This is a genomic window from Blastocatellia bacterium (assembly GCA_025054955.1).
GTDB lineage: Bacteria > Acidobacteriota > Blastocatellia > HR10 > J050 > JANWZE01.
The window spans coordinates 1-46,469 of the sequence record JANWZE010000060.1 but is presented as its reverse complement, the minus strand read 5'-3'; the positions used below and the strand labels follow the sequence as shown (position 1 = coordinate 46,469).

Annotated in this window: 39 protein-coding genes, 3 tRNA genes and 1 CRISPR repeat array; of the genes, 24 read left to right on the top strand and 18 right to left on the bottom strand. The window is 55.6% G+C overall.

The window, feature by feature from the left end; translation table 11 throughout:
• From NZ823_08495 to NZ823_08485, 3 genes are all read right to left on the bottom strand, one after another.
• Positions 1-2,186, bottom strand: a 2,186-nt coding sequence (locus NZ823_08495) for a DNA2/NAM7 family helicase (protein ID MCS6805164.1), incomplete at its 3' end; no start/stop codon positions are given.
• A gap of 359 nt (positions 2,187-2,545) precedes the next feature.
• Positions 2,546-3,655 (bottom strand): D-glycerate dehydrogenase, encoded by a 1,110-nt coding sequence (locus NZ823_08490; GenBank protein ID MCS6805163.1) that lies wholly within the window; start codon positions 3,653-3,655, stop codon positions 2,546-2,548.
• A 478-nt stretch (positions 3,656-4,133) separates the two neighbouring features.
• Entirely contained in the window at positions 4,134-5,300 is a 1,167-nt protein-coding gene (locus NZ823_08485) for a pyridoxal phosphate-dependent aminotransferase (GenBank protein ID MCS6805162.1), read from the bottom strand.
• Between the two features lie 278 nt (positions 5,301-5,578).
• On the opposite strand from NZ823_08485, the gene asnS reads away from it, so the two are divergent.
• Genes asnS through NZ823_08460 form a run of 5 tightly spaced genes read left to right on the top strand, consistent with a single transcriptional unit; the run spans position 5,579 to position 10,244 of the window.
• Complete coding sequence (gene asnS, locus NZ823_08480) at positions 5,579-6,874, top strand: asparagine--tRNA ligase (protein ID MCS6805161.1); 1,296 nt, start codon at positions 5,579-5,581, stop codon at positions 6,872-6,874.
• 18 nt (positions 6,875-6,892) lie between these two features.
• Positions 6,893-7,474, top strand: coding sequence for an LOG family protein (locus tag NZ823_08475; protein MCS6805160.1), 582 nt, complete (start codon positions 6,893-6,895; stop codon positions 7,472-7,474).
• Complete coding sequence (locus tag NZ823_08470) at positions 7,471-8,190, top strand: methyltransferase domain-containing protein (GenBank protein MCS6805159.1); 720 nt, start codon at positions 7,471-7,473, stop codon at positions 8,188-8,190. The genes NZ823_08475 and NZ823_08470 overlap by 4 nt, the downstream gene beginning before the upstream one ends.
• On the top strand, positions 8,187-9,113 hold the full coding sequence (rocF, locus tag NZ823_08465; GenBank protein ID MCS6805158.1) for an arginase: 927 nt from the start codon (positions 8,187-8,189) through the stop codon (positions 9,111-9,113). The genes NZ823_08470 and rocF overlap by 4 nt, the downstream gene beginning before the upstream one ends.
• 30 nt (positions 9,114-9,143) lie before the next feature.
• Positions 9,144-10,244, top strand: a complete 1,101-nt coding sequence (locus NZ823_08460; protein MCS6805157.1) for a D-alanine--D-alanine ligase — start codon at positions 9,144-9,146, stop codon at positions 10,242-10,244.
• A 140-nt stretch (positions 10,245-10,384) separates the two neighbouring features.
• Here the strand turns inward: NZ823_08460 and NZ823_08455 are convergent, their stop codons facing one another.
• The 4 genes from NZ823_08455 to NZ823_08440 form a co-directional block, all read right to left on the bottom strand.
• A complete protein-coding gene (locus tag NZ823_08455; protein ID MCS6805156.1) occupies positions 10,385-11,191 on the bottom strand; it encodes a hypothetical protein in 807 nt (268 codons plus the stop codon).
• A gap of 22 nt (positions 11,192-11,213) precedes the next feature.
• On the bottom strand, positions 11,214-12,887 hold the full coding sequence (locus tag NZ823_08450) for a hypothetical protein (protein ID MCS6805155.1): 1,674 nt from the start codon (positions 12,885-12,887) through the stop codon (positions 11,214-11,216).
• 130 nt (positions 12,888-13,017) lie between these two features.
• A complete protein-coding gene (locus tag NZ823_08445) occupies positions 13,018-13,548 on the bottom strand; it encodes a TlpA family protein disulfide reductase (GenBank protein MCS6805154.1) in 531 nt (176 codons plus the stop codon).
• 732 nt (positions 13,549-14,280) lie between these two features.
• Positions 14,281-15,372, bottom strand: a complete 1,092-nt coding sequence (locus NZ823_08440) for a VWA domain-containing protein (protein ID MCS6805153.1) — start codon at positions 15,370-15,372, stop codon at positions 14,281-14,283.
• A 963-nt stretch (positions 15,373-16,335) separates the two neighbouring features.
• Here NZ823_08440 and NZ823_08435 point away from each other — a divergent pair.
• Together NZ823_08435 and NZ823_08430 are read left to right on the top strand one after the other, a co-directional pair.
• The gene (locus NZ823_08435) at positions 16,336-16,560 is read left to right on the top strand and encodes a hypothetical protein (protein MCS6805152.1); all 225 of its coding nucleotides are present in this window, start codon (positions 16,336-16,338) and stop codon (positions 16,558-16,560) included.
• Complete coding sequence (locus NZ823_08430) at positions 16,557-17,012, top strand: type II toxin-antitoxin system VapC family toxin (protein ID MCS6805151.1); 456 nt, start codon at positions 16,557-16,559, stop codon at positions 17,010-17,012. The genes NZ823_08435 and NZ823_08430 overlap by 4 nt, the downstream gene beginning before the upstream one ends.
• A 358-nt stretch (positions 17,013-17,370) precedes the next feature.
• Here the strand turns inward: NZ823_08430 and NZ823_08425 are convergent, their stop codons facing one another.
• From NZ823_08425 to NZ823_08405, 5 genes are all read right to left on the bottom strand, one after another.
• Positions 17,371-18,270, bottom strand: coding sequence for a VWA domain-containing protein (locus NZ823_08425; GenBank protein ID MCS6805150.1), 900 nt, complete (start codon positions 18,268-18,270; stop codon positions 17,371-17,373).
• Positions 18,271-18,280: 10 nt separating this feature from the next.
• The gene (locus NZ823_08420; GenBank protein MCS6805149.1) at positions 18,281-19,807 is read right to left on the bottom strand and encodes a PDZ domain-containing protein; all 1,527 of its coding nucleotides are present in this window, start codon (positions 19,805-19,807) and stop codon (positions 18,281-18,283) included.
• The gene (locus NZ823_08415; GenBank protein MCS6805148.1) at positions 19,797-20,471 is read right to left on the bottom strand and encodes a hypothetical protein; all 675 of its coding nucleotides are present in this window, start codon (positions 20,469-20,471) and stop codon (positions 19,797-19,799) included. Before NZ823_08415 ends, NZ823_08420 begins: the two co-directional genes overlap by 11 nt.
• 94 nt (positions 20,472-20,565) lie before the next feature.
• Positions 20,566-21,198, bottom strand: a complete 633-nt coding sequence (locus NZ823_08410; protein MCS6805147.1) for a sigma-70 family RNA polymerase sigma factor — start codon at positions 21,196-21,198, stop codon at positions 20,566-20,568.
• 96 nt (positions 21,199-21,294) lie between these two features.
• A complete protein-coding gene (locus NZ823_08405) occupies positions 21,295-21,744 on the bottom strand; it encodes a hypothetical protein (GenBank protein MCS6805146.1) in 450 nt (149 codons plus the stop codon).
• 123 nt (positions 21,745-21,867) lie between these two features.
• On the opposite strand from NZ823_08405, the gene NZ823_08400 reads away from it, so the two are divergent.
• The 4 genes from NZ823_08400 to NZ823_08385 all read left to right on the top strand — a co-directional run bounded on the left by NZ823_08400 (position 21,868) and on the right by NZ823_08385 (position 25,445).
• Positions 21,868-22,893 carry a VWA domain-containing protein gene (locus NZ823_08400; GenBank protein MCS6805145.1) on the top strand — a complete coding sequence of 342 codons (1,026 nt, stop codon included), beginning with the start codon at positions 21,868-21,870 and terminating at the stop codon, positions 22,891-22,893.
• A gap of 114 nt (positions 22,894-23,007) precedes the next feature.
• Positions 23,008-23,101 (top strand) — tRNA-Ser (locus NZ823_08395).
• Positions 23,102-23,150: 49 nt separating this feature from the next.
• The gene (gene gltX, locus NZ823_08390; protein ID MCS6805144.1) at positions 23,151-24,590 is read left to right on the top strand and encodes a glutamate--tRNA ligase; all 1,440 of its coding nucleotides are present in this window, start codon (positions 23,151-23,153) and stop codon (positions 24,588-24,590) included.
• Positions 24,591-24,695: 105 nt separating this feature from the next.
• Positions 24,696-25,445 carry a YebC/PmpR family DNA-binding transcriptional regulator gene (locus NZ823_08385; GenBank protein ID MCS6805143.1) on the top strand — a complete coding sequence of 250 codons (750 nt, stop codon included), beginning with the start codon at positions 24,696-24,698 and terminating at the stop codon, positions 25,443-25,445.
• Here NZ823_08385 and NZ823_08380 read toward each other — a convergent pair.
• The 4 genes from NZ823_08380 to glpK all read right to left on the bottom strand — a co-directional run bounded on the left by NZ823_08380 (position 25,438) and on the right by glpK (position 30,327).
• A complete protein-coding gene (locus NZ823_08380; GenBank protein MCS6805142.1) occupies positions 25,438-26,796 on the bottom strand; it encodes a hypothetical protein in 1,359 nt (452 codons plus the stop codon). The two genes, NZ823_08385 and NZ823_08380, sit on opposite strands and share 8 nt — an antisense overlap.
• A gap of 27 nt (positions 26,797-26,823) precedes the next feature.
• Entirely contained in the window at positions 26,824-27,759 is a 936-nt protein-coding gene (locus tag NZ823_08375) for a hypothetical protein (protein MCS6805141.1), read from the bottom strand.
• Between the two features lie 280 nt (positions 27,760-28,039).
• Positions 28,040-28,819, bottom strand: a complete 780-nt coding sequence (gene rlmB / locus NZ823_08370; protein MCS6805140.1) for a 23S rRNA (guanosine(2251)-2'-O)-methyltransferase RlmB — start codon at positions 28,817-28,819, stop codon at positions 28,040-28,042.
• Positions 28,820-28,824: 5 nt separating this feature from the next.
• Entirely contained in the window at positions 28,825-30,327 is a 1,503-nt protein-coding gene (glpK, locus tag NZ823_08365; protein ID MCS6805139.1) for a glycerol kinase GlpK, read from the bottom strand.
• A 622-nt stretch (positions 30,328-30,949) separates the two neighbouring features.
• Here glpK and NZ823_08360 point away from each other — a divergent pair.
• The 3 genes from NZ823_08360 (at position 30,950) to NZ823_08350 (ending at position 35,791) form a co-directional block, all read left to right on the top strand.
• Positions 30,950-34,810, top strand: a complete 3,861-nt coding sequence (locus NZ823_08360) for a carboxypeptidase-like regulatory domain-containing protein (GenBank protein MCS6805138.1) — start codon at positions 30,950-30,952, stop codon at positions 34,808-34,810.
• Between the two features lie 241 nt (positions 34,811-35,051).
• Positions 35,052-35,318 carry a UPF0175 family protein gene (locus NZ823_08355; GenBank protein ID MCS6805137.1) on the top strand — a complete coding sequence of 89 codons (267 nt, stop codon included), beginning with the start codon at positions 35,052-35,054 and terminating at the stop codon, positions 35,316-35,318.
• A complete protein-coding gene (locus tag NZ823_08350) occupies positions 35,315-35,791 on the top strand; it encodes a DUF3368 domain-containing protein (GenBank protein MCS6805136.1) in 477 nt (158 codons plus the stop codon). The genes NZ823_08355 and NZ823_08350 overlap by 4 nt, the downstream gene beginning before the upstream one ends.
• A gap of 67 nt (positions 35,792-35,858) precedes the next feature.
• Here NZ823_08350 and NZ823_08345 read toward each other — a convergent pair whose 3' ends face one another.
• Both NZ823_08345 and NZ823_08340 read right to left on the bottom strand, forming a co-directional pair.
• On the bottom strand, positions 35,859-36,878 hold the full coding sequence (locus tag NZ823_08345) for a tetratricopeptide repeat protein (GenBank protein ID MCS6805135.1): 1,020 nt from the start codon (positions 36,876-36,878) through the stop codon (positions 35,859-35,861).
• A gap of 24 nt (positions 36,879-36,902) precedes the next feature.
• Positions 36,903-37,238: a hypothetical protein gene (locus NZ823_08340; GenBank protein MCS6805134.1), complete on the bottom strand. Its 336-nt coding sequence runs from the start codon at positions 37,236-37,238 to the stop codon at positions 36,903-36,905.
• On the opposite strand from NZ823_08340, the gene NZ823_08335 reads away from it, so the two are divergent.
• The 10 genes from NZ823_08335 (at position 37,231) to cas2e (ending at position 46,178) form a co-directional block, all read left to right on the top strand.
• Positions 37,231-37,306, top strand: a tRNA-Val gene (locus NZ823_08335). The two genes, NZ823_08340 and NZ823_08335, sit on opposite strands and share 8 nt — an antisense overlap.
• Positions 37,307-37,385: 79 nt before the next feature.
• Positions 37,386-37,462 (top strand) — tRNA-Asp (locus NZ823_08330).
• Between the two features lie 143 nt (positions 37,463-37,605).
• A complete protein-coding gene (gene cas3, locus NZ823_08325; GenBank protein ID MCS6805133.1) occupies positions 37,606-40,191 on the top strand; it encodes a CRISPR-associated helicase Cas3' in 2,586 nt (861 codons plus the stop codon).
• Positions 40,175-41,671, top strand: coding sequence for a type I-E CRISPR-associated protein Cse1/CasA (gene casA, locus NZ823_08320; GenBank protein ID MCS6805132.1), 1,497 nt, complete (start codon positions 40,175-40,177; stop codon positions 41,669-41,671). Before cas3 ends, casA begins: the two co-directional genes overlap by 17 nt.
• 170 nt (positions 41,672-41,841) lie before the next feature.
• On the top strand, positions 41,842-42,348 hold the full coding sequence (gene casB / locus NZ823_08315; GenBank protein ID MCS6805131.1) for a type I-E CRISPR-associated protein Cse2/CasB: 507 nt from the start codon (positions 41,842-41,844) through the stop codon (positions 42,346-42,348).
• Complete coding sequence (gene cas6e / locus NZ823_08310) at positions 42,345-42,971, top strand: type I-E CRISPR-associated protein Cas6/Cse3/CasE (GenBank protein MCS6805130.1); 627 nt, start codon at positions 42,345-42,347, stop codon at positions 42,969-42,971. The genes casB and cas6e overlap by 4 nt, the downstream gene beginning before the upstream one ends.
• A gap of 30 nt (positions 42,972-43,001) precedes the next feature.
• Complete coding sequence (gene cas7e, locus NZ823_08305; protein MCS6805129.1) at positions 43,002-44,228, top strand: type I-E CRISPR-associated protein Cas7/Cse4/CasC; 1,227 nt, start codon at positions 43,002-43,004, stop codon at positions 44,226-44,228.
• The gene (cas5e, locus tag NZ823_08300) at positions 44,218-44,949 is read left to right on the top strand and encodes a type I-E CRISPR-associated protein Cas5/CasD (protein ID MCS6805128.1); all 732 of its coding nucleotides are present in this window, start codon (positions 44,218-44,220) and stop codon (positions 44,947-44,949) included. Before cas7e ends, cas5e begins: the two co-directional genes overlap by 11 nt.
• A 78-nt stretch (positions 44,950-45,027) precedes the next feature.
• The gene (gene cas1e, locus NZ823_08295; GenBank protein ID MCS6805127.1) at positions 45,028-45,858 is read left to right on the top strand and encodes a type I-E CRISPR-associated endonuclease Cas1e; all 831 of its coding nucleotides are present in this window, start codon (positions 45,028-45,030) and stop codon (positions 45,856-45,858) included.
• A complete protein-coding gene (gene cas2e / locus NZ823_08290) occupies positions 45,855-46,178 on the top strand; it encodes a type I-E CRISPR-associated endoribonuclease Cas2e (protein MCS6805126.1) in 324 nt (107 codons plus the stop codon). Before cas1e ends, cas2e begins: the two co-directional genes overlap by 4 nt.
• A 38-nt stretch (positions 46,179-46,216) precedes the next feature.
• A CRISPR array of direct repeats spans positions 46,217-46,427; the repeat unit is 28 nt; unit sequence GTTCTCCCCACGCGCGTGGGGATGGTCC.
• Positions 46,428-46,469 lie beyond the last annotated feature (42 nt).

Below are 46,469 nucleotides of genomic sequence, written 5' to 3'. Positions count from 1 at the left end.
AGATAGTCCACTTCGCTACCCTGAAACCGATGGGCGGTCCCGATGATGAGCTGTTGCTGCATGCGCTTTTTGTGCAGTCCACCCAGTGCCTGATCCTCATGCAATCGCTCAAATATCTCATCCACGAACGCTCGATAAGGGGCGACGAGCCCCAGCGACCGGTCAGGATATTGCTCGGCCCATTCGGCCAAGAGGTTCAACGCCGCCTCTATCTGTGCTTCATTGGTCAGGCTGCGTGTCACGCCGCGCGTCCGGTGTTGGCCAGCCACGTGCCGGACGACGATCGGCTCTGACTCCTGCACGCTCGTGTGAATGCGCAACCGACCGCCGTAGAAGCTTTCGTTGGCAAAGGCGATGATCGGCGGTGGGCAGCGGAAATGATCGGCCAACCAAAACGTTTCTTCATCTGCGAGCCTGTGCATGAGAGCAAAGGCTGAGACGGCGAAAGAAGCTTCGATTCGGTTTCCTCCGACCGAGCGCAAATATGGCACTGTTGTGATCCGCCTCCATCGCTCGCGCGTCACGTGGTCGAGCTGTTTGGGGTCTCCCACGATGACGACCCGCCGAGCTCGATACAGCAGAGGAAGCAGCGAGGCAGGATCACATGAGGACGCTTCATCCACAATGAGCGTATCGAAAAGGCCTGCCGAAAGTGGAAGATTCTGCCCGACCGAGAGCGTGGTGACAGCAATGCAGAAGCCCAATCGGCCCACATCTTCGAAGGCCTGCAACCGTTGCTGCCGGTCGGTCACCACTGACATCAGCTCGCGGAGCTTCGATTCACCACGTTTCAGCATATCGCCAAGGCGATGCCACAGGGCGACCGTGTGCGCCTGACGCGCAGCCGCAAGTGCGTGGCTGTCCAGTTCGTCAAAAAGCTGACAGACCTCTCCCCAGGCCTCATGCAGCTCGCGCATGTGCCGTTCTCCCTTCCACAACCACCAGCGAACACTCCACCAGAGTCGGCTCCAGCGATCGCCGTCCGGCCCTGTGCCGAATCTCTGCAACTGACGCGCGCAACGATTGAGCTGATGACACAGTTGAGTGATTCGCTGATCGTAGGCCCTCAGCTCGTCGCTCGCCCGATCAATCCGCTGCCCTTCCCTTGTCGAAGAGAGATCACCATCTCTCGACAATGAGGCGAACAGCTCGCCCTCTTGCTTCCAGCGCGAACGTCCGATCAACTCTCCCAACGTCTCAGCCAGTTGCGTCCGCGCCTGTTCATTGCCCGTGCGTAAGACGCAGCCTTTCCCCATCAAGCGCTCGGCCAGCTCCACAGCGGCGTCCACCGCACGATTGACACGACTGGCAAGAAGTACCGATTGACCGGAGAGCAAATGAGAGATGATAAGCCCCACGATCACGCGCGTCTTCCCCGTGCCAGGCGGCCCCGTGATCACTGTCAGTGGCGACCGCATGGCCGCTGCCAGCGCGAGCGCTTGACTCAATGTGGGCCTGACAGGATTCGCTAATGCCATCAATACATCTTGGAAATCCAACGGCCTCGACATAGGCGGTTGCCACAGAAACGAAAGCGCCGTGCCTGCCGCCGAGTGTCGTTGGAGGCTGTCCAGCTCCTCCTGCAACGTGCGATCATAACTTGGTTGACCGACCACCCAAAAACCCGCCCATGGGACAATAGCCGGTGGCGCCACATCGGACAGCCCCGTCGCTGCCGAAAGCGGTAGCCCATAGCGTTGAAGCAGCTCCCGCACCGCGTGCTGCAGAGCAAGCGGGCTTTGGCGCGCACTTTCTTCGATCGTAGCCCGCACCACAGCCAGTTCATCAGCGCCAATTTCATCGCCGAGGCAACGCCCGATGAAGAGATCGGCCGGGTCTACGCGCACGCCCTGCGGGCCATGAGGACAATAAACGCCTCCCACCGGCTCCCACCGTCGCTCGCCGCTTTCCACGTCGCGGAAAACCGCCAGAAATGGAGCGAAAAGCAAAACGGCTGCTTCTTGGCGCTCAACCTGCTGAAGTCCCTTCTGAGCGGCTGGCGATGCGAACGTCTCTGACCACGTCGTAGCGATTGTGCTGATCGCATGAAAGCGCGGCGGCCTCCAGCGCGTGCCAAGAAACTCACGATCGCTCAAACTGGCCTCGCCCTGCCGTTCGAGAGCTAAGCACCGACGGTAATAGTCCACAAGCTCGGATATAGAGGCATGCGCGCTCCGTTCCGTCATTCTCCCTCCTTAATTGCCAAAGCCTGACGAGAGCATTCAACACATCTAAGTGAACGCATGGGCACGACAGTTACACCTAACAATTCACCATCGGGTGGCTGACGAAGGAACCTTGAGAAATCTTCGCTTCCTCCCATGTTGACGATTTCATTGGATGGTGGCATGGCCGCTCACCCGCACAATCTCATTGAGCCGCAATCAGGTTTGCTCCGTAAAATTCTTCCCTAACCGCTCTGCAATGATTCTGTGGAGCAGGTTGGTCACCCGAGGATGACTCAATCGCTATCCGCTTTCAGAGCAACCACGCCATGCCGATCAAGGACAATAACGCGATTCACCACCCGCGGACTGCTGCTCCACTAAAATGCTTCTTTATTGACAACGTAGGGCATCTGTTTGGGGTCGCCGCCGTAATTTTTCTCGATCACGTCAATGAGTCCCTGGATACAGCGACCGGCCATGCCGACGTTCGGGTCCACACTCAAGCGTGTGGCGCGAGCCGCACTGGCAAAATGGGGAAGCTTCCGCAGCTTGTGCTCCAACCGCGGGTCCCTCAAGGGACTGTCCATCGGCAATGGCTCGACCTCATATACATCAAGCGCCGCCCCGGCAATCCAGTCATTCAACAACGCCTGAGCCAACGCTTGCTCATCAACAACAGGCCCACGCGATGTATTGATCAGATAAGCTGTCGGTTTCATCATGCGCAACGAGGCTTCGTTGATGAGATGATACGTTGGTGTCGGCCCTGTCCCCGGCATGATCAATGGCACATGAAGGCTCACATAATCAGCGCGAGAGAGAGCCTGCTCAAAGTCAACGTATTCGATTGTCTGCCTCGTCTTGCAGAATCCTTCCTCATATCGAACATCCATCAGCCGGCGGGCTCGTCCAATGAAGGCTTCATCCTGATACACCGCATCGTAGCAGAGAATGTTCATGTCAAAGCCAATACATTTTTTGGCCATCGCCTGACCGATTCGTCCTGTGCCGATGATGGCCACCGTTTTACCCGTCACCTCATCGCCGAGAAAAGGCAAATACGGATGCCACGTTTTCCACTCTCCCTGCTCAAGCAGTTTTTCTGCTGAATGCAGCTTCCGTGCAACAGCCCCCATCAGGAAGAAGGCAAATTCGGCGGTCGCTTCCGTCAACACATCCGCTGTGTTGGTAAACGGGATGCGATAGCGATTGGCAGCCGCTCGATCAATGTTATCGAACCCGACGGCAATTTGCGACACAACCTGTAACGTGCCAGCGCCAGCGGCGAAAACTTCTTCATCAATTTGATCACGCAACGTCGTTATCAAACCATCAATGCCTGACTTGACTTTCTCTACGATCAACGACTTGGGCGGCGGTTCCATCTCAGGATAGACTTCTACCTCATAACCACGGTTTCTGAGAACATCAACGGCCTCTTGACCAATATCACACGTCAGAAAAACGCGGATTTTCTTCTCTGCCATAACACTTCAACACTCCTCAGAAAAAGTGGCACAGGCGTTCCCGCCTGTGGCGTTTTTCATCGTTTCGCTCGCGTCGTCCCGCACGAGATGAACAACGCCTCTGAAAATAGCCCACGAAACACACGAACCTCACGAAAGAATTCTATTTTCATCGTTCGTGGCGTGCTGTTGCATAGGGGCAATTCCCCGAAAATAACATTTTCATCATCCCAAGCCCCTGCGGGGAAATCCCAAGCCCTCTTCGACGGAAATCCGAAATCCGAAGCACGAAATCCGAAACATGTTCAAAAGTGAAAATCTCAATGTTCCGAACACTGCCCAATCGTTGTCTGCCATTTGGAGTTTGGTCATTGGAATTTGTTTCGGATTTCGGATTTCGTGTTTGGGATTTCCCTCGAAGAGGGCTTCGGATTTGGAATTTCCCTCAAAGAGGACTTTCCCCCGCCCGGGTACTGACCACGCGAACCACGCGAACAAACTAGGCAATCTCCTCCATCAGCTTTGCAATGCGCTCCAACGCGCGACCCAAATTTTCTCGTGAATTGGCATACGAAAAGCGCAGATAGCCCTCACCATACGCACCAAAGGCTGTGCCTGACAAACACGCAACACCGGCTTTCTCCAGTAAGAGGTCGGCCAGCGGTTTGCTTTTCCAACCAGTTGCTTTGATATTGGGAAAAGCGTAAAAGGCTCCCTTGGGCATGGCGCAGGAAAAGCCCTTGATCTGGTTCAATCCATCAACGATGAAATCTCTTCGCTGTTTGAATCGAGCAATCATTGCTTCCACATCGGGCGTCTCTTCACGCAAGGCCGTCACGCCGGCCAACTGGGTAAACGTCGCCGTGCATGAATTGCTGTTGGTTTGCAGCCGCGTCACTTGCTCGGCTAGTGTAGCGGGCATGATACCATACCCTAATCGCCAGCCCGTCATGGCATAGGTTTTGGAGAAACCATCCAGAATGATGGTTCGTTCCATCATGCCGGGAAATCGAGCAATCGTATCGTGTTTTCCCTCGTAAATAAGGCGGCCATAAATCTCATCGGCCAGCACCGGGATGTCCCGCTCAACGGCCACGCGCGCGATCGCTTCAAGCGCTTCACTGGAGATGACACCGCCTGTCGGATTGTGCGGCGAATTGATGATAATCAGCCGCGTTTTATCGCTGACCTTGCTCAGTAGGTGTTCAACATCCAATTCAAATCCCTTCTCTTCGAGCAAAGGAACCGGCACAGGGATGCCGCCGCTGAAATTGATCATTGATTCATAGATTGGAAAACCCGGATTCGGATAGATCACTTCATCGCCAGGGTTGACCAATGCCAGGATAACAAAAAACATGATCGGCTTTGCGCCCGGTGTCACCACGACATGTTCCGGTTGGTACTGAATCCCTCGACGTTTGTAACAATCCTCGACGATCGCTTCTCGCAAGCTAGGCAAACCGGCGGACGGCCCATAATGATGCGCCCCTTCGCGCAGCGCCTTAATGGCAGCCTCAACGATGTATGGCGGTGTATTAAAGTCCGGCTCGCCGATTTCCAAGTGAATCACGTCACGCCCTGTGGCCTCAATCGCTTTGGCTCGCACCAGCACCTCAAAGGCCGTTTCCGTGCCCAACCGAGCCATTCGCTCAGACAGCTTCATGTCTACCTCCTGTAGCTTAAATTCGTCACTGGACGGCTTTGTACTATATCGCATCTTCATGGCAGCGGCTACCCCGACACGTTCAATATAGGCGCGTCAAGTTGGCCAGCTTCTCATGGCTACCGAAGTCAATCGCTCATCGCAGGACAGTGAGCGGGCTAACTGAGCAAGCACGCAACGGCCCCAGCACGTGTCGCGCCTGATCCACCCTTTCTCTGACTGAGCTCTTGTAGTACGATATGGTCCCTAATCTCATAACGAGAGGTCGAATCAACGCGATGGAACGAATGTGGATTTCGCAGGCGGCCAGCTTCGTCGGGCAAGAAGTTGTAATCAAAGGCTGGCTCTACAATAAACGTTCGAGCGGAAAAATTGCTTTTCCACAAGTGCGAGATGGATCAGGCATCATGCAATGCGTCGTCGTCAAATCCAATGTGTCGGAGCACGTCTGGAATGATGTTGAGCGGGTGACTCAAGAATCATCACTGATTGTCACCGGCACGGTTCGCGCAGAACCGCGTGCGCCGGGCGGATACGAACTAGACCTCAGCGGCATCGAGATTGTGCAACTGGCCGACCCATACCCGATCACCAAGAAAGAGCACGGCATCGAATTCCTGGCTGATCATCGTCACTTGTGGCTTCGTTCACGTCGGCAGCATGCCATTATGCTGGTTCGCCACGAGGTCATCCGCGCTGTTCGTGATTTTTTCGACAACAACGGCTTCGTACTGTGTGACGCGCCGATTTTCACGCCGGCAGCGTGCGAAGGAACAACAACACTGTTTGAGGTCAATTATTTTGAAGACAACAAAGCCTATTTGACGCAGTCCGGCCAGTTGTACAACGAGGCCACAGCCGCCGCGTTTGGAAAAACCTATTGCTTTGGTCCAACATTTCGCGCTGAGAAATCCAAAACGCGCCGCCATCTGACCGAATTCTGGATGGTGGAACCTGAGATGGCATACGCCACGCTGGACGACGTGTTTGATCTGGCTGAACAACTCATCGTCAGCATCGTTGAGCGCGTGCTGGAGAAACGCCGACCTCAACTAGAGCTGCTGGAACGCAACATTGCCAACCTTGAGAAGATAGCCCGACCGTTCCCGCGCATCTCGTATGATGAGGCTGTTCAAATACTGAAAGACGGCGGCTTGCCATTTGAGTGGGGCGGCGACTTCGGCGCGCCCGATGAGACTTATCTCTCCGAGCAATTTGATCGTCCGGTCATGGTTCATCGCTATCCGGCTGCCGTCAAGGCGTTCTACATGGAGCCAGACCCACAGCGCCCCGAACTGGCTTTATGCGTTGACGTGCTGGCGCCTGAAGGTTACGGCGAAATCATCGGCGGCGGCCAGCGCACTGCTTCGCTTCAGTTGCTCATGGACCGCATCCGCGAACACAACTTGCCGCTGGAAGCTTTCGACTGGTACCTGGACTTGAGGAAATACGGCTCTGTGCCCCACGCTGGCTTCGGCATGGGCATCGAGCGATGTGTGGCGTGGCTCTGTGGGCTGCAACACATCCGTGAGGCCATTCCGTTCCCTCGCATGCTCTACCGACTCAAACCTTAACAGCGCGTGCATCGCACCATGTTCAATCACCAACGAACGATTGAGAACAAACCAAAAATCATTTGCCTCTTTGGCAATTCTCGTTGCGCTCCAGGCGACGAAGAGTATCATCAAGCCGAGCAGCTCGGCCGTCTTATTGCACAAGCAGGCATGATCGTTTGCACCGGCGGATACGAGGGCATCATGGAGGCGGCCAGTCGAACCGCACAGGCAGCCGGCGGACAAACCATCGGCATCACCTCGGATATTTTTTCTTCCCCGCCCAACCCGTACCTGACGCGCGAGATTCGGGAACCTGATTTGTTCAGCCGGCTGAAGAGCATCGCTGACATGGGCGATGCGTTCATCGCATTACGCGGCGGAATGGGCACACTGACAGAAGTCACGCTGATGTGGAATCTGCTGGTGCTTGGCTGCCTGAATCCGCCTAAGCCATTTGTGCTTGTTGGCGCGTGTTGGCGGCCGGTCGTAGCGTCATGGTCGTCCCACCTTGCGGTTGACGGTCGTGACCTGCCCCATGTGATGCTTGTTGATTCAGCCGAACAGGCCATTGATTACTTGCACTCCTATTGGCAAATGAATCACGACCTCGCACGATGACCCTGAACACTGGCGCCAAATTAGGCAACCAAGCCAAGCAGCCTGCCTCGGTGGAGCAGGCTGATGAATTCATCGGCCTCACGCACGAGGTTGCACGCGCTTGGGCGCGGCGCGTCAAGCCCGACTATCGTTTCGTGCTGCACCGGCTCATGCAAGCCATCGCTCCACAACCGGGCGACCACGTGCTTGATCTCGGTCTGGTGGATGCCACGCTGGCTCTTCAGTTGGTCTCACACATTAAACCTGGCCAGGTCACATGCCTCTGCCCAACTGAGGCGAGCATTCAGCAAGCATACAAGCAGGCGCAAGCTGTCGGCTTAGAAGAGCAAATTGATTGGCGGCTGGCTCCCATCGCTCAGCTTCCTTTCCCCAACGCCTCGTTCGACCTGGTGACCTGTAGCCTTTCATTCCGTTGGTTGCCGGCCAACACGCTGATCCGGGAAGCATACCGGTTGCTCGTCCCCGGCGGCCGACTTGTCATCGCTGAGTTCCTTATCCCTCTGTCACGGGTGACTGATTGGCGACTTTGGGTTCGCTCGCGGTTCTACAAGCATCTGGCGCGCAACCCACTGGAAGCGCAAGCAACATTCTATTCAGCCGACCAATTGGCTGACCTGTTGCGCAAGGTCGGATTTGCGCCGGTTGTGATTCAGGGGCTGCACAAACCCAAGACGAAATACTCGTGGACCTTTTCGTTGATTAAGGCTGTCAAATGACTACACTGTTTGAACAACAACGCATTCGGATTTTAGGCGTCCCGATGGACCTCGGCGCAGCGACGCGAGGAGTTGATATGGGTCCCTCGGCCATGCGCATTGTCGGGCTGGGTGAAAAACTGCAGAAACTCGGCTATGAGGTGGCCGATTGGGGCAACATTACGGTTCCCATTCGTCAAGTCTTGCCAATTGGCGATCCTAGGCTGCGCTATCTGTCGGCCATTGTCCAAGCTAATGACGAACTGGCCGACAAAGTGGAAGCGGCGCTGCAAGAAGGCGCTATTCCTCTGGTGTTGGGCGGCGATCAAGCGATCTCGGTCGGCACGATTGCAGGCGTTTCGTCGTTTTTCCGTCAGCGCCGGCAGAAAGTCGGGGTGATCTGGTTCGATGCCCACGCTGATATGAACACGCCGGAAACCACGCCATCGGGTAACATTCATGGCATGCCGTATGCCGCTTCACTAGGACTGGGCGCTCCGGCGCTGACCAACCTGAAGGGCTTCTCTCCGAAACTCGACGCCAGCGCCTGCACGCTGATCGGCGTTCGCAGCATTGACGAGCTGGAACGCAATAATATCCGCGACTCCGGCTTGCACGTCTTCACCATGAGAGACGTTGATGAACGCGGTGTGCGCAGCATCATGGAAACGGCGATTGAAATCGCTACGCGGAACACGGCGGGCATCTTAGTCAGCCTGGATATGGATTTCTTTGACCCATTGCATGCGCCGGGCGTCGGCACACCTGTCCAAGGCGGCGCCAGTTATCGCGAGGGTCACTTGGCGATGGAGATGATCGCCGATACAGGCAAATTGGTGGCGCTGGAAGTGGTAGAAGTCAATCCTGTCCTTGATACACGTAATCAAACGGCTGAGCTGGCCGTCGGTATGATTCTCTCAGCGTTTGGTCAACGCATTCTTTAACGGGGAACACTCCACCACTTAAAAGCCTCCATGAACAAAAAATTACGAGTCGCAGTGGTCTTCGGCGGACGCTCCGGCGAACATGAAGTTTCGCTCATCTCGGCTGCTTCAATCATTCAGGCATTGGACCCAGAAAAATACCACGTCATCCCGGTCGCCATCACCAAAGAAGGCCGTTGGCTCACCGCGAAGAATGCAGCTCGATTGTCGCCGCAGCAAATCCTCCAGCAAGCAGATCAAACCATCGCGCTGCTTGCTGATCCTACGCACCGTGCCTTGCTCCGACTCGATGACAAAATGCAAGTGATCGGGCAACAAAAAATTGATGTTGTCTTCCCGGTGCTACACGGAACCTATGGCGAAGATGGAACCATTCAAGGATTGTTAGAAATGGCCGATATCCCTTATGTCGGCTGCGGCGTATTGGCTTCGGCCGCTGGCATGGACAAGGACGTGATGAAGCGACTCTTTCGCGCCGCTGGGTTGCCGATTGTCCGCTATTTGATGTTCACTCGCATTGCCTGGGAACAAGCTCAAAACAAGCTCTGTCGTCAGGTGTTCAAAGACTTCAAGCTGCCTGTATTTGTCAAACCGGCGAACCTGGGATCATCGGTCGGCGTGACCAAAGTCAAAACGCGCTCTGGATTGATTGAAGCCGTCAATCGCGCGGCGCAATATGATCGAAAGATTCTTGTCGAGGAAGCGATTGAAGCCCGCGAAGTGGAAGTCAGCGTGCTTGGTAATGAACAACCGATGGCCAGCGTGCCTGGCGAAATCATCCCCGGCGCTGAATTTTACGACTATGACGACAAGTACAAGAGCGATGCCGCCCAGCTCATCATCCCGGCCAAGCTCTCTCGCTTGCAAACTAAAACGCTTCAGCAATACGCCATCCGCGCCTTTCAAGCGATTGACGGTTCAGGCATGGCGCGGGTTGATTTCTTCATCGAGAAAACAACAGGTCGCATCCTGGTCAACGAGATCAATACCATCCCCGGCTTCACCAGCATCAGCATGTACCCAAAATTATGGGCTGCCAGCGGCATTCCCTACTGCGACTTAGTGGATCGCTTGATCCAGTTAGCACTGGAACGCCACCGCGAGAAATCCCGCTCCCGAACATCGCGATGAATCGGCGCTTTCCGAGCATCCCAGTCAAGCCGGTCCGATCATGAAGCCTGAGACCTGAAATGCAAGGCTCCGGTTCTGAAAGTTCCGGCCCTGAATAACGCTAACCGTCGGCAACCTCGATGAACGTCGGCTCTTATGACTCAATACAATTGCAGCCGCGCCGCCTGCAACACTTCCGGTCGGGACGCGTTCAGATGCACGTACGCGACGATGCCTAATTGCATCGGGTTACTGCGATAGCGATACTGGCGACCATCGTACAGAAAGCTCCGCTCGAACGTTTCCGTTTGCCCGGCCATCGTCAACGTCAGCGGGGCAGGTGGCAGCTTCTTGCGCACGACCCAATCAAAATGCGACTCGCCGTTGGAAGCCCGGTAGTTGATGTTGTCTTCATACAACACAAACTGAAGCTGAGCGGGCGATGGAACATCGGTCAGCGCCGTAACGGTCACCGTAAACTCAATGCGCGAAACGGCCGGCGACTCCATCAGCAGCCTGCCCGACAAAGCTACATCTACTGGCAGCGGTCGTTGCTTGGCCAAGTTGTAAACTGAGTTGTAGCCAGCATCAATGGACGTCTCATTGGGATTTGTGCTGCCGCCAACTCGACGGTACAAGCCGTTGAAAATGACCGTAGGAAAAGCTGAGATGCTGGCCTGCGCAAGCCAAGCCTCAGCAGCTTCATTGCCAAACTGGCTATCGTCATGATATGCCAGCACGGCGAGATTGTTTGTGCCCACGCGCTCTTCCAGTCGTTTTAGAGCGCCGCTCGAACCGGGACAATATGGACACCATGTGCCTGTGGCGTATTCAGCCAAAACCATCTTCACAGGCGGTTGTTGCACAATGGCTGAGGATGCCTGCGGTCTCGCCGGCAGCGCCACGAAAGCTGCCGTCAGCATCACGAAGACTGCAAACATCCATCGTGTTGATTGTCGCTTGATCATGCGATTGATTCCTCCAATAAGCTCAAAATCGGTAACTCACTGTACTACGAAATCCGCGAAATGGCGTCTCCTCTCGACAAATGCCGCCACTACAGACTAACCCACCGGGTCGCTGACCAACAAAGACTTTCACCAACCACGATGAAGTGGGCGTGAAGACGACCTCCGGCCCGGTGAAATACTTTTCTTCCAGTTGTTCGCCGCTCTCTCGTGACACGTTCTGTTGGCGAGCCAGCAGCAGGCTGAAGATCACGTAAGGCGAAACTCCATAACTGAACACAAAGCGATCATCATGCTTCTGGATCAAAAATAGCTTCGTGTGGCGCCCATCGTAATTAAACCCGACACTGTGCCGCCCGCCCAGCCGGCGGGTCACATCAACGGTTGTGTGCGTTTCATCCAATCCGACATCTTTCTCGTACCGCCGCCCTATGACAACCTGAATGAACCAGCGATCATCTTGCAACGACTGTTCGACACCTCCAAAAATCAATGTGCTGAAATTGGGCAGTGGAAAACTGAATGGCGCCGTGCTCTGGACAGAGTTCTGTTGGGTATAACTGAAGAAAGCCGTCGTGCCGGTTTTGATAAAGGTTCGATCCACGCGCGCGCGAAAACCCCGCACATTCTGATTGGCAATCAGATCATCCACGCGCCCCAGGTTGGGTGGATTCACATACGGTGATTCAAAATCGCGATAATTCTTATATTCGACCAAGGCAGTCGCGCCCAGCGCATAACCGGTCGCTGACAAATAAATCGCGCGTCCGTGCTCAGACAGCCCGGTGAAACCAGGATTGTCGAAGCGACGTTGCGTGAAGGCCACCTCCCCGGCAACATCCAACCGATTCAACACGCCGGAGGCTTTGAATTCAACACTGCCTGACTGCTGGCGGTTCGCCTCTCGCCCCTCATACTCAAACCGGTTCAGATTGATACCGATCATCGTCTGCCGTGGCAACCGTCCGACCACGCGCAATCCGATCAACTTATCTTGATGCCCCGAAGCGAGCAACTGCGGCTCAATGCCGCCAGCATCGTTCGTCACTTGGTCAATCACACCACCCAGGAAAAGCGCTTCGAGCCATTTCCACTTGACACCAACGCGCCCACCATCAATCGTGTGATCCAACCGCAATGCAGGGTCTTGTTGCAAGTATAACGTTAAGCCATTGCCCAACGATTGATTGAAATCGCCAGCCCGAAAGTGAATCCCTTCGCCCACGTATTCGATGTACTTGCGATACACGCCAAATTTTTTAGGCTGCTCATAATTATCCGGCAAGACGCGCATTTGATCAGAAAAGACCAACGAACGGAGCTGCGCGCCAAAATGCCATTTGCCTCGATGCCCGACAAAATCAACGAGGTTCTTGTATTTCTGGTAGGCCTGCTCTTCTTGAAATGTGTTGTGCTCAAATTCGGACAGAAGTGTGACCGTCACGCCCAATCTGTGCAGTGGGGATCGTGTTCTCGGTTTTTCCGGCTCGCCCTGCACGTGAGGCTCACCATTGCCCCCACGACGATCAGCCTCGTCCCCAACACTCAACCATGTTGCCAGATGTTCTTCTGTCGGCAACAAGCGTGCTATTGGCAACTCGATCATGGCTCCCGTGCCAACAGGCGGTTGCTCAACCGGCGCCTGGCCATCAGGCTTATCTTCCGTTGCCCAAGCCACACCAGTGATTATGAGCATGAGACAAACCACGATAGTCCACTGGCGCTTACAAATCAACACGCTTTAGTCTCTCCCCCTCGCTACTGACTCCCCAAGAGCCAGGGATTGAAAGCAGCAGGACATCACCTCCGGTGCCGTCCCTCAGCCCTCACTGCTGACTCTCCAACAGCCTTACCACTTCCCGTCTCACCGTTTCTTCATCACCCGGTTTGTATCCCTGAAAGCGCCGCACGATGCGTCCACGACGATCTACCAGCACACTAAACGGGATGTCAGGCTGAGTCTGAAACTTCTTCAACACGAGTGAGTCCGTGTCTAGGAGAATCGGAAATGTGTAGTTGTATTTCTTGACGAACGGTTTGACTTGGCTCTGTCGTGATGCGTCGTCAATGCTGATGGCCAACACTTCAAAGCCCTGCCCCTTGTACTGATCGTACAACTTCTGCAAATGGATCATCTCTTTCCGGCAAGGAATACACCAGGTTGCCCAGAAGTTGATCAACACCGTTTTCTGGTTGATCAGTTTCCTCATCTCAAATGTGCCACCATCGAGCATCGGCAATCGAAAATCAGGGACCATTTCCTGAGCCGCTTCTAATGAAGTCGGCCCGGAGACCGGCACTGATACTGCGGTGACAAACAGAGCCAACATCAGCACGATTCGTAAGGCCTGTTTCATACTCCCTCGCACGTGTGTTGTAGCAAGCGACAAAGTAGCAGAGCCTCTGCATGTTGTCAATTCAGCGCATCTTGGCGCTGTACAAAAGCTTGGCTAACGTCAAGTGCGGAGAAAAAGCCATGTTCTTTGCAAGGGCGTTGCTGTGTGGACACCCACTGACGTGTGTCGTTTTTGTGTTGCGGCGACGCATGTTTGTAGGGACATCGCTATGTGGACGCCCGCTGAGTCTGAGCAGCGGCGGCAGCACACCAGAGGGTAGCCAAACGTGCAACCTCTGGGTGGGCATCATTCCCAATCCTTCGTGCCTTCAACAGCCGCCACCCGTTCTTCCATCGGCTCGTTCGTGCTGTTCACTTGCGAGCCGCGAACGCGCTGCTGTGGCGCGCCTCCAACGCGCCACTGTTACTTGTCCTGCTGTCGCAGATGTTGCACGTCTGGCAATGTTGTCACGCACCGCTTGCGTGGCTCAGCAAAAACTAGCGTGGCATGTGTAATGCCAAATGCTCACAGAAAATCGTAGACTGCCGCTTGGGGCGTTCTGCTCCTGCTCGCCATGTTGCTCTGTCAAACACGGTCTTTCTCCAGACCATTGGTATTAATTCAAAAGCCAACTGGCATAAAATCGGCTTTCAAAGCGCGTAGCGCGGGCTCCGGCCTGTGTGCACTCACCGACCACGGCCTGTGTTCCCAGCGATTGAGCAGTCCGTTCAAGCGTGCGACACGCGCCGCGCCTCAGAGAGAGATCTTCTTCAGCCGCAACGAATCATCCTGTGGTTCCGTCGTCAGCGGCTTGCGCACGTAGTAGCCGCGCCGGGCCAAGATGGTCAGATCACCTTTCTCTTTCTTCACACGGTTGCTCACGGTGAGTTTGATCTCTCGGAATCGGCCATCGGGCGTCAGATCGGCAGGCGCGTATCCCAACGTGTAGCGCGTGCGCAAGACCTTGAGCATTTCAATCAAAACGATGCCGACCTCATCATGTTTAGTGCTGACGGTGATGCCGCCTGTTTTCTCAGCGTAAAACTTGGCGCTGCCCCGCAGTGGAGAAAGATGCTGCATCAGTCTCATAGCGATGAGCATGCCTCCGGCGATCGGATTGATCGCAGTCATGGCGCCTGCTGTTCCAACGGTGACGGCCGTCATCATCTTCTTGTTGTATCCCACGATGATTCCGCAGAGCGTGGTGCCGCCCTCGTAAAGCTCCCTCGCCACCACATCACGCGGTGGGCCTCCACGGAAGAAACTCGTGTCCATATCATCGGTGACCATCAGGATGGCGCGACGCTCCGTTGGTTGTGTGTTCTTCCGCAGGTACCGGGCTGCTTCATGGATGCCCGCATTTATAAAGGTGGCAAAGCCGATCTCAGGTGTCACCTCACTCCAGATGTCATCGAGCTTACTGGCGATCACATCGCGATCGGTAGTCAGCTCGGCGACCAATTTGGGTCGGCTGCCAAAGATCATCAGCGCGACTTTGTCATCGGGTTTCAACTGCCCGAGCGCCTCCAGCGCCGCCCGTTGCACTTCGTCAATGATCGGTTGCACGCTCCCGCTCACATCCACTAGCAGCACGACCGACAGCGGTAGCTCCTGCTGGCTGAAATGGGTGATCTCTTGCGTCTTTCCGTTTTCCAACAACACGAAATCATCGCGCGTCAGATCGCCGACTATCGAGTTGGTTTTCTTGCTCAGCACAATCGCGTCCACAAGGATGAATGATGATTCTAATTTGATCGCCGGCTCCTGTGGCTGTGGGAGCCCAAACACAACGGCGGGCCAAAGAAGAACGAGGCAAACGATTTTGTTCCAGTGATAGCGGATCATAGTCCTACCTCCGTTCAAGCTCAATCTCGACGAGTCCCCGCTAATCCTGACGAACTGTGTTTCGCGCCGATTGGCGTGGGTTCGCCGATGATGTTGACGCTGTGTCGCCTCGGGGGCATGAGCGACCCCTCCATTACTGCTATCGGCGTGAGTATAAATGAGGGCTTCGAGGTGCAGCAAGAGCGAAAGTGATTTTCGACTGCTGTGATGACTATTGCCAATAAGGATTTGGTTGCGCACCTATTTCGAGCAATTCGTGCGAGTCTTCAATTGCTGTCACAACTCCTCAGAAAAAGTGGCACAGGCATTCCTGCCTGTAGCGTTTTTCATCGTTTCTGGGCGTCGTCCGGACGACATGTAGAACTCCTCTGAGAATGCGACATAGATTCACTGATGAACAGTGTCTGAATCAGTCAATCAGTAAATCTGTGCTTGTTTTCCATCGTTCCTCCCGCATCGCCACCGGCGACTTGCACGACGGCTCTGAGCATGTGCGTACCGTTTTGACTCTCGATCAAAGCGATTTCCGTGCCTAGGCGGCATCGCCCATTCGCGCGTTTCGCTTGCTCCCGCCATAAAAGCCTTTATGATCTCTTCACAAAAACGCTGAGGACACTGAGAAAAAACTCGCGTTGATCCGTCGCCTCTGTGTTCAGCCGCGTTTCGTCTTGCTTTCCATCCGTCATCGCCCATATCCAAAGGAATCGCCTATGTGCTCTGGGCACACCACGGACGCTGAAAATGTGCTCTCACCGGAATCATGTGCAACGAAACGCCTCAGGAGCTCATACCCGCGCTCGCGCAGTGTTGAAAATGGTGCTCTCACCGGAATCATGTGCAACAGCACGCCACGAAGGATGAAAAAAATTCTTTCACGTCGGTCGTGTGTGTCCTGAGCTATTTTTCGGGAGAGCGAGTCGCTGGCTTGACGTTACTTCAGTAACCTGCGTACCTTTCATCTGCATGATGAAACGAACAACACGCAAACGCAAAGCCGCGCGCGGACCTTGGGGCGAGCTCCTCGAGCAGATGATCGCCGAGATGTTAGCCGACCCGCGCCTGACAGATAAGCAAAAAGCCCAGTTGCTAGCTGATCTGGAGAAACCCGATGCGGAGTGGAAACCGGTCAAGATTAAGGGCGAGCCCCTCTCTGAAACGATTATCAAGATGCGAGGGCCTCGTCCGTGATCTGGTTCTGTGATGCCAGCGCGCTGGTCAAACGCTACATCCAGGAGGTCGGCAGTCGCTGGTTTCGCCGTGAGGTGGATCGCCACACGGTCATCATTGCTCATATCACGGTGGTGGAAGTCCACGCCGCCTTGGCTGCCCGTTACCGGACCCGCACCATCTCCCTCTTCTCATTTTATCAAGCTCGCCACAAATTCGCTGATCACGTGAAGTGCGCTCTGTACCAAATACAGCCACTGACTGAGCCCATCGTCGCTATAGCTACTGCGTTGCTGCCTCATCATCCACTTCGAGCCTACGATGCTGTTCAACTGGCCACGGCTCTGGATTACCTCAAGATGCATCCGGCTGTGCGACCCCAGTTCTGTTTTCTTACCGCTGATGATCAACTGGAGCGGGCGGCCATCGCCGAGGGACTCAAAGCAGACAATCCTAACCGCCATCGCCGCTAATTTTGATTTGTCTTAGCATCCGCCTTAATCCGTCGCGTCCGAGTTCATCGGCACTTGCTCGTTACAGCAATTGTCAGATTGATGTTCAAAATCAAAGGCCCGTCAGTAGTGGGCAGGATTACTGTCAGTGATGAACATGCAAGTGAAACCCATTGTAAGGGGATACCAAATGTCGAGTGAAGTTCGCACCGCGCCGCTCAGTCAGTTTAGCTCCAGCCGTGCTTCTTGGCTCCATGAACGTGGTCTTTCCCTTCACAATTGGTATGATCGTCGAGCATGCTCTTTTTTTGAAAACCACCGCATGCCAGCCCCACACCAACAAACAAGCGCGGACTGATGCGCTGTCAGATGTGGTCGCTCATTCTTCTGGCGCAGTACGGTAGAGCGATGGAGCAGATACTTTCCATGCCGGATTTGACACCTTGACTTGCACACGAACCGGCTTGTTTTGCTTGTAGGTCGCCTCAGAGGTGTATTCGAGAACGTAGCATGATGTTAAATGCTGCGCCAGCCGCTCGAGCTCCCGCTCTAAAAACTTGTCAGCCGGAATCAGTTGACCGGCTGTGACCTCGGCTAGATGGTTCAAGTAGGATTGACTACCCATCCCTTTGGCGCGAACCACGTAAAATGGAATCTGCCGTTGAGCGGCAAGCTGCAATGATGAGTTTCTTGTCTGACGTTTGCTCCCTTGATCCTCGCCGTCGGTATACAACAGCACAGCGGCGCGAGCGTGCTGGCTAGAGTCGCGAAGGAGATTCACTACCGACTCGATGGCATCATAAAACCGAGTGATCTCCTGTCGTTCAACCGTCAGCGATAAGCGAGCAATGGTTCTCTTGATGCGCTCTGGATCAACAGAGAAATCTGTCTCCAAGGTTGTTGATCGCGCAAATGAGACGACCGCCAGCTCGTGAAAAGGCCCCAATAAAGAAACAAAATACTGGAGGCCCTCTTGCAAGCGAGCAAAGGCATAAGCCATGCTTTCGCTGGTATCAATCATTAACACGAGCCGCAACGGCGCCGTTGGCTTCAACCATTGCTGTATTGGCTGAGGTCGCCCTTCCTCCAACACGGTGAAATCATCTTTCGTGAGATTCGTCACCGGCTTGCCGGCTTGATCCCACACACTGACAAAGAGCCGTACTCCTCGCTTCGGTGCCAGGGTTGAATCAAACGCTCGCGGGCCATCGCTCCCAGCAGTAGGCCATAGCCAAACCATGCCAACGACGAGCCAAAGCATTGCAATCCATCGCTTCATCAAACGCCTCTCATCGAGACCCTGGCTTGGAGAGTTTTGAAGGATCAAGCGCGATTGTGATACTTTTACGATGACGGATGACAGAGAGAATCACCGAGCCTGTTTTGCGAGCCTGTCGCATCAATGAGAGCAATGTATGCTCATTAGCGACCGGCTTGTTGTTGACGGCCATAATTACATCACCAGCCCGTATCCCTGCTTGACCAACCACCGACGACATGGTGACTTCGGTTACCAACACACCACCCTTGCTTTCAACACCCAACGCGCGTCGCATCGCGGCTGATAGCGGCTGCACAACCAGGCCGAGCCGCGCCAAGCGCTCATTGTCGCTCCGAGAAACTTTATTTGGTAACACCACGGAATCCATCATTGGCAACGATGGCCCTAGGCCAACGCCTGTCTCGGGTCGAGCCTCAACGCGAACCGGCACCGTCCTGTGTTCTCCTGCCCGCACAACATCTAACATGATCTCAGAGCCAATGGCCGATTCAGCAACCAGCCGGGCAAACTCGGCGATACTGCGCACCTCTCGCCCATTGATGCGACGAACCTGATCGCCAGGCTGAAGCTGCGCTTGCGCTGCTGGACTTCCAGCCAGAACTTCGCCGATGACAATAGCAGCATCACCGCCGGCGGGCAAAGCTACGGCCACATCCGGCCGTTGCGCTAAACGGACACCAATCCAGCCACGACGTGGGCGGTTTTGATCCATGAGCCGGCTGGTAATTTGCCGAATCTCCTGAATCGTTTTGACCATGCCGTGTGTCGGCCAAGCAGATTCCACAATCCCAACGACTTGTCCTTGCCCGTTCAACACAACGCTGCCGGGAGGCGCGCTGCTCGCTTTCCAGCGAATGTGCAGCACATCTGACAGCCCGAAGCTGTCTGCTTCTGCCTTGCCAGAAAAGACTCGTCCCTCCATCTCAACAACGCGCACGCCCGCTGCGGACGATTCCGACTGACCAATTCGTCCGAGGGCAACCGAATCTCGCTGTAACGTCCCCTCCACCTTGCGTTCAGGCATGGGAAACACAAACCTCAAATCGTGGTCTGTCCCACGCGCAGCCACCGACGCGGCAAACGGTGGCAGATCGGATTTCAACCCCTCAACCACTAACAAGCTATACCCACTGGCTGCATCGTAACTGACCGACGTTGGTTTCAACCTGTGGCCATCGGACGTGATAATCGTGATTGAATCCGGCTTCGGCTGAATGCGGAAGTCAGCTAATCGAGTGACGATGCGGCCCGACGGCTCAATAACGAGACCGGAGGCAACGTTGGTAATGCGCTGATCCGCAGGCAGCCCCTCCAAGGCCGATACAGGCACGCCTTGAGCCTGCCAGTTGGCCACCAGCTCGTTGACGCTCACCTCATGAATAACTGTCACCAGCCAAGGCATTGGCTGAGTCGGCGAGCTCCGTGTGGAAGCAGCCGGCAGATCGCGCCCTTGCGAACGTCCCCATACGGGCATGATTCCCATCGCACAGATGAGAATGCTAATGACGAGCCTGTGTGAATACTTAGTAAACATGATCCGATTCACTCGTTGTTGTTCGAGTTGAAACAAACAACGGTTCCGCTCCAACAACGACTGAAGGGATCGCCAGGAGTTTCTCACGTTCGCGCCGATCATCACGCAGGCGCAGTAAAATTTGCGATCCCTCAGCGAAACGACTCTGACGCCCCGCACGGACAGTCCGCGAAGAGACAAGCTCTCGGCCTGCGCTCTCGGAAGGCGAAGGCGGCAAAGCAGCAGCGCCAGACCAGACACCGACTGCATGGAAGCTCGGAGGCTCTCCGTTCACATCCGAGTCGGAAGCCATGTCCGTTGGCCGAGGCGTCACCGTCTGCATCGGCGCGCGGCTGACCTCAGGAGAACTTGTGCGCTCATTCAACAACGCCAGCGTGCCCACACCAAGCAGCAGCATCGCCGCAATCGGCAACGCATACCGAATATCAGCCCATCGCCACCACGCCAGTGGATGTCGCCCAAGACGCTCCACTCGTTGCTGTAGCCGAAGATTGAAATCATGAGGAACGGCGACGGGAGGATATGTGCGTAATAACGCACGAAGCTGTGTCAGCTCGCGGACGTAACATTGGCAACTCTGGCAATCCCGCAGATGACGCTGCATTGCCGCTGTTATCGGAGCGGCCGGGTCAAACTCTCGTTGCAGGGTTTCACAGTCCATCATCTTCAGCCCTCCTCACAAAAAGTGGCACAGGCATTCCTGCCTGTGGCGTTTTTCATCGTTTCTCTCGCGTCGTCCGGACGACATGAACAACTCCTCACAAATAAGCGCGAAGTTTTTCTCGCAGCAGGTTCCGCGCCCGATTGATCCGCGATTTGACCGTGCCCAGCGGCAACTGGAGAATCTCCGAGATACGTTCATACTCAAATCCTTCAATATCTCGCAGCACCAATGCCGCCCGGTATTTCTCTGGCAAGGATGCCACCGCGCGTTTGATGGCCTGGCGACGTTCATCTTCCAGCAGCTCTGCGTCCGGCGAGGGCCGCTCGTCAGCGATGTCCAGATCGGCGCCTTCATCAGCCCCATCCGTCGAAGGGAAAAACGAGACAACGGACATCAGCTTCCATCTTTTTCGCCGGCGCAGCTCGCTGATGGCCAGATTCGTAGCGATCCGGTAGATGTATGTCGAAAAATTGTGATCAGCCCGATACCGATGAGCATTCGCATAAATCCGAATGAATGTCTCTTGCGCCAAATCCACGGCCATCTCGTAATCGTTGAGCATCCGATTGACATAATTGGTAATCGGCGTCCGGTAGCGCCGTACCAGCTCGTAAAATGCCGTTTCGTCACCGCGACACGTGGCCGCCATCAAGCCATGGTCATCTAATCCACCATAGCCGGCCACGACCGCCTCAGCTACCGGCCCTTGATAGCTGATCGCCTCCATGGCCACGGATCCGTCTCCTTTCTCATATAATTGAGCCATCGGCTTACACGATTACTCTCACACGAAGTTTCAAAAAATCGCCAACGACAACGTGATTTAGTGGATACGATGACTTTCTGTCAAGCTATCAAAACTCCCCTCCTGCCGCACCACACCTACAGGCAAGAGGCGTTCGGCATAGAGCGTCGAGTTAATCAGCGTTTGCACGACGTACTCGCCCTCAACGGGGAATGTCACATTGGCAAAGATGTTGACGTTGTCAGCATACCCATTGGGCTGAATCTGAAAACTGGAGGGATGAGACGCGACCACTGCCTGTGTGCGGTTTGGCGTAAGAATCCGAACCTCTGTCAAGTACTGGCCTTCACCTCGCCAATGATTCAGCACAGCAAATTTCAGAATCGTGACGGGCAATTGAGGCACAAAGATGCCTTGAAAGACGCCGACAATCGTTAGCTTATTCCCTGCTTCCAGCCGCACGTCTTCGCAGAGAATGGTGTATTCCAGATAGGGCGACTGACCGGTTTGATCAATTTTGGTGCTCAATGAATCACCTCGCTTCTAGCTGAGTTCGAAACGTTTTCACGTTCAGGTTGAGGCGTAATGATAGCACAACCGCCCGCCCTTTGGCTTGTCCCGGCGTGCCGGCATCTGGCATAATTAGCCCCCATGAAAAAATTCTCTTGCTGGTTGACGCTTGTCATTTTGATCTTGTGTCAAGGGTCATCGGTCGCTCAAAGCGGTCGGCACCGCCGTGAATCGCCGCCGCCTTCCACAGCCGCTTCCGAGAGCGATGAGGCGGTCAGGCTTTCGACGACGGAAGTTGTCGTGCCGGTCACCGTGCGAAACCGCTATGGTCGGCCTATTCAAGGTCTGACCAAATCCGACTTCATACTGTACGAAGATGGTCGCCGACAAGAGCTGACCGGATTTTACGCTGACTCGGTAGCCGCTCACATCGTGATGTTGATTGACGTATCCGGCAGCGTGCAGACGGAAATTGACAACATCCGGTTGGCAGCCCTCTCCGTCATCACGCAATTGCGCCCTAACGACCGCGTCTGCATTTACCAATTTAACGACACCGTGCGGCTGCTTGAGGATTGGACATCAGACAAACTCCGTCTTGAACGGGCTTTGATGAATTTGCCGGCCACGGGAAACACAGCCTTTTACAACGCCCTGTACGAAGCAGCGCTCAAGCTATCTCAAATTGATGGCCGCCGCACGATCCTGTTGTTGACTGATGGCGTTGATACCTACCAAGGTAAACATCCCAAATCAGCGGCGGAAGCCTTTGAAGCGATACAACGGGCGGAGGCCAGCGTCTATGTCATCAGTAAGACCAAGGCGCTCCGCGAGTATCTGCGAGGCATTCGCTCGCCTTCAATCTTCCGCGCATTAGACCCGCGCGACCTGCAGATTCAATGGCTGCTTCAGGCGTTAGATGAATCAGAACGCTGGCTCATCTCGCTGGCCGAACGAACGGGCGGCAAAATCTATTTCCCGGTGAGCCAATATGATCTGACTTCTGTCTACAACGACATCGCGCAGGAACTAAACGCCCAATATGTCCTGCACTACGTTCCGCAAAACTTGAATTTCGATGGCCGGTTCCGCCGCATTCGCGTGGAAACAAGCAATCCAGCCTACATTGCTTACGCGCGCGAAGGATATTATGCCGTCCGACGATAGAATCTTGACAAAGCTCTCGCCGTTCGGAGATACTAGGGACTCACTTCATAAAGTAACGTCAAGCGAGATACTGAGCGATGAATTCGAGTTAGTAACAGAGAGACATAGCACGCAGGAGGGGTCGCATAGTCCGGCCTAGTGCGGCGGTTTGCTAAACCGTTGAGGGTGTAACAGCCTTCCGTGGGTTCGAATCCCACCCCCTCCGCCAGCACTTATTCCAAGGCAAGCTGGCAGCAGCTTGCCTTTCGTTTTTGTATATGACCGATATTCGCGTTCGCTTCGCTCCTTCACCCACCGGCTTTCTTCACGTTGGTGGCGCGCGCACGGCGCTCTTCAATTGGTTGTTTGCTCGCAAGCATCACGGGACGTTCATCCTCCGCATCGAAGACACAGACGCGGAACGCTCATCCTCAGAGATGGTCGAGGGAATCCTGGAGGGTCTTCGTTGGCTGGAGCTGGACTGGGATGAAGGACCTTACTTTCAATCTCAGCGATTGCCTCTCTACCAGCAAACAGCGCATGCCTTGGTCGAATCAGGCCACGCCTACTATTGTTTTTGCTCACCACAAGAATTGGCCATCAAGCGTCAGCGCGCCCTCCAACAAAAGCGCGATGCCCAATACGACCGCGCCTGCCGCTCACTGACAAACCAGGAGATTCAATCAAAGCTTGACGCTGGCGCGCCACGCGCTATCAGGTTTAAGGTCCCCTTGGAAGGCACAACACAATTTGATGACGTGGTCTTCGGACGTATCCAGGTGCAGAACGCCATGATCGAAGACTTTGTGCTGTTGCGCTCGGATGGGCATCCCACGTATCACCTGAGCGTGGTGGTGGATGATGCTCAAATGCGCATCAGCCACGTCATTCGCGGTGCCGATCACTTGTCCAACACCCCCAAACAGGTGCTGCTCTATCAGGCGTTGGGCTTGTCGCTGCCCTGTTTCACGCATCTGCCGCTCATTCTCGGCCCCGACCGCACACGCCTCTCGAAGCGCCACGGCGCCACCAGCGTCACTGCCTATCGTGACATGGGTTTCTTGCCGGAGGCTTTTAGGAATTTTCTGGCGTTGCTGGGCTGGTCGCCGGGCGCCAGCAAACAAGAACTGTTCACCACGCCCGAACTGATTGCCGCATTCTCCCTGGAAGGCATCAGCAAGACCAACGCTATTTTTGATCCGGACAAAGCGCTATGGGTCAACGCCCAGCACCTCGGTAAAATGTCCACCGAAGCCTTGATTCCATTTGTCCGGTCTGAGCTCATCAAGGCCAACCTCTGGAATGAAGCCTATGCCGGCGAGCAACGTCAGTGGTTCTGTCAGTTTATTGAGCTGCTCAAATCGCGAGCGCGCACGCTGACCTACTTCGTTGAGGCCGGACGGCCCTACTTATCTGACGATTTCACCATGCAACCGGAAGCAGTTGCTCAAAATCTGAGCCGACCAGAACTGAAAGAGCTGCTGCCCGAGTTAGCTCACAGATATGAACAACTGGACTCCTTCACGCTGGAATCAACTGAAGCCGTATTGCGACAACTGGCTGCCGAGCGAGGCCTGAAAGCAGGCATTCTGATCAACGCGGTACGCACGGCTTTGACAGGAAGCGCTGCCACCCCAGGGATTTTTGATGTGATCGTCACCATCGGCCAACAACGCACTGCTCTGCGCCTGCGTCAGGCAACACGATGGATCAGTTGAGAGCTGATGACACTCGCTCAGTCGCTTATCGGCCGTCCGGCCAATTTGCCAAGCGCTCTATCCAAATGTTATATTTCCGCTCCAACTCGACACGCCGAGGAGATTATGTCAGGACACTCCAAGTGGCATAGCATTAAACATAAGAAAGGGGCGCTCGATGCGAAGCGCGGCAAGCTGTTCACGAAGCTGATTCGTGAATTAACCATTGCAGCTCGCGGCGGCGGCGACCCTGATGCCAATCCCCGCCTGAGAAAAGCGATCAGCGATGCGAAAGCAGCCAACATGCCCAACGATACGATCCAGCGGGCGATTGATCGTGGCACAGGCAAGATCGCCGGCGAGAGCCTTGAAGAAGTCGTTTACGAAGGCTATGGACCCGGTGGCGTGGCCATCATGGTGGAAGCGGTAACCTCCAATAAAAACCGAACGGTGTCCGAACTGCGACATCTCTTCTCCCGCCATAATGGCAACCTGGGCGAAAGCGGATGCGTGGCCTGGATGTTCGAGACCAAAGGATACATCACGTTCGATAAAGGCAGCGTCTCTGAAGATCAGATCTACGCGCTGGCCATTGAAGCCGGCGCCGACGACGTCACCGAAGAAGAGGGCGCGTTTGAGATTATCACGGCGCCTGAGAACTTCGAGGCTGTGCTGTCGGCAGTGAAACAAGCCGGCTTGGAGCCAACCTCAGCCAGCATCACGAAACTGCCGCAAAACTACGTGAAAATTTCCGGCAAGGATGCTCAGATGATGCTCAAACTCTATGAAGCATTGGATGAGCACGACGACGTCCAACACGTGTTTGCCAACTTTGATATTCCTCAGCATGAGCTGGAAGCAGCCGCTACTACTTAGCCAGCGCATGCTGTTCGTAAACGACGATGCCATAACCTTCGCCGGTGCCGGGAATGTTCAATTTCGCTGTATGTCCGGCATTGGACAGAAATACCTCAGCCGCTTTGACACGATTGAACATCAACCCGGCGATGAGTTGTCCTTGTTCATCGGGCAAACACATGATGCGAATTTCGGGTGTGCGCGGACCATGCAACGTAGCATGACATGCTGCCGGATGTATTTGGCGTTGTAATATCCATCCCGGCTTCAGGTCAGAGATCCGCGGGTCTAGGGTCACATCCTTGCCACTTTGCAAGTCGGGTGGCTTCAGCACAAATCCGACGAGCCTATCCTCACCATGGCGTTGTGAAAACTGACGCTTGATCAATTCAGTTGTGATCCGCTCTGTGGCCGGCAGAAACGGCGACAGATTGCTTTGATGAAAATCGGCAAAATCAGCCTTCGACCCATAGAAAAAATGAAGCGGATGGTTGATCCACGTCACCTGCTCTGCTTCTTGAAAAAACCGATGGATGGTGTGTAATTGATCGGACGATGCTTCGGATTCCAGCCGCACAATATCTGAGTAAACCAATCGAGAATAGACGCGACGGATGGGAACCCACGTGTCTTGGCGCCGGTAATAAAACGTCCTTTCTCGGCGGACAATTTCACGAGGGTCAATGATGCCCATGCCTTGCTCCACGCCACCGGTCAGCTCGCGGATCGCATAAAATTCACGACAGGTGGGCTGTTGATGCGGAAGATAATCAATGACGACGCCATGTCGTGGATCATCTTCAATGCCGGCCAGGTAAAACGTTCTTAATCGCTCCGTCAAGTCTCCCAAGCTCAGATGTGGCCAAGCCGTTAAGCTGGAATAAGACTTCACCTCCGGCCACGCCGAAGCAACGCTCTCCACGACCCACCGACCAAGCGTCAGATAGGTGCCAACCGTTTGCCATTCAAGGTAGGCCGGCTGCAATGTTCCCTCGCGCTCAACCAAAAACGCATCCAGGCTGGTCAACGGATGAGCCGCACGCAGCGAATCCAGAATCTGTTGAGCGACTTCTAACGAAGCATAATCTTGTGCGATCGCTGCCGGCGCTCGATTCAACAGCGTCTGCGCGTCGCTGACCGATGCCCGCAGGGCTGCGCAAAAGCGATTGGCGTCAGCCGTCATCAGGCGAATAATCTCCCCTCCCACGATGACCGGATTCGGAGCATACAAATCCATGACACCACGGCTTGGGTCAGGAACCGGTTCAATCCCTCGTCGGCGCAGCGCGTCGTAATATCGCCGCACGCCGGCAGTCCCATGCTCAAGGATTCGACGATAAAGCTCTCTGACAATAGGCGGCAGAAGCATTGACTGGGCTATCCGTGCAGTGGAACATCAAGACGGCGCCACCACTTCATCATTGGCTGGTGGGACAGGGACCGGAGGTTCTCGACCCTCCAGTGTTTGCCATACCTGGTCCCGATAGGCCCATAACACTTTATGAACCTGCCGAGGCGTCACATTGCCGATCTGCTCGGCCAATGTTTGATGCAATCCTTTCTCCGGAGGCTCGGCTTGCTGAAGGTATGCCTCATAAGCAGCGAGAATGCCATTTTTCTCCGCTTCTCCCAATTCAGGGTCATGAACGAACGACTTGCGCGGTTCGTGAAGCTTTTCCAGCCACCACCACACACGCCCGAGATCCAGATTCAATTGCGTGGCAATCTGTTGAGCGATCGTTCCCGCATTCTTCTGGCCAAGACGAACCTGCTGCCAATACAGCTTCTCAATTTCAAAATTGGTTCGTCGGTAACGCTCATGTGTCACGTGCTCTCTGACCACCTGAGCAACAGCCGCATAGGGAATGTTTAACAGAGTGGCAATTTTGACTCGTCGCCCTTCTGGCGGTCGTTCGCCCTTGCCCACCATTTCTCTGTACAAATTGAGAATTTCCTCTTGCTGAGCTGGCGTCAATACGACCGGAGCTGGTTTAGCCGGTTTAGCCGCTCGTGGGGCAGATGCGCGTGCTTGGGTCCGCACCTTCGAGGAAGCCGCCCCGGCATGAGCTTTCGTTTTTTTGCCTGATGGCTTTTTGGACCACGGAGAAACTCTCCCTTTGCCAGGCGGGCCTGGCCGACGTGGCCGGTTGAACCGTATGGGGCCACGCTCGCTTTTCCACTGCGGCGGCTCAGCAGACGAACTGAGCTGGCTCGGCTCCGATGGCTGACTGGGACTACTCTCCTTAACCGGCGGTGATTCGTCAGCCAGGCTGGGCAACTGGCTCTTCTTGATTAATCGAACGACCTTGGGTTTATCCGGTGATTCAGGCATCTTTGTCCTCTTCATGTAGGATGGCTGTTACGCCCCTTATTGTAGCCAGAGCACTCTCATTTCTCAAATCGCACGCTCATCTTTTTTGCAACGCTCGTGCTGCCGAAATGTCCGCTGCATGTTTTGCTTCATCTCTCAAATCTCAGGCTAATCTTTTTGGAACTGACTCTCATCGAGCATCGTTCTAGCCGACGACACCACTGATGCTGAATCGAATGACCCTCGCCTCTGCGCTTCAACGCAGAAGATGCCAGGGTCATTCGCCTTCAAATTCGTCGCTTCACACGGTTCTATTCCTCCGCCGGATAGCTTCAAAGAGCACTACACCGACGGCCACCGAGACATTGAGCGAGTCAATCTTGCCGCGCATCGGTATGCAGACAAGTTGGTGACAGGACTCCTTCGTTAATCGTCGAAGCCCCTTCCCTTCTGACCCGAAGATAATGGCCAGGCGACCATCCCAGCTCGCCGACGTATAACTGACTTGTCCTTCAGGACACACGCCGATGAGCTGAAAACCCGCTTGCTTCAACCGCTCAAGAAATGTGGCTAAATTTGTCACCCTGACCACCCGCGTATACTCAAGCGCCCCAGCAGCCGTCTTGGCTACAACATCCGTCAACCCGGAACTGCGATGCTTCGTGATAATCACAGCGTCAACGCCTGCACAATGGGCTGTTCGTATGATTGCGCCCAGATTATGTGGGTCTTGCACCTGATCGAGGACGACTAGAATTGAATTGTCGGTCAACTCATCAAAGAGGGCTTCCTCGTCAAAAAACGCCTGCGCCGCAACAACAGCGACAACGCCCTGATGCTTGCCCCGATTGGTTAACCGATCTAACGCTGACCGCTCCACTCTTTGAACCAGTGCACCGTTGGCGCGCGACAGAGCGATCATCGTTTGCATCTGTGGGTCTTGCGCTTCGCGGGCAACATAGAGTTTGTGGATAGGCCGACGGCCTGAGCGCAATGCTTCAAGGACTGAATGACGTCCCCAGATGTACTGAGTCTCAGGCCGATCAGATCGCAGATGTTCATGCTGTGGATGAGAACCCATGTTGCCTACATCACCACCGCTGACCATCCACCAGCGCGCACAACAGCCTGCTTCCATGCCGCGTAAAGTTTGTCTCGCTCATTGGCAGACATCGCCGGCGTGAATATCCGATCTGCTCTCCAAAGCGATGCCACATCATGTTTATCACCCCAAAACCCAACGGCTAGACCGGCCAACAAGGCTGCGCCTAGTGCTGTGGTCTCCTGAACGGAGGCTCGTTCCACAGGAAGACCAAGAATATCGGCTTGAAATTGACATAGGAAATTGTTAGCCGAAGCGCCGCCATCCACGCGCAGTGACTTGATAGGCATCGCAGCATCTGCCTGCAAACATTCCAACACATCACGTGACTGATAGGCCATTGCTTCAAGCGCTGCGCGGACAATGTGAGCCGGCTCGGTGACCTGCGTCAGTCCAACGATCACTCCTCGCGCCTGCATGTCCCAGTAGGGCGCTCCCAAACCAACAAACGCCGGCACAAAAAACACGCCGCCCGTGTCAGGCACAGAGCGCGCCATCGCTTCTGTCTCACTCATATCAACAAAAAATTTACAGCGATCACGCAACCACTGAAGCGCCGCACCGGCAACGAACACGCTGCCTTCAAGAGCATACTCGAGTTGACCATCGAGCTCCCAGGCAACTGTCGTCAGTAGCCCCGACGATGAAGCAATCGCCTTGGAACCTGTCGTCATTAACACAAAGCAGCCGGTTCCGTAGGTGTTCTTGACCATCCCCGCCTCAAAGCACGCTTGCCCGAACAAAGCGGCCTGCTGATCGCCGGCGCAGCCGGCCAACGGAATACCGGCGCCAAGCAAATCAGCGCAAGCTTCGCCATAATACGCACTCGACGATCTCACCTCAGGAAGCATGTGTCGCGGAATATCGAAGTGCGCCAATAGCTCATCATCCCATCGTCGCTCATGGATGTTGAACAGCAGCGTGCGCGAAGCATTTGATGGGTCGGTGATGTGAAGACGACCACCGCTCAATTGATAAATTAACCAACTATCCACTGTCCCGAACAACAGGTCACCCGCTTCGGCTCTGGCGCGCGCGTTGGGCACATGATCCAATATCCAGCGTAATTTCGTCGCGGAGAAATATGCATCCATCGGCAAGCCTGTTTTCTCAGAAATCTGTTGATCCACTCCACTGCGTTTGAGTTCTTCGCACAGCGGCGCTGTGCGCCGACATTGCCAAACGATGGCATTGGCAATTGGCATGCCTGTTTGTCGGTCCCAGACAATGGTTGTTTCACGCTGATTGGTGGTGCCGATGGCAGCGATGCTACTAGGCGTAACGCCAGCGTTTTGTAAGACTCGTCGAGCTACAGTCAGTTGGGAGCGCCAGATTTCATTCGGGTCATGCTCAACCCAACCCGGCTGTGGATAGATTTGACGGAGCGGTTCGGCTTCAATAGCCACCGGCACGCCTTGACGATCAAACAGAATAGCACGTGAGCTGGTGGTGCCTTGATCGAGTGCCAAAACATAAGTTGGTTTCATAAACGGTGACAGCCTCGTAGTGAGCCAGGGGCAGTCATCATACTCAACGAGCCATCAAACTTCAACCTGCTATCAAACGACAAGATTTCGGAGTGAACGGTCGAGCAGCAGCAGGACCTCAGATCAAATGATAGAGCAAACTCATCTCAACGACGTCCAAATTACTCCCCCTTCACAAAAGCGGATTGTGCTTGTATTTGCAGCCAAAAATTGGTCGCTCTGCCAATCGGCGCTGAAGTAGTGAGAGAGCCTCACCCGGGGTCAGGCTCAGCGGACTCCCCGGACGTTCTCCAGGACCAAAAGCCACTGCATGTAACCGATGTTAGAATGGTGACGAACATATTTTTGGAAAGATTTCCAAAAAATTGGATGCTCCCAATGTTGACCCCATTTTAAGCAGCCGTATTTTCAATCACTTGCTTTTTTATCCGTTAGTGGCACAGAAGTTGCACAGCAATCATTGGTAGTCTTGCCAGACATTAGAGTGGTTTGTGAATGCGTCTATCCTGGGGTGCACGCCCAGCGTGCCTTTAGTCGGCAAGACGCGGGGCCCCCAGGCCAAGGGCAGAAAACCGCTCTAACCGGCGAGGCAATGAATTCCCAGGGAAAGGAGAAACACATTATGAGGCAACTCACATCAGTGGTGTTTAAACCCGGGACCGCATTCAAACTCGTTGCGGTCTTGATCATGTTGGTGTGGGCGCCGGTCGCTTGGGCTCAGGTTCGTCCTGTTGGCCAGATCGTCGGCACCGTGCAGGACCCGGCAGGAGCTGTTATTGCCGGTGCTAACGTGAAATTAGAAGATGAAGCTACCGGTGCTACACAGACAAGGCAATCGGATCCCGATGGTGGGTTCGTCTTTTTGAACCTCCAGGCGGGCACTTACAAAATCACGGTGAGCATGCCGGGCTTTCGCACCGGCGTCTACTCAGGTCTGAAAGTGGATGCTGCACGCACGACTAATGTGACCGTCACACTCGAAGTGGGAGAAGTGACCGAAATTGTCGAAGTCACTGAGGGGGCTGCGATTTTAGAGCGAAGCTCAACCACGATTGAGACGACCGTGCGCGGTGACATCATTCGGGGCTTACCGTTGAATAACCGTGATACGCTCGACTTCGTGATGTTGATGCCGGGCGCTCAACAGGGCGGCACGGCTCGTCAAAGCACGTTCCTTGGCTTACCCAAAGGCGCGATCAACATCTCGATGGACGGCGTCAATGTCCAGGATAACCTGCTCAAAAGCGCCTTTGGCGGCGGCATGTTCACGCTCATCCGCCCGCGACTAGATGCCGTTGAAGAGGTCACGGTAACGACGGCAACAGCCGGCGCCGATGCCGCCGGTGAAGGAGCGGTTCAGATTCAGTTCGTCACCCGTCGGGGTACAAATGACTGGCGCGGCACTCTGTTCTGGGATCATCGCAATGACGCGCTCAATGCCAACACCTGGTTCAACAACGCACGCGGCCTGCGCCGACCCCGAAACCTGCTCAACGTATTTGGCGGCAATGTCGGCGGACCGATCTGGAAGGACAAGATCTTCTTCTTCTTCAACTATGAAGAATTTCGTTTGCCAGAGTCACGTCCACGGGAGAACTTGATCCTGACGCCTGAAGCCGCTACCGGTATCTTCCGCTATCGCGGGACCGATGGGGCCGAGCGCACGGCCAACTTGCTCCAGATTGCTGGCGCAGCGGGCTTCCCCAGCACTATTGACCCAACTGTGGCCAGCATGCTAGGGGAAATCAACGGCGCACGAGGGCGCGGGGCAATCAGCGCCTTTGATTTATTCCGCCAGCGTTACCGGTTTGAGGCCCCTAGCAATCAGTTGCGGCGCTTCCCAACGTTGCGGATGGATTATCATATCACCGACAAGGTAAGGTGGTATGGCACATGGCATTACAACTACTTCTCGTCCTTCCCCGACACACTTAATAACATGGACCCGACCTTCCCAGGCCTCGGTAAGCCAGCTGGTCAATACTCAAACCGCTTCTCGGTAACGACGGCTTTACAATGGGCAGTGACGCCCAGTATTGCTAATGAATTCCGCTTTGGCTTGCAGGGGGCTCCGGTACAATTCTTCCCTGAGTCAGGTGCGGAGATCTACCCGGCAGGCTTGCGCATCCTCTGGCCACTGGACCTGCAGAGCCTGCATGCGCGGCCCGGACTGGCTGGTACTTCCCGGTCGCTCCCCTCAAGCCGGAACACGCCGGCCTATAGCATCCAGGATAACCTGAGCGTGGTGCGCGGCAAGCACACCTGGAACTTTGGCGGAGCGGCCACCATTGTGAGCTGGCTCGATAATTCATTCCTCGGTGCCGGTGTTCCTACGGTGTCATTCGGGGTGATCGGCGGTGATCCAGTGGCCACACCGTTGAGTGCCACAAACTTGCCGAACATCAGCACAACAGACCTGGCTAATGCTCGGGCGCTTTATGCGTTGCTGACTGGGCGAATTTCTTCGATTTCCGGCACCCGCAATGTGGACGAGAACTCCAAGCAATATGTCAACCTGGCACCGCTTGTGCGGCGTGCGCGGCAGAACGAGTTCGGGCTATACTTCACGGACTCCTGGCGCGCCACGCCGAGCTTGACGCTCAACTACGGACTGCGCTGGCAATTCCAGGGAGCGGTGTACAACCAGAATGACATCTTCACCAGTCCTACGTTCCAGGATTTGTGGGGCGTCTCGGGTGTGGGCAATCTGTTCCGGCCAGGCGTCCTAGCGGGCGTCACGAATCCGCAGATTTATTTGCGCTCGAAGAACGTCTACAAACGCGACTTCGTCAACCCGGCGCCGAGCTTCGGCCTGGCCTGGAATCCACGGGTGGAGAATCCCGTCCTGAGGTTCTTGTTTGGTGGGCAAGGCCAATCGGTATTGCGAGGTGGTTATTCGATCGCGTATACGCGCGAAGGTTTGGCGCACTTCGCCGACTTTGCCGGAGGCAGTCCCGGTCTGACACAGTCCATCACACTCACGGGCGGATCGGACTTCACGGCGGGCGGATTATCGTTGCGGGACCGGCTGCCGGCGTTCCGGCAGTTCCCCACCAGCTTCAGCTTCCCGACGCCCCAATCGGCGTTCACATTCGGCGGCGTCAGCTTCTTGGCTTTTGACCCGAACATCCGGACGCCTTACGTGCAGTCGTGGTCGTTTGGTTGGCAGCGCGAGCTGACCAAGGATATGGTGGTCGAAGCTCGCTATGTGGGCAATCGCGGGACGAAGCTCTGGCGCTCGTTCAATATCAACGAGGTGAACATCTTCGAGAACGGATTCTTGCAAGAATTCAGGAACGCCCAGAACAACCTGGCCATCAGTCGGGCGCAAGGCCGTGGCGCGAACTTCTCCAATCAGGGTCTGCCTGGCCAAGTGCCGCTGCCAATCTTCGAGGCCGCATTTGGCGCCCGAGGCTCACAAGCGGCTCTGTCTCCAGCAGCCGGCTTCGCCAGTGGTACCTTCATTACCTGGCTCGATCAGGGACAAGCAGGAAGGTTGGCTAACGAGCTGGCTCGGCTGGCCACGTATCTTTGCCGGATGACAGGTAACCGCCTGGCAGCATGTGCAGCGCGAGGCTTCGATGCAGCCGGGCCCTTGCCGCCGAACTTCTTCCAGGTGAACCCGGACGGAGCCAACAACACGGTAGGTATGTTGACCAACGGGTCGTTCTCCACCTATCACGGCCTGCAGCTTGAATTGCGACGGCGGATGGCCCAGGGATTGATGTTGAACGCGAATTATAGCTTCAGCAAATCGCTCACCGATCTATATGCCGATGCTGCCAGCTCCTTCTCGAGCTTCCATACGCTGCGCAACACCAAGATGAACAAAGGGCCATCACCGTGGGACCTGCGGCATACATTCGTCACGCACTGGGTGTATGAGCTGCCGTTCGGGCCGGGCCGCAAGTGGAGCACCGAGAACGCTGCCTTCAACAAGCTGATCGAGGGCTGGGATTTTCTCGGCGTCGTGCGTATCCAGTCGGGCCGCGTCTTCAGGCTCACCAGTGGTCGCTGGACGGTGAATCAGTCTGATTCTGGTGTGATCTTGAGAGGCATGACCATCCGGGAGCTGCGAAAGCTGATCAAGGTGCGCAAGGATCCTGGCTCCCGCGACATCTTCTTCGTCCCATCGAACCTGATTGGGGCAGATGGACGCTCGAACCGAGCCATCCTGGATGTGCCGACGACGCCGGGTGAGTTTGGCTCGTACATCTACCTGACGGGCCCGCGCTTCGTTAAACCTGACCTCTCAATCATCAAGAAGACGCGCGTGAACGAGCGGATCAATGTTGAGTTCTGGACCGAATTTTTCAATGCGTTTAACTACCAGAACTTCTTGATCGGCGGCCCGACCGCGGCGGGCATTACGCACAGCATTGACTCCACTGATTTCGGTCGCACGACTGAATTCTTCAATGATCTGGGTAACCAGGATCCGGGGCCACGCATGATTCAGTTCCGGATTCGGGTGAACTTCTAGTTGACTTGGTGTGGCGCAAGTTGACAACTTGCGCTACACCATCGAAGGGGAGAGGCTTGCAACAAGCTTCTCCCAGCCAGTCACTTTTTGACTCTCACAGTGATTGATTCATCGAAGGGGAGAGGCTTGCAGCAAGCTTCTCCCAGCTCCTCTTTCAGCAGCGAAATATTTCTATGAGTGCATAAGCCGCTGTGATATGGTATCGTTAGTATGGAATCGAAAGCCTGATTGGTAGAGGAGTATGACGAACATTGCCATCGAATTACCTGAAGACATAATGCGCCAATTAGAAACTCAGTGGCCTGACTTGCCGCGCCGCGTGGTGGAAGCCATTGCGGTCGAGGGTTACCGATCGGGTGTGCTCACCAGAGGGCAAGTCCAACAGATGCTGAACCTCTCCTACTGGGAAACGGAGGCCTTCTTGAAAGAGAGAGGCGCTTACCTGCCCTATACAGAGGCTGATTTAGAGCAAGACCGGGAAGCGCTGGATCGAGTGCTGTCTCAATGATCGTCATTTCCAACACCACGCCCATCAATTATCTTGTCCTGATTGACCACATCTACATTTTGCCTGAATTGTTTGGTCGTGTCGTGATTCCTGAGGCGGTCCTCTATGAGCTACAGTCGCCAGCCGCACCAGATAAAATCCAACGCTGGATCGCTTCTCCAGAGTGGCTTATGGTGCAGAGGGTCGAGACAACTGATCCAGCATTAGCGCATTTGGATGCAGGCGAACGCGAGGGTATTACGTTAGCAGAACAAATGCAGGCGGACCTCATTCTTATTGATGAAGGCAGGGGGCGACAGACAGCCAAGCAACGTGGTCTTGCTGTCACCGGAACCATCGGATTACTCGACTACGCGGCCGCGCGCGGGCTCATTGATTTTGTGAGAGCCGTTGAGCTTCTTCGGCAGACAAGTTTTCGCGCCGCTCCCCACCTGCTTCAAGCACTTTTAGACCGCCATCGTCAAGAAGACTGACGGGTGCTCAGTTTAGGCTCACCCATTGGTAGGGCTTGCTACGCCTTCAAAAGCGTAGTTTCGGCCGCTAGCGTTTGTCCACCGGATGACCAAGCTGAGCCAGGAGCGCACGAATGCGCTCGGCATTGGGCGAGTTCGGGTCTATCTGCAGATAGCTCTTCCAAGCAGCGACGGCTTCGGGGACATTACCCACTTGGGCATAGAGCTTTCCCAAATAGAGATAGGCCAGAGCTTGCTCAAGACCACGAGCATCTTTACCACGGACTAAGTGCGACTCAGCTTCTGTTGCTTGATCAGTTTCCAGGAGCGCGATGCCCAAGTGCACGTGAGCCACAATGAAGTCGGGACTCTGCTGCAAGACGTGGCGGAGCGGCTTGATGGCCTCTTGATGCTGAGCCAAATAGTTTAAGCTGATGCCCAGGTTCAGCAGCGGATGCAGCGCCTCTGGTTCTTTCTCTAGCGCCTGGCGCAACAGCGTCACAGCCGCTGCGTACTCCTTCTTTCCCATCTGCAGGACCGCCAGCTCGTTATATGCGTCCACAAATTCAGGGTCCACTTCAATCGCTCGGCGCAATTTTTCTTCAGCCGACTTGGCATTCCCTTCCTGGATTTGTTGCATAGCCTCTTGGTAAAGCTTGAGGGCTTTCTTCGCTGGCGGATGTGCCAGCCGGCGAGCTGAGACCGCTTCCGGCGGGGGTTCCGGCTTGTTCTCGATGGGACGCAGAGTGATCGGAACATATCCCCGGTGCTGGGCAAAGAAGTTGACCGTAGTCGTTCCGTAACGGCGGCCATCGCTCTCTATGGTGATGGTGTATGGCTTCAATGCGCCGAGGCCACGAAGGATGAACCGACCTTGGGAGTCAGTATAATGGTACTGAAAACTGATCCGTGCATCTTCACTGGCCAGCATGAACCGGGTGATTTCTTGCAGGGGCTGCCCCGTGGGTAGAAAAATTTGCCCATGAATGCTCACTGTCCCTTGGGCCAGCGTGATGTGCAACAACGAGCCAACCCACAGCACAATCAGACACCAATGGCGCTTGAGGAAAATAAGCTGAGGGAATTTTCCACGCTTCACGTTCGGCATTGTATAGCTTTCGCTACGTCCAGGTCAAGCCAAATTTCTTCTTCTTTTTTCAAACCCCCTGATTGAAACGATCACGACTATTTCTGTCACGTGACGGCAACGAGCCAGATTCTTCTTTTCAAGCCCTACAATTGAGACGATCACGAGTATCTCTGTTTCCCTCAGACCCGCAATCGAAACAACCACGACTGTCTCCGTCACTTGTTGGCAACGAGTCAGATTCTTCTTTTCAAGCCCCGCAATTGAGACGATCACGACTATCTCTGTCACTTGACGGCGTGGAACTCGCTCACTACAATGCCCATCTTGCTGTTTGAAGCACAGGCTCCACGTGATGAGCAGTTGACGCTCAGGGCGCATAGTTCAGCGGCTAGAACGCTCGCCTTACACGCGAGAAGTCGAAGGTTCGAGTCCTTCTGCGCCCACCATCTGTTTCGCATAGGGACGGCTGAGTTTTCTGGATGAGAGCAAGCAGCGACAGCGCATCGCGTGTGGTGACGAATCGGTGGGGCGGTAGTTCAGTTGGTTAGAACGCCGGCCTGTCACGTCGGAGGTCGCGGGTTCGAGCCCCGTCCGCCCCGCCACGAAAAACGGCAAGTACCATCAAATAGCTCATCTGTTTTCAGCATGTGAGACACGGGTGATCTGACTTCCCAGCTCGCCATTCACCCTTTGTCCACAGTTTTGAGCGAATTGGCCGTGTCTGGCATACACCATTGGAGAGCTTATGCCGGCGCCTCACAAACCAAAGATAACCGATAGCGTTAACATCAACCATGAGCAATGCTGGGCGAAAACGACTGCGGATGGCCGTCCCGGTATTAACGTCCGTGATCACTGCCTGAATGTTGGCTGCGTTGCGGAAGCGTTGCTGGAATTACTACCAGCGCAAGTGAAAACGCTACACCAGGCCGGCGCTGCCACACTCGCTGCTCTGCATGACATCGGCAAGGTGTCGCCAGGATTTCAGCAGAAATGCAAAGCGTGGTTGGTGCAACACGGTTTGGCAGAGCGTGCGTTGCAAGAATGCTGGCATGTGCGAGAGACAGACCATGCAAAGATCAGCCAGTTTACCGTGCAACAGATGCTCAGCAGCTCTCACCTTCACCGCTTGGCGGCCGTCGTCGGCGCGCACCATGGGCAGATCAAAGGCGAGCGCGTTCAGGTCTGCGAGCCGTGGGAAGAAGAGCGGCAACGGCTTGCAGCAGAGCTCATCTGCACCTTCGGCGACCTCCCCATTAAGCCGGCTGATGAGGCGGCACTGTGGTGCTTGGCCGGACTGATTACAGTGGCCGATTGGATTGGTTCGAATGAAACCCATTTCCCGCAGGAGGCGAATGGAGACCCATGCGAGCGAAGACGCCGAGCACAGGCCGCATTGGCAGCGATTGGCTGGCGCGTCCCTCACCTGCGTGGAAATGATCTGGAGTTCGAGGACCTGTTCCCATCGTATAAACCCAACAGTTTGCAGAACGCAGCAATCAAGACCATTCGCGAGCCGGGCGTGTATGTGATCGAAGGACCGATGGGCTGCGGAAAGACCGAGGCGGCGTTGGCGGCGGCGTATCAACTCCTGGCGTCGGGGAAAGCGAGCGGTATCTACTTTGCACTACCCACGCAAGTCACCAGCAACCGGATTTACCTGCGCGTGGAACCCTTTGTACAACGCATTTGCGCCGATACACCACATGTGCGTCTGGCGCACAGCACCTCCTGGTTAGTACAAGCAGAACAGCCGCTGGAGCTCCGCCCAACGAGCGAAGCGGATGATGAGGCGCAGAAACACGTACAGGCAGGCCGGTCTTGGTTTGCATCAGCGAAGCGCGCGCTGCTGGCGCCCTTTGGCGTCGGCACGATTGACCAAGCATTACTCGGCATCGTGGCGGCAAAGCATTTCTTCGTGCGCCAATTCGGGCTGGCCGGTAAAGTCGTGATCCTCGACGAAGTCCACTCTTACGACCTTTACACCGGCACGCTGATTGACGCGCTGGTGAAGCGGCTGCGGGAACTATATTGCACGGTCATCGTGCTGTCGGCCACGCTCACCAAGGCACGCCGCCGCCAACTGCTTCAGGTGGACCAAGACCAACCGTTGAGCGATTCCTACCCACTGCTTTCCGCTGCCGGAACCTCACCGATCCAAGTCCCGTGTAAACCGCCACCGGCAAAAATTGTCTCTGTGAGATTCGATGACCCGGATTCGATGCTTGCTGATTGCCTGGATCGCGCCCGGCAGGGCCAATGCGTCTTGTGGATTCGCAACACCGTGGATGAGGCGCAAGAAACCTACCGCCGCCTGATGGCCACCAATTGCGAGGGCGGACCGCCAATTGGGCTCCTGCACGCGCGGTTCCCACTCTTCCGCCGCGAAGAACTCGAGGCGAAGTGGATGGAGGCTTTGGGCAAAAACTCAACCAAACGGCCTGCCGGTTGCGTGCTGGTCGCCACACAGGTGGCTGAGCAAAGCGTGGACATAGACGCTGATCTACTCATTACCGATCTCGCTCCAACCGATATGCTGCTCCAGCGTCTTGGACGGCTCTGGCGACACGACCGGCCAAACCGGCCTGGGCGGCCGGAGATTTGGATTCGCGACGTACCGATGAACAACGACCAATTGGAGAGTGCAACAGAGAAAGAGCTTCGCGCTGCGCTGGGCAAGGGCGCCAAAGTGTATGCGCCCTACGTGCTCTTGCGTTCTCTCCAACAGTGGCGAGCCCGCAACACCATCACGCTGCCCACCGATATTCGCGCGATCCTGGAAGCAACGTATGCCGAGCCATCCGCTGATGAACCTCAAGGCTGGCGGGAACTGCGCGAGCAACTCGAAAAACACAAACATAAGCTCGAACGTTTCGCGTTGTCGGCCACAAACATTTGGTTCAACCCGGCACTCTCGGACGAAGAAGACGTCCAAACTCGCTACAGTACCTATCCGATGGCCCAACTACTCTTAGCGACGGAGATTACAACACTCGACTTGCACTCAGCGCGTCTTTGCCTACTTGATGGCACAACGGTCACGGCGCATGACCGCGACTGGAACTTCGAGACGGCAAAAGCCATACACCGCAATCTGGTCCGCGTGCCGTGGTTCGTTGTCAAGACTGCCCTGATGAAGCGGCCTGGCTGGCTGACCAATCACGTTTCACAACCTACCGCCGTAGGGCGATTGCTCTGTGACGGCAGCATTCGGTGGCCTGACGACGAACGACAGACAGGGCTTTCCTATCATGCCGATCAGGGTATCATGATCGAGCGCGAGTTCGTCCCGCAACTGACTGAGGAGGACTGGGATGAATCTTACGACTAAGCCGTGGATACCGATTGTCCTGGAGAATGGCAAACCTGATATGGTAAGCCTCACCGAGGCGTTCTCACGCGGGTACGAGATCCGCGATCTCGCTGTGCGCCCGCACGAGCGCATTGCCTTGATGCGCCTGCTGATTTGCGTGACCCAAGCGGCGCTGGACGGCCCGGCTGATTATGACGACTGGAAGACGTGCCAATCGCGAATCACCCCAAGAGCGCTCAAATACCTGGAGCAGTGGCAACACGCATTCGAGCTTTTCGGGAGTGGGCAGCGATTCTTGCAGATTGGCAACCTGAAGAAGCTCAAGGACGATGACGAGGGCAATCCGGTGAGCAAACTCGACCTGGCATTAGCGACAGGCAACAACCCGACGCTGTTTGACAACGCAGGCGGCTCGAAGCGAGAACTCTCAACGGCGCAACTGGCACTGAATCTTCTGACCTTCCAGTGCTTTTCCCCCGGAGGACGCATCGGCGTGGCGTTATGGAACGACAAGGAAACAACAGGAAAGGGTTCAAGCGACCACGCGCCGTGCATCGCTGGCAGCATGCTCCACGCTCTCGTGCGCGGTAGGAATTTGCTCGAGACAATCCACATAAATCTGTTGTCCCGTTCGCAAGTAGTGCAACTTTACGGCGAAGGACGGTGGGGCCGCCCGCTGTGGGAACAGATGCCCGACGATCCTGCGAAGGGCGACTCAGTTCGTAATGCTACGGACACGTATTTGGGACGGCTCGTGCCATTGTCGCGTGCGGTGCTTCTGAACAAGCACAGCGACACTATGGTGCTTGCCAACGGCCTGAAATTTGCGCCGTATCCCCAGTGGCGAGAACCGACGGCGACCGTTGTAATCCGGCAAACCAAGGGTCAGTCCGAACGTGTTCTGTTGCGCGCCTCGCTCGATCGGGCCCCCTGGCGAGAGCTGCATTCGCTCACCGTCAAAACTCTCAGCCAGGCTAGCCTGGGCGGACCGGTCGCGCTTCAGAACATACCCGACAACCAGGCCTTTGATCTGTGGGTGGGCGGGTTAGTCGCCGACCAGGCCAAGCTGGTTGATACGTTGGAGTCCGTCTTCCACGTGCCCGCAGCAATGCTGACCGACCCTGGCCAGCGCACCTATGAGGCCGGTGTGAAGCATGCCGAAGCTATCGAGGTTCGGCTCCGCCGCGCTGTCAGCGTCTATCACAAGGAACTTGGCGACAATCTTGACCGGGCAGAGATGCGCGAGCAACGCCAGCGCGTGCAAAGCAAAGCTGCATTTCAATTCTGGACGGAGGTTGAGCGCCGCGTCAACGATCTGTTGGACATCGCAGCCAATCCGAAGGTGTTGGGATTGGAAAAGGCTTGGCACAAAACCGCCTGGGGACAAGCCGTCTGGCGCGCGGCGCTGGCCGCTTTCGACCGTGCCTGCCCGCACGAAACGGCCCGGCAAATTCGCGCCTACGCGCTAGGGCGCAAGAGACTGAATGATGAAACTTAAGATCAAGACCTTTGTTCTCCCTCACGCGTGTGAGGGATGGTGGATGTGGGGCAGCCATTCCTGTCTGCCGCCTTTGTTCTCTGCGTGGGGATGGCGGCACGAAATAGGATTTTGCAAAGCTACTATGTTGTTCTTTTCCACGCGCGTGAGGATAGTCCGGAGACCGAATCATGAACACCAAACAAACCGATCCACAAGAACTGGCCGCGCAGTTTTTGAAGTATCTACGCCAACTGAAGAATGACCGGGGTGCGATGGCTGATCTGCGTCGCGCGCTCAATCCAGCGCAGCGTCACCGCGCCTGGCCGTTGCTGGCTCGATTCGGCGGGATTGGAAACGCCCGGTACGAGACCGTTGCCGGGTTGTTCGCGCATCATCCCGAAGAAACCAATGCCGGCAATCTCGGCACGACCTGCCGACAACTTGGCGCTGAACATAACACGTTTGAGGGACGGTTCCGCCGGCTGTTGGCCTGCGACCGCGAGGAGATCTGCGACCACATCCGCCCGGTCGTGTTCGTTGCGAAGTCGAAGGGTGTCCCGGTGAATTATGAGCAACTGTTTGTTGATCTCTGGTACTGGAGCGACGCTGTGAAAGTGCGTTGGGCTGCCGAATTTTGGGGTGCGCCGGCATCGGAAGAAACAGGTGCGCCCGCGATCACGGAGGCCGTGCCATGAGCTACCTGACCCAAGTCACGCTCGATTACGCGACCGCTGCCCGGCTGCACATTCACGATGTTTACGATTGGCATCAGCGTGTCTGGGAATGTTTTCCCGGACGAGACGGCCACGCGCGCGATTTCCTGACGCGGCTCGACCAAAAAGAAAGCGGCTTCCAGTTGCTCATCGTCTCGCCGGTTGCGCCCACACGGCCTGAGTGGTGTCCGCCCGAGGGCTGGCGCGGGCCGAAAGAAATTCCGCCGAGCTACTTCACCCGCCGGCGCTATCGCTTTCAATTATGCGCCAACGCGACCAAAAAAGTCGCTGTGCAAAACCCGGATGGGACCTTTAAGAAAAACAGTCGCCGCGTCCCACTCACTCGCCGAGAGGAGTTGATCGCGTGGATCAAGCGCAAAGCAGAGCAGGGCGGTTTTGTCGTAGACGAAGGCTCTTTGCGCATCGTCCCGCGCGGACGCGAATACTTTCAGAAGAAGGGCATGCGCGGCCTGCACACCGCTGTGGAGTTTCAAGGTGTGCTGACCGTCACCGATCCGACGAAATTTTACGACGCATTCACGCGCGGCATCGGCCCAGCCAGAGCGTTCGGCTTCGGCTTGCTGGTAATCGCGCCAATTAGTTGAGTGATCCACATCCAACAAAAGGAGGCCAATATGAAACTGATCGAATTGCACATCCTTCAATCATTCCCCGTCTCGTGTTTGAATCGCGACGATGTAGGCGCACCCAAGTCCGCCACGTTCGGCGGGGTCACGCGGGCGCGCATCTCCAGCCAGTGCCTGAAACGGGCGATTCGGCAGGCCGCTGCCGAATTACAGCCCACCTTGTACGCAGGGCGGCGCAGCCGTCTGTTCACTGAGAAAATCACAGAAGTGCTGGTAGAACGCCACAAGTTAGACCCAAAAGTAGCCGAAGCTTTGGCCAAATGCGCGGCTCATTATCTTGGCAAGCTCGATCCCAAAGATGAGAGAAAGGTCAAGACCCTGATGTTCCTATCGCCGGACGAGTTCAATTGCCTTGCTGATTTGTTGAAGGAATTGTCCGAAGATGACCGGAACACGCTCTGCCAAGCAGTTGAGCGCATCAGTCCGGAAGAACTGGAGAAGGCTGAAGAAACCGACGAAGGTGACGCGGAAGAGACGATTGAGAAGGAGACCTCAACCAAGAAGACAAAGGAAAAAGAGAAGCCGCTCACGGCAAAGCAATTCACAAAGCTCGTGGCCAAAGTGCTGAAGACACCAATCCGGAAGACATTTAAGGAAAGCTCGGTGAAAGGTCTGGTGAAGGACGCGGCTGACATTGCCATCTTCGGGCGGATGGTGGCCAGCGATCATTCGCTGACGGTGGAAGGCGCGGGGCTGTTCAGTCATGCACTATCCACGCACAAGGCGGACAACGACATTGATTTCTTCTCCGCAGTGGATGACCTACAGCCCACTGAGGAAGCCGGCGCGGGTATGACCGGCACGTTGGAATTCACATCGGCCACATACTACCGCTACGTGGGACTGAACCTTGATCTGCTCAAACAGCATCTGGCGGCCCTGTCCGCCGACGAATTCAAGTCGGTCGTGGAAACGTTCGTGCGCGCCTCGATTCTGGCGGTGCCGGGCGCGCGCAAGAACTCGATGAACGCGCACACGCTGCCCTGTTACGTGCTGGGTTTGGTCAAGGACAAGGGCCAGCCGCTGCAATTGGTCAACGCCTTCGAGAAACCGGTCTTCTCCAAGAATGGTCTGATGGACGCTTCGATCACTGCGCTCAAGGAGCATCACGAACAGTTGAAAAGGACCTGGGGTATCCAGCCAGTGTTGGAAGTTGCTATCCCCGACAAATCACTCGACGACTTCTGCAAGGAGATCATCGCCCATGTCAGTTGAAATTGGTTATCTCGCATTGCTACTTGATGCTCCGCTTCAGTCGTGGGGCTTTCAGAGCCGCTTCCAGCGCCGCACTACCGGATTGCATCCGACCAAGAGCGGCGTCATCGGCCTAATCTGCGCTGCGATGGGAGTAGCCAAGGGTTCGGCGAAAGAAAGGGAGCTGTTGCCGAAGTTAGCTGAGTTAAGCATGACTAGCATCGCCATCCCACGCCAGCAAGCCAGCCGTTGGAAGGGCAAGGTAGAGGATTGGCCGGTGCGCCGATTGGAGGACTTCCACACTGTGTTAGGGACTCGGCGCGCCAGCGGCACACTAAACGACGATCCGGTTGTGACTCGCCGTCAGTACCTACTTGATGCTCGGTTCGGCGTCATCCTGTCAGGCGATCGCGCGCTGCTTGAACACGTGGCCGCCGCGCTTGAAAATCCGACCTGGGGCGTCTGGTTCGGGCGCAAAAGCTGCATCCCTGCCGAACCACTCTTTCGCGGACTACACGAGACGTTGGCCGAAGCGCGGAAGACGTTGATCGGTGACACGCCGCTGGAAGCGTTCACCCGCGTCACCGACGCGCCCAGTTTCGCCGCAGGCACGGATTCCTACAACGACGTGCCCGTATCGTTTGGTCGAGAAGATTCGTCGTCTGAAGGCCGCCAGTTCGCTCTCCGGCGCGTGAACGTGGAAGTTGGCCGCACCGCCGAACCTGGAGGCGAACCCGAATGAAAGTACTCCGGTGTGCATGTTCTCCCCACACGCGTGGGGGCGGTTGATTCGCGTCCCTGCATTCATTCAGGAGTAATTATGCCTATCTTCGAGAAACCACCACTAGAAGCACTGACACCGGCCAAAGACAGGTGGACGCCGATCTACCTGGAGCACGGGCGGCTCGAAGTAGACGACTCAAGCATCAAGTGGATCGGCGTCGACATGGTCTATCGCTTGCCCGTAGCCACTATCTCCGCCGTGCTGCTCGGTCCCGGCACGACGGTTACGCACGCGGCGATGAAAGCCTGCGCCGATTCCAACACGCCCGTCTGCTGGATCGGTGAAGACGGCATGCGGTTTTATGCCTTCGGCATCACGCCCAACCACGACAACACCAAGCCGCGCCAGCACGCCGCACTCTGGGCCGACAAAAAGAAACGCGCCGAGATTGCCCGCCGGATGTTCGCGCTCCGCTTCCCTACCGTTGACGTCGCCCAATATAGCATCAAGGAACTCCGGGGCATGGAGGGATTGCGTGTGCGCGCTAAGTACGCGGAACTCGGACAACAGTATGGCGTCACCTGGAAAGGACGTCAGTACGACAAGTCCAACTGGAACCTCGCCGATAATATCAACCGCGCGCTCTCGGCAGCCAATGCGAGCCTCTATGCCATCTGCGCAGCGGTCTGTTGTTCACTCGGCTACCTGCCGTCGCTGGGCTTCATCCACGACGCAGGTACACTGCCATTCATCTACGATGTGGCTGATCTATACAAGGAGATCACCTCGTTCCCCGCAGCGTTCCAGGCCATCAGTCAACAACCTGACGACAAGGGTGAACTGGTGCGCGTGCTGCTCAAGGAACGAATCGAGCAGGAGAAACTGCTTGCGCGAATGCCTAAAGACCTAGAGGAGCTCATCCGATGACCGTCATCGTCGCTAACGACACGCCCGACGCTATTCGTGGGATGCTCAAACGCTGGTTCATCGAGCCGCGCCCGAACGTCTTTGTCGGCACGCTGAACCGACGCACACACCAGAAGACAATCGAATACATCAAGCGCAACGCTGCTGGCATTGGCTTGCTCATCATCAGCAGTTTTCCAAATTGCCAGGGCTACAAAATCGAAACAAGCGGGCCGACCGACCGCAAGGGTATCGAGGTCTCCGGACTGTGGTTGGTCGCTGAAAAATGGGAAGAGCCTGAATCAACAGATGCAAACAATAGTGAGACGGGTCCCCAATAAGTTGTGGTGTATAGTCGGCCTTACCACAAGATGGCAGAGTTCTCCCCACGCGCGTGGGGATGGTCCGCATCAGCGCGAACTGTTTAATAGCAGCACAGCGTTCTCCCCACGCGCGTGGGGATGGTCCAAGCTGGATTTTCACAGCAGCAGTCGTGGACTTGTTCTCCCCACGCGCGTGGGGATGGTCCAGACAGATGGCTTGTCGAACGATTTCATTAGACGTTCTCCCCACGCGCGGGGGGATGGTCCGATTACTCCTACGGCGGTTTTACAGAGCGTGAGGTTCTCCCC

What these genes read in the sequence shown, in the direction of transcription:
- NZ823_08490 (MCS6805163.1), bottom strand. Translation starts at nt 3,655, where the DNA reads ATGGCAGAGAAGAAAATCCGCGTTTTTCTGACGTGTGATATTGGTCAA.
- NZ823_08485 (MCS6805162.1), bottom strand. Translation starts at nt 5,300, where the DNA reads ATGAAGCTGTCTGAGCGAATGGCTCGGTTGGGCACGGAAACGGCCTTT.
- asnS (MCS6805161.1), top strand. Translation starts at nt 5,579, where the DNA reads ATGGAACGAATGTGGATTTCGCAGGCGGCCAGCTTCGTCGGGCAAGAA.
- NZ823_08475 (MCS6805160.1), top strand. Translation starts at nt 6,893, where the DNA reads ATGTTCAATCACCAACGAACGATTGAGAACAAACCAAAAATCATTTGC.
- NZ823_08470 (MCS6805159.1), top strand. Translation starts at nt 7,471, where the DNA reads ATGACCCTGAACACTGGCGCCAAATTAGGCAACCAAGCCAAGCAGCCT.
- rocF (MCS6805158.1), top strand. Translation starts at nt 8,187, where the DNA reads ATGACTACACTGTTTGAACAACAACGCATTCGGATTTTAGGCGTCCCG.
- NZ823_08460 (MCS6805157.1), top strand. Translation starts at nt 9,144, where the DNA reads ATGAACAAAAAATTACGAGTCGCAGTGGTCTTCGGCGGACGCTCCGGC.
- NZ823_08455 (MCS6805156.1), bottom strand. Translation starts at nt 11,191, where the DNA reads ATGATCAAGCGACAATCAACACGATGGATGTTTGCAGTCTTCGTGATG.
- NZ823_08450 (MCS6805155.1), bottom strand. Translation starts at nt 12,887, where the DNA reads ATGCTCATAATCACTGGTGTGGCTTGGGCAACGGAAGATAAGCCTGAT.
- NZ823_08445 (MCS6805154.1), bottom strand. Translation starts at nt 13,548, where the DNA reads ATGAAACAGGCCTTACGAATCGTGCTGATGTTGGCTCTGTTTGTCACC.
- NZ823_08440 (MCS6805153.1), bottom strand. Translation starts at nt 15,372, where the DNA reads ATGATCCGCTATCACTGGAACAAAATCGTTTGCCTCGTTCTTCTTTGG.
- NZ823_08435 (MCS6805152.1), top strand. Translation starts at nt 16,336, where the DNA reads ATGATGAAACGAACAACACGCAAACGCAAAGCCGCGCGCGGACCTTGG.
- NZ823_08425 (MCS6805150.1), bottom strand. Translation starts at nt 18,270, where the DNA reads ATGAAGCGATGGATTGCAATGCTTTGGCTCGTCGTTGGCATGGTTTGG.
- NZ823_08420 (MCS6805149.1), bottom strand. Translation starts at nt 19,807, where the DNA reads ATGTTTACTAAGTATTCACACAGGCTCGTCATTAGCATTCTCATCTGT.
- NZ823_08415 (MCS6805148.1), bottom strand. Translation starts at nt 20,471, where the DNA reads ATGATGGACTGTGAAACCCTGCAACGAGAGTTTGACCCGGCCGCTCCG.
- NZ823_08410 (MCS6805147.1), bottom strand. Translation starts at nt 21,198, where the DNA reads ATGGAGGCGATCAGCTATCAAGGGCCGGTAGCTGAGGCGGTCGTGGCC.
- NZ823_08400 (MCS6805145.1), top strand. Translation starts at nt 21,868, where the DNA reads ATGAAAAAATTCTCTTGCTGGTTGACGCTTGTCATTTTGATCTTGTGT.
- gltX (MCS6805144.1), top strand. Translation starts at nt 23,151, where the DNA reads ATGACCGATATTCGCGTTCGCTTCGCTCCTTCACCCACCGGCTTTCTT.
- NZ823_08385 (MCS6805143.1), top strand. Translation starts at nt 24,696, where the DNA reads ATGTCAGGACACTCCAAGTGGCATAGCATTAAACATAAGAAAGGGGCG.
- NZ823_08380 (MCS6805142.1), bottom strand. Translation starts at nt 26,796, where the DNA reads ATGCTTCTGCCGCCTATTGTCAGAGAGCTTTATCGTCGAATCCTTGAG.
- NZ823_08375 (MCS6805141.1), bottom strand. Translation starts at nt 27,759, where the DNA reads ATGCCTGAATCACCGGATAAACCCAAGGTCGTTCGATTAATCAAGAAG.
- rlmB (MCS6805140.1), bottom strand. Translation starts at nt 28,819, where the DNA reads ATGGGTTCTCATCCACAGCATGAACATCTGCGATCTGATCGGCCTGAG.
- glpK (MCS6805139.1), bottom strand. Translation starts at nt 30,327, where the DNA reads ATGAAACCAACTTATGTTTTGGCACTCGATCAAGGCACCACCAGCTCA.
- NZ823_08360 (MCS6805138.1), top strand. Translation starts at nt 30,950, where the DNA reads ATGAGGCAACTCACATCAGTGGTGTTTAAACCCGGGACCGCATTCAAA.
- NZ823_08355 (MCS6805137.1), top strand. Translation starts at nt 35,052, where the DNA reads ATGACGAACATTGCCATCGAATTACCTGAAGACATAATGCGCCAATTA.
- NZ823_08350 (MCS6805136.1), top strand. Translation starts at nt 35,315, where the DNA reads ATGATCGTCATTTCCAACACCACGCCCATCAATTATCTTGTCCTGATT.
- NZ823_08345 (MCS6805135.1), bottom strand. Translation starts at nt 36,878, where the DNA reads ATGCCGAACGTGAAGCGTGGAAAATTCCCTCAGCTTATTTTCCTCAAG.
- NZ823_08340 (MCS6805134.1), bottom strand. Translation starts at nt 37,238, where the DNA reads ATGCGCCCTGAGCGTCAACTGCTCATCACGTGGAGCCTGTGCTTCAAA.
- cas3 (MCS6805133.1), top strand. Translation starts at nt 37,606, where the DNA reads ATGCCGGCGCCTCACAAACCAAAGATAACCGATAGCGTTAACATCAAC.
- casA (MCS6805132.1), top strand. Translation starts at nt 40,175, where the DNA reads ATGAATCTTACGACTAAGCCGTGGATACCGATTGTCCTGGAGAATGGC.
- casB (MCS6805131.1), top strand. Translation starts at nt 41,842, where the DNA reads ATGAACACCAAACAAACCGATCCACAAGAACTGGCCGCGCAGTTTTTG.
- cas6e (MCS6805130.1), top strand. Translation starts at nt 42,345, where the DNA reads ATGAGCTACCTGACCCAAGTCACGCTCGATTACGCGACCGCTGCCCGG.
- cas7e (MCS6805129.1), top strand. Translation starts at nt 43,002, where the DNA reads ATGAAACTGATCGAATTGCACATCCTTCAATCATTCCCCGTCTCGTGT.
- cas5e (MCS6805128.1), top strand. Translation starts at nt 44,218, where the DNA reads ATGTCAGTTGAAATTGGTTATCTCGCATTGCTACTTGATGCTCCGCTT.
- cas1e (MCS6805127.1), top strand. Translation starts at nt 45,028, where the DNA reads ATGCCTATCTTCGAGAAACCACCACTAGAAGCACTGACACCGGCCAAA.
- cas2e (MCS6805126.1), top strand. Translation starts at nt 45,855, where the DNA reads ATGACCGTCATCGTCGCTAACGACACGCCCGACGCTATTCGTGGGATG.